Origin of the sequence: Streptomyces aurantiogriseus (assembly GCF_014649375.1) — a bacterium.
Lineage (GTDB): Bacteria > Actinomycetota > Actinomycetes > Streptomycetales > Streptomycetaceae > Streptomyces > Streptomyces aurantiogriseus.
In genome coordinates, this window is sequence record NZ_BMSX01000013.1 from 175831 (window position 1) to 232778 (window position 56948).

Annotated in this window: 51 protein-coding genes, 1 other RNA gene and 1 pseudogene (1 of these 53 running past the window's edge); 25 read left to right on the forward strand and 28 right to left on the reverse strand. The window is 71.2% G+C overall.

Annotated elements, in window-relative coordinates:
- Positions 1-189: 189 nt before the first annotated feature.
- The 3 genes from IE263_RS26550 (at position 190) to IE263_RS26560 (ending at position 3227) form a co-directional block, all read left to right on the forward strand.
- Positions 190-1038, forward strand: coding sequence for a Nif3-like dinuclear metal center hexameric protein (locus IE263_RS26550; protein WP_189940305.1), 849 nt, complete (start codon positions 190-192; stop codon positions 1036-1038).
- On the forward strand, positions 1035-1778 hold the full coding sequence (locus IE263_RS26555; RefSeq protein ID WP_189940415.1) for a zinc ribbon domain-containing protein: 744 nt from the start codon (positions 1035-1037) through the stop codon (positions 1776-1778). Before IE263_RS26550 ends, IE263_RS26555 begins: the two co-directional genes overlap by 4 nt.
- An 84-nt stretch (positions 1779-1862) precedes the next feature.
- Complete coding sequence (locus IE263_RS26560) at positions 1863-3227, forward strand: bifunctional RNase H/acid phosphatase (RefSeq protein ID WP_189940306.1); 1365 nt, start codon at positions 1863-1865, stop codon at positions 3225-3227.
- On the opposite strand, the gene eda is transcribed toward IE263_RS26560, so the two are convergent.
- The 4 genes from eda to IE263_RS26580 all read right to left on the reverse strand — a co-directional run bounded on the left by eda (position 3199) and on the right by IE263_RS26580 (position 6187).
- On the reverse strand, positions 3199-3909 hold the full coding sequence (eda, locus tag IE263_RS26565; RefSeq protein ID WP_189940307.1) for a bifunctional 4-hydroxy-2-oxoglutarate aldolase/2-dehydro-3-deoxy-phosphogluconate aldolase: 711 nt from the start codon (positions 3907-3909) through the stop codon (positions 3199-3201). The two genes, IE263_RS26560 and eda, sit on opposite strands and share 29 nt — an antisense overlap.
- Before the next feature lie 68 nt (positions 3910-3977).
- A complete protein-coding gene (gene yaaA / locus IE263_RS26570; protein WP_189940308.1) occupies positions 3978-4760 on the reverse strand; it encodes a peroxide stress protein YaaA in 783 nt (260 codons plus the stop codon).
- A 61-nt stretch (positions 4761-4821) separates the two neighbouring features.
- Positions 4822-5406, reverse strand: coding sequence for a hypothetical protein (locus tag IE263_RS26575; RefSeq protein WP_189940309.1), 585 nt, complete (start codon positions 5404-5406; stop codon positions 4822-4824).
- A gap of 22 nt (positions 5407-5428) precedes the next feature.
- Complete coding sequence (locus IE263_RS26580; RefSeq protein WP_189940310.1) at positions 5429-6187, reverse strand: MerR family transcriptional regulator; 759 nt, start codon at positions 6185-6187, stop codon at positions 5429-5431.
- A 164-nt stretch (positions 6188-6351) separates the two neighbouring features.
- Between IE263_RS26580 and IE263_RS26585 the strand changes: the two genes are divergently transcribed.
- From IE263_RS26585 to IE263_RS26595, 3 genes and pseudogenes are all read left to right on the forward strand, one after another.
- Positions 6352-6930, forward strand: coding sequence for a Uma2 family endonuclease (locus IE263_RS26585; protein WP_189940311.1), 579 nt, complete (start codon positions 6352-6354; stop codon positions 6928-6930).
- A gap of 33 nt (positions 6931-6963) precedes the next feature.
- Positions 6964-7365, forward strand: an RNA gene (gene rnpB, locus IE263_RS26590) — RNase P RNA component class A.
- Positions 7366-8247: 882 nt separating this feature from the next.
- Positions 8248-9294: pseudogene (locus IE263_RS26595) on the forward strand (DNA/RNA helicase domain-containing protein); the annotation flags it as partial.
- A gap of 72 nt (positions 9295-9366) precedes the next feature.
- Here the strand turns inward: IE263_RS26595 and IE263_RS26600 are convergent.
- Positions 9367-10272: an NAD(P)H oxidoreductase gene (locus IE263_RS26600; RefSeq protein ID WP_444545102.1), complete on the reverse strand. Its 906-nt coding sequence runs from the start codon at positions 10270-10272 to the stop codon at positions 9367-9369.
- Here IE263_RS26600 and IE263_RS26605 point away from each other — a divergent pair.
- Entirely contained in the window at positions 10157-11113 is a 957-nt protein-coding gene (locus tag IE263_RS26605) for an AraC family transcriptional regulator (RefSeq protein WP_444545101.1), read from the forward strand. The two genes, IE263_RS26600 and IE263_RS26605, sit on opposite strands and share 116 nt — an antisense overlap.
- Positions 11114-11195: 82 nt before the next feature.
- Positions 11196-11357, forward strand: a complete 162-nt coding sequence (locus IE263_RS26610) for a hypothetical protein (protein WP_189940313.1) — start codon at positions 11196-11198, stop codon at positions 11355-11357.
- A 66-nt stretch (positions 11358-11423) separates the two neighbouring features.
- Here the strand turns inward: IE263_RS26610 and IE263_RS26615 are convergent, their stop codons facing one another.
- From IE263_RS26615 to IE263_RS26660, 10 genes are all read right to left on the reverse strand, one after another.
- The gene (locus IE263_RS26615; protein WP_189940314.1) at positions 11424-13808 is read right to left on the reverse strand and encodes a carbohydrate binding domain-containing protein; all 2385 of its coding nucleotides are present in this window, start codon (positions 13806-13808) and stop codon (positions 11424-11426) included.
- A complete protein-coding gene (locus IE263_RS26620; protein WP_189940315.1) occupies positions 13805-14338 on the reverse strand; it encodes a hypothetical protein in 534 nt (177 codons plus the stop codon). The genes IE263_RS26615 and IE263_RS26620 overlap by 4 nt, the downstream gene beginning before the upstream one ends.
- 41 nt (positions 14339-14379) lie before the next feature.
- Entirely contained in the window at positions 14380-15333 is a 954-nt protein-coding gene (locus IE263_RS26625) for a glycoside hydrolase family protein (protein WP_189940316.1), read from the reverse strand.
- 219 nt (positions 15334-15552) lie between these two features.
- A complete protein-coding gene (gene arfA, locus IE263_RS26630; RefSeq protein ID WP_189940317.1) occupies positions 15553-17082 on the reverse strand; it encodes an arabinosylfuranosidase ArfA in 1530 nt (509 codons plus the stop codon).
- A gap of 71 nt (positions 17083-17153) precedes the next feature.
- A complete protein-coding gene (locus tag IE263_RS26635; protein WP_189940318.1) occupies positions 17154-18224 on the reverse strand; it encodes a lactonase family protein in 1071 nt (356 codons plus the stop codon).
- Between the two features lie 45 nt (positions 18225-18269).
- A complete protein-coding gene (locus IE263_RS26640; RefSeq protein ID WP_308430692.1) occupies positions 18270-19238 on the reverse strand; it encodes a sugar kinase in 969 nt (322 codons plus the stop codon).
- Positions 19235-19951, reverse strand: coding sequence for a bifunctional 4-hydroxy-2-oxoglutarate aldolase/2-dehydro-3-deoxy-phosphogluconate aldolase (locus IE263_RS26645; RefSeq protein WP_229911174.1), 717 nt, complete (start codon positions 19949-19951; stop codon positions 19235-19237). Before IE263_RS26645 ends, IE263_RS26640 begins: the two co-directional genes overlap by 4 nt.
- Positions 19952-20018: 67 nt before the next feature.
- Positions 20019-20840, reverse strand: coding sequence for a carbohydrate ABC transporter permease (locus IE263_RS26650; protein ID WP_189940319.1), 822 nt, complete (start codon positions 20838-20840; stop codon positions 20019-20021).
- Positions 20840-21871 carry a carbohydrate ABC transporter permease gene (locus IE263_RS26655; protein ID WP_189940320.1) on the reverse strand — a complete coding sequence of 344 codons (1032 nt, stop codon included), beginning with the start codon at positions 21869-21871 and terminating at the stop codon, positions 20840-20842. The genes IE263_RS26650 and IE263_RS26655 overlap by 1 nt, the downstream gene beginning before the upstream one ends.
- Positions 21868-23217, reverse strand: coding sequence for an ABC transporter substrate-binding protein (locus IE263_RS26660; protein ID WP_308430693.1), 1350 nt, complete (start codon positions 23215-23217; stop codon positions 21868-21870). The genes IE263_RS26655 and IE263_RS26660 overlap by 4 nt, the downstream gene beginning before the upstream one ends.
- A gap of 475 nt (positions 23218-23692) precedes the next feature.
- Here IE263_RS26660 and IE263_RS26665 point away from each other — a divergent pair, with 475 nt between their 5' ends.
- The 7 genes from IE263_RS26665 (at position 23693) to IE263_RS26695 (ending at position 30107) form a co-directional block, all read left to right on the forward strand.
- Positions 23693-24742 (forward strand): LacI family DNA-binding transcriptional regulator, encoded by a 1050-nt coding sequence (locus IE263_RS26665; protein ID WP_189940322.1) that lies wholly within the window; start codon positions 23693-23695, stop codon positions 24740-24742.
- Positions 24739-25506 (forward strand): SDR family NAD(P)-dependent oxidoreductase, encoded by a 768-nt coding sequence (locus tag IE263_RS26670; RefSeq protein WP_189940323.1) that lies wholly within the window; start codon positions 24739-24741, stop codon positions 25504-25506. The genes IE263_RS26665 and IE263_RS26670 overlap by 4 nt, the downstream gene beginning before the upstream one ends.
- Positions 25507-25712: 206 nt before the next feature.
- Entirely contained in the window at positions 25713-26858 is a 1146-nt protein-coding gene (gene dgoD / locus IE263_RS26675) for a galactonate dehydratase (RefSeq protein ID WP_189940324.1), read from the forward strand.
- A gap of 182 nt (positions 26859-27040) precedes the next feature.
- On the forward strand, positions 27041-27223 hold the full coding sequence (locus IE263_RS50090; RefSeq protein WP_373312085.1) for a hypothetical protein: 183 nt from the start codon (positions 27041-27043) through the stop codon (positions 27221-27223).
- Positions 27213-27782, forward strand: a complete 570-nt coding sequence (locus IE263_RS26685) for a TetR/AcrR family transcriptional regulator (protein ID WP_189940325.1) — start codon at positions 27213-27215, stop codon at positions 27780-27782. The genes IE263_RS50090 and IE263_RS26685 overlap by 11 nt, the downstream gene beginning before the upstream one ends.
- Positions 27783-27822: 40 nt before the next feature.
- Positions 27823-29703, forward strand: coding sequence for a TIGR02677 family protein (locus tag IE263_RS26690; RefSeq protein ID WP_229911175.1), 1881 nt, complete (start codon positions 27823-27825; stop codon positions 29701-29703).
- On the forward strand, positions 29703-30107 hold the full coding sequence (locus IE263_RS26695; protein WP_229911176.1) for a DUF2398 family protein: 405 nt from the start codon (positions 29703-29705) through the stop codon (positions 30105-30107). Before IE263_RS26690 ends, IE263_RS26695 begins: the two co-directional genes overlap by 1 nt.
- A 281-nt stretch (positions 30108-30388) precedes the next feature.
- Here the strand turns inward: IE263_RS26695 and IE263_RS26700 are convergent, their stop codons facing one another.
- Entirely contained in the window at positions 30389-32953 is a 2565-nt protein-coding gene (locus IE263_RS26700) for an AMP-binding protein (RefSeq protein ID WP_189940326.1), read from the reverse strand.
- Positions 32954-33213: 260 nt separating this feature from the next.
- Here IE263_RS26700 and IE263_RS26705 point away from each other — a divergent pair, with 260 nt between their 5' ends.
- The 4 genes from IE263_RS26705 to IE263_RS26720 all read left to right on the forward strand — a co-directional run bounded on the left by IE263_RS26705 (position 33214) and on the right by IE263_RS26720 (position 38318).
- Positions 33214-34233 carry an iron ABC transporter substrate-binding protein gene (locus IE263_RS26705; RefSeq protein WP_189940327.1) on the forward strand — a complete coding sequence of 340 codons (1020 nt, stop codon included), beginning with the start codon at positions 33214-33216 and terminating at the stop codon, positions 34231-34233.
- 58 nt (positions 34234-34291) lie between these two features.
- Complete coding sequence (locus tag IE263_RS26710) at positions 34292-35815, forward strand: ABC transporter permease (protein WP_229911177.1); 1524 nt, start codon at positions 34292-34294, stop codon at positions 35813-35815.
- Positions 35812-36870 (forward strand): ABC transporter ATP-binding protein, encoded by a 1059-nt coding sequence (locus tag IE263_RS26715; RefSeq protein ID WP_189940329.1) that lies wholly within the window; start codon positions 35812-35814, stop codon positions 36868-36870. The genes IE263_RS26710 and IE263_RS26715 overlap by 4 nt, the downstream gene beginning before the upstream one ends.
- Before the next feature lie 251 nt (positions 36871-37121).
- Positions 37122-38318: an esterase-like activity of phytase family protein gene (locus tag IE263_RS26720; RefSeq protein WP_229911178.1), complete on the forward strand. Its 1197-nt coding sequence runs from the start codon at positions 37122-37124 to the stop codon at positions 38316-38318.
- Positions 38319-38333: 15 nt separating this feature from the next.
- On the opposite strand, the gene IE263_RS26725 is transcribed toward IE263_RS26720, so the two are convergent.
- Together IE263_RS26725 and IE263_RS26730 are read right to left on the reverse strand one after the other, a co-directional pair.
- Positions 38334-38636 carry a MazG-like family protein gene (locus tag IE263_RS26725; RefSeq protein ID WP_189940421.1) on the reverse strand — a complete coding sequence of 101 codons (303 nt, stop codon included), beginning with the start codon at positions 38634-38636 and terminating at the stop codon, positions 38334-38336.
- A 310-nt stretch (positions 38637-38946) separates the two neighbouring features.
- Entirely contained in the window at positions 38947-39492 is a 546-nt protein-coding gene (locus IE263_RS26730; protein WP_189940330.1) for a DoxX family protein, read from the reverse strand.
- Between the two features lie 172 nt (positions 39493-39664).
- Here IE263_RS26730 and IE263_RS26735 point away from each other — a divergent pair, with 172 nt between their 5' ends.
- The gene (locus tag IE263_RS26735) at positions 39665-39991 is read left to right on the forward strand and encodes a nuclear transport factor 2-like protein (RefSeq protein WP_189940331.1); all 327 of its coding nucleotides are present in this window, start codon (positions 39665-39667) and stop codon (positions 39989-39991) included.
- A 64-nt stretch (positions 39992-40055) separates the two neighbouring features.
- A complete protein-coding gene (locus IE263_RS26740; protein ID WP_189940332.1) occupies positions 40056-41078 on the forward strand; it encodes an aldo/keto reductase in 1023 nt (340 codons plus the stop codon).
- Positions 41079-41371: 293 nt separating this feature from the next.
- Here IE263_RS26740 and IE263_RS26745 read toward each other — a convergent pair whose 3' ends face one another.
- Positions 41372-42142 (reverse strand): SDR family oxidoreductase, encoded by a 771-nt coding sequence (locus tag IE263_RS26745; RefSeq protein WP_189940333.1) that lies wholly within the window; start codon positions 42140-42142, stop codon positions 41372-41374.
- 157 nt (positions 42143-42299) lie between these two features.
- On the opposite strand from IE263_RS26745, the gene IE263_RS26750 reads away from it, so the two are divergent.
- Positions 42300-43940 carry an alkaline phosphatase D family protein gene (locus IE263_RS26750; RefSeq protein ID WP_189940334.1) on the forward strand — a complete coding sequence of 547 codons (1641 nt, stop codon included), beginning with the start codon at positions 42300-42302 and terminating at the stop codon, positions 43938-43940.
- Between the two features lie 41 nt (positions 43941-43981).
- On the opposite strand, the gene IE263_RS26755 is transcribed toward IE263_RS26750, so the two are convergent.
- The 3 genes from IE263_RS26755 to IE263_RS26765 all read right to left on the reverse strand — a co-directional run bounded on the left by IE263_RS26755 (position 43982) and on the right by IE263_RS26765 (position 46950).
- A complete protein-coding gene (locus tag IE263_RS26755; protein ID WP_189940335.1) occupies positions 43982-44956 on the reverse strand; it encodes a small ribosomal subunit Rsm22 family protein in 975 nt (324 codons plus the stop codon).
- 274 nt (positions 44957-45230) lie between these two features.
- Positions 45231-45857: a TetR/AcrR family transcriptional regulator gene (locus IE263_RS26760; protein WP_189940336.1), complete on the reverse strand. Its 627-nt coding sequence runs from the start codon at positions 45855-45857 to the stop codon at positions 45231-45233.
- A gap of 91 nt (positions 45858-45948) precedes the next feature.
- Positions 45949-46950 carry a Gfo/Idh/MocA family protein gene (locus IE263_RS26765; protein ID WP_189940337.1) on the reverse strand — a complete coding sequence of 334 codons (1002 nt, stop codon included), beginning with the start codon at positions 46948-46950 and terminating at the stop codon, positions 45949-45951.
- An 81-nt stretch (positions 46951-47031) separates the two neighbouring features.
- Between IE263_RS26765 and IE263_RS26770 the strand changes: the two genes are divergently transcribed.
- From IE263_RS26770 to IE263_RS26780, 3 genes are all read left to right on the forward strand, one after another.
- On the forward strand, positions 47032-48423 hold the full coding sequence (locus IE263_RS26770) for a multidrug effflux MFS transporter (protein WP_189940338.1): 1392 nt from the start codon (positions 47032-47034) through the stop codon (positions 48421-48423).
- Between the two features lie 56 nt (positions 48424-48479).
- Positions 48480-49565, forward strand: a complete 1086-nt coding sequence (locus tag IE263_RS26775) for a serine hydrolase domain-containing protein (protein WP_229911179.1) — start codon at positions 48480-48482, stop codon at positions 49563-49565.
- 200 nt (positions 49566-49765) lie between these two features.
- On the forward strand, positions 49766-50503 hold the full coding sequence (locus IE263_RS26780; protein ID WP_189940339.1) for a bifunctional DNA primase/polymerase: 738 nt from the start codon (positions 49766-49768) through the stop codon (positions 50501-50503).
- 145 nt (positions 50504-50648) lie between these two features.
- Here IE263_RS26780 and IE263_RS26785 read toward each other — a convergent pair whose 3' ends face one another.
- The 6 genes from IE263_RS26785 to IE263_RS26810 all read right to left on the reverse strand — a co-directional run.
- A complete protein-coding gene (locus tag IE263_RS26785) occupies positions 50649-51662 on the reverse strand; it encodes an SCO2278 family lipoprotein (RefSeq protein WP_189940340.1) in 1014 nt (337 codons plus the stop codon).
- Entirely contained in the window at positions 51610-52494 is an 885-nt protein-coding gene (gene efeU, locus IE263_RS26790) for an iron uptake transporter permease EfeU (protein WP_189940341.1), read from the reverse strand. Before efeU ends, IE263_RS26785 begins: the two co-directional genes overlap by 53 nt.
- Positions 52495-52497: 3 nt before the next feature.
- Entirely contained in the window at positions 52498-53760 is a 1263-nt protein-coding gene (gene efeB, locus IE263_RS26795; protein WP_189940342.1) for an iron uptake transporter deferrochelatase/peroxidase subunit, read from the reverse strand.
- Positions 53761-53776: 16 nt separating this feature from the next.
- Positions 53777-54916, reverse strand: a complete 1140-nt coding sequence (efeO, locus tag IE263_RS26800; RefSeq protein ID WP_189940343.1) for an iron uptake system protein EfeO — start codon at positions 54914-54916, stop codon at positions 53777-53779.
- Between the two features lie 189 nt (positions 54917-55105).
- Positions 55106-55924 (reverse strand): heme ABC transporter ATP-binding protein, encoded by an 819-nt coding sequence (locus IE263_RS26805; RefSeq protein ID WP_189940344.1) that lies wholly within the window; start codon positions 55922-55924, stop codon positions 55106-55108.
- A 683-nt stretch (positions 55925-56607) separates the two neighbouring features.
- Positions 56608-56948: the end of a FecCD family ABC transporter permease gene (locus IE263_RS26810; RefSeq protein WP_189940345.1), read on the reverse strand. The gene runs 766 nt beyond the window's last position; the window shows 341 of its 1107 coding nt (coding positions 767-1107); its start codon lies off the right edge, out of view; its stop codon occupies positions 56608-56610.

Genomic DNA, 56948 nt, shown 5'->3' on the forward strand with positions numbered 1-56948 from the left:
CCAGGGTGGGGACCTCTTGGCCAACCGAGTCGGGCGGGCGGGTGGGCGAGCGGGCCCGGGGTCTGGGGCGGAGCCCCAGGGTGGGGGCCTCCCGGCTTACCGAGTCGGGTGGGTGGGTGGGCGAGGTCGCCCGGTAGCGCCAGCGCAGCGCCTGTGCACTGCGCCATACCGGCCAGGTAGCCTTTCCCCGTGCCCCGTCTGTCTGAAGTCATCGCCGCGCTGGAGAACCTGTGGCCCGCCGAGCGGGCCGAGTCCTGGGACGCGGTCGGCACCGTCGTGGGCGATCCCGAGCAGGACGTCGTCCGGGTGCTCTTCGCCGTCGACCCCGTCCAGGGCATCGTCGACGAGGCGGTGAAGCTCGGCGCCGATCTGCTGGTCACCCACCATCCGCTGTATCTGCGCGGGACGACCACCGTCGCGGCCTCCACCTTCAAGGGCCGGGTCGTGCACAGCCTCATCAAGAACGACATCGCGCTGCACGTCGCCCACACCAACGCCGACACCGCCGACCCCGGCGTCAGCGACGCACTGGCCGGCGCACTCGACCTGCGGGTCGTGGGCCCCCTGGTACCCGACCCCTCCGACCCCGACGGGCGCCGCGGTCTCGGGCGGATCTGCGAGCTGGATCATCCCCTCACCGTGCGCGAGTTCGCCGCGCGGGCCGCCGAGCGGCTGCCCGCCACCGCGCAGGGCATCCGCGTGGCCGGCGACCCGGAGGCGACGGTCCGCACGGTCGCCGTCAGCGGCGGTTCCGGCGACAGCCTCTTCGATCACGTACGGGCGGCCGGCGTCGACGCCTTCCTCACCGCGGACCTGCGCCACCACCCGGCGTCGGAGTTCATGGCGGATCGCCCCCACAGTCCTCTCGCGCTGCTCGACGCGGCGCACTGGGCCACCGAGTGGCCCTGGTGCGAGCTGGCCGCAGCCCAGCTCGACGAGATCTCCGACCGGAACGGATGGGGCCTCAGGGTCCACGTCTCCAAGACGGTCACCGACCCCTGGACCAGTCACTCCCCTTCACCTGGAGCCCCCAACTGAACGCCGCGCCCGCCGACCAGATCCGACTCCTCGACGTCCAGGCCCTCGACGTCCGCCTTCAGCAGCTGGCGCACAAGCGGAAGTCGCTGCCCGAGCACGCCGAGATCGAGTCGCTGACGAAGGACCTCACGCAGATGCGTGACCTCCTCGTGGCCGCGCAGACCGAGGAGAGCGACTGCGGCCGCGAGCAGACCAAGGCCGAGCAGGACGTCGACCAGGTGCGTCAGCGCGCCGCCCGCGACCAGCAGCGGCTCGACTCCGGTGCCGTCACCTCCCCGAAGGACCTGGAGAACCTCCAGAGGGAGATCGTCTCCCTCGCCAAACGCCAGGGTGACCTCGAGGACGTCGTCCTGGAGGTCATGGAGCGTCGCGAGGCCGCGCAGGAGCGGGTCGCCGAGCTGACCGAGCGGGTCGGTTCCGTGCAGGCGAAGATCGACGACGCGACCGCCCGCCGGGACGCCGCCTTCGAGGAGATCGACGGCGAGGCCGCCTCGGTCACCAAGGAGCGCGAGGTGATCGCCGGCTCCGTCCCGGCCGATCTGCTCAAGCTCTACGACAAGCTGCGCGAGCAGCAGGGCGGCATCGGCGCCGCCAAGCTCTACCAGCGCACCTGCCAGGGCTGCCGCCAGGAGCTCGCCATCACCGATATCAACGAGATCCGCTCGGCCGCGCCCGACACCGTCGTACGCTGCGAGAACTGCCGGCGCATCCTGGTCCGTACGTCCGAGTCGGGTCTGTAGTCGGCTTGCGTGGTCGGTTCGCGCAATCGGTTTGTGTAGTCGGTTTCCGTAGTCGGTTTCCGTAGACGGTAAGGGGCTTGAGGCGTGCGGGAGTTCATCGTCGAGGCCGACGGCGGTTCCCGGGGCAACCCGGGGCCCGCGGGCTACGGCAGCGTGGTGATCGACGCGGCGACGGGGGAGACCCTCGTCGAGCGCGCCGAGTACATCGGTGTCGCCACGAACAACGTGGCCGAGTACCGGGGGCTGCTGGCCGGCCTGCGCGCCGCCCGTGAACTGGACCCGTCCGCCACCGTCCATGTCCGTATGGACTCCAAGCTCGTCATCGAGCAGATGACCGGCCGCTGGAAGATCAAGCACCCCGACATGAAGCCGCTGGCCACGGAGGCGGCCCGGATCCTCCCGCCCGGTCAGGTGACCTACGAGTGGATCCCCCGCGAGCGCAACAAGCACGCCGACCGCCTGGCCAACGAGGCGATGGACGCGGGCAAGCGGGGGGAACAGTGGGACGCCGGGGCGGCCCGGGCCGCCCTGGAGGCCTCCGCCTCGACGCGGACGCTTCCCGAGCCGGCAGGACCGCCCGGTGACGCGGCCGCGGGTGCGGCCAAGGCCCGCGAGGCACTGGCCCAGGGCCGTGCGTCGGCTGCGACGGCCACCGCAGCAGCCACATCCGCCCCATCCGCCCCATCCGCCACGACGGCCGCGACAGCCGCCACATCCGCCCCCTCCGGTACGAAGGCCGAAGCCGACCTCCGCGCCGCCCGCACCGTAGCCACTCCCACGGCCTCGCAGCCGTCCACCGGCTGGTCCTCAGCCCCCGATCTCGGTGCCCCCGCCACCTTCGTCCTGCTCCGGCACGGCGAGACCCCCCTCACCCCCGAGAAGCGCTTCTCCGGGAGCGGCGGCAGCGATCCCTCCCTCTCCGAGGTCGGCCGGGAGCAGGCCGAGCGGGTCGCCGCCTCCCTCGCCCGGCGCGGGACCATCCAGCACATCGTCGCCTCCCCGCTCGCCCGGACCCGGGAGACCGCCGGCGCCGTCGCGGCCCGTCTGGGTCTCGAGGTCACCGTCGACGACGGCCTGCGCGAGACGGACTTCGGTGCCTGGGAGGGGCTGACCTTCAGCGAGGTCCGCGAGCGCCACCCCGACGACCTGAACGCCTGGCTGGCCGACCCGGAGGCGGAACCCACCGGCGGCGGCGAGAGCTTCGCTGCGACCGCCACCCGTATCGCCGCCACCCGCGACAAGCTGATCGCGGCGTACGCGGGCCGCACGGTCCTGCTGGTCACCCATGTCACCCCGATCAAGACCCTGGTACGGCTCGCCCTGGGCGCCCCGCCCGAGTCGCTGTTCCGCATGGAACTGTCGGCGGCCTCGCTGTCGGTCGTGGCGTACTACGCGGACGGCAACGCCAGCGTCCGCCTCCTCAACGACACGTCCCACCTGCGCCCGTAGGTCCTGCGCCCGTAGGTCCTGCGCCCGTAGGACCTGCAAGGCGCGAAGCGGCCCGCGCCAGCTCCTCGATCCGCGCCCAGTCCCGGGCCGCCACCGCCTCCGCGGGAACCATCCAACTCCCGCCCACACAGCCGACGTTGGGCAACGCCAGGTACTCGGCCGCGTTGTCCGGGCCGATCCCGCCCGTCGGGCAGAACCGGGCCTGCGGCAACGGTCCGGCCAGCGACCGCAGATACGCCGTACCGCCCGCCGCCTCCGCCGGGAAGAACTTCATCTCCCGCACCCCGCGTTCCAGCAGTGCCACCACCTCCGAGGTGGTCGACACCCCGGGCAGGAAGGGCACCCCGGACGCCCGCATCGCCGCCAGCAGCGCGTCCGTCCAGCCCGGGCTCACCAGGAACCGCGCCCCGGCCGCCCGGCACTCCGTCACCTGCTCCGGCGTGATCACCGTCCCCGCCCCGACCACCGCCTCCGGCACCGCCCCGGCGATCTCCCGGATCGCGGCCGGCGCGGCGGGCGTACGCAGCGTCACCTCGATCGCCGGCAGCCCGCCCGCGACCAGCGCTCGCGCCAGCGGTACGGCGTCGGCGGCGTCCGGCACGACCACGACGGGCACGACGGGAGCGAGATCCAGTACCGAGGCAGCCGAAGGGGAGGGCAGGGGTGAGGTCACGCGCCTCATCCTTCCCTCGGAGTGCAGTGTGCGCAAAGGGTGTTGCGCATACTGCAATGCAGCCCGCCGGCCGGGCTTCAGTGGACCTCCTCCACCAGCACATCCAGCGTCCACGCCGCCCCCGCCCGTGCCGGGGCCTGCTCCTCCACCACGTAGCCGAGGTCCCGCAGCGCGACCACCAGCTCGGCCGGGTCCTTCGGGGCGATCCCCGCCGTCAGCAGGCTGCGCACGATCCGCCCCTTCGTCGCCTTGTTGAAGTGGCTGACCACCTTCCGGGTCGGCGCGTGCAGCACCCGCACGCCCGCCGTCCGCCCGGCGACCTCCCCCTTGGGCTTCCACGCCGCCGCGTACGCCGCCGACCGCAGATCCAGCACCAGCCCGTCCCCGGCCACCTCCGGCAGCACGGCCGCCATCGGCGCCCGCCAGTGCGCGCCCAGCGCCCCGAGCCCCGGCAGCTTCACCCCCATCGAGCAGCGGTACGAGGGAATCCGGTCCGTCACCCGGACGGCACCCCACAACCCCGAGAACACGAGCAGCGAACGGGCCGCCCGCCTCTTCGCGGCCGTATCCAGCGAGGCCAGGTCCAGGGCGTCGTACAGCACACCGGTGTAGATCTCACCGGCCGGGCGCGTGCCCGCCGAGCGCAGCTCCGCGTTCTTCGCGACCTCGCCACGCAGCCCCTCGCTCAGTCCGAGCACCTCGCGCGCCTTGTCCTCGTCGCTCGCGCACAGTTCGACCAGCTCGGTCAGGACGGCCTCACGGGCGGCGCCGAGCCCTGGCAGGGACAGCGACTCCGGCTTCAGCGGGGCGCCACGGCCGGAGGCGGCCTTACCTTCGGACGGGGGCAGCAGGACGAGCACGGACTTTCTCCTTCGATTGGGCTCCGCGCCAGCGTACGGGGTGCCCCGGACCCGCCCTCGTCTACGTGGCCTTCACAGCCTGCGCGGCCTGTACGGCCCGGACGAGCTCCCGAGCGTCGTCCGCGTGGAGGCGCACCACCTTCACCTCCGAGCGGCGGCCCAGGAAGGTGAAGTGGGGGACCGGCTCGCTCAGCTCGAGGGTGACGGAGGTCTGCGAGCCCACGGGGAGGTTCAGCTCGCCGTCGGCGCGCTCGTGCGTGGAGCGCGTCTCGTGCCGTACGGCCGCGATCCGGTCCAGCGGGATGCGCAGGTCGACGTGGGCGGCATGGCGGACGCGCAGGGCGTCGCCGTCCAGGACGTGCGGACGGACCTGCCAGGCCGCGTACAGGCCGGCCACGAAGAGCACCGTATAGAGATCCAGGACGAGCACCACGGCGTGCACGGTCGGCCAGTCGCGCAGCAGCACGGACATGGTGAAGGTCTCGATCATGCACACGAACACGAACCCGGCCATCACCGCCCCCTGCCCCCGCGCGTACCCGAACGCCCGCCCGCCGCCCACCCCGTGCCGTCGCCGGCCCGCCCACAGCAGCAGGCTCACCAGCAGCCGCAGCTCATGCCGGGCGAGTGTGTACGCGAGTCTCACCGTGCCCCCTTCTCATCGCTTCTCATCGCTTCTCGTCGGTCTCATCGGTCAGGATCCGCAGCACCCGGCGAATCGCCTCGGCCTGGGCAGGGGCGAAGTCCGCGTAGAGGGCACGCAGGAAACTGCTGTCGTGGTCGATGGGCGCCCCGTCCGGGAGCAGCTCCCGCGGGGTGCACTCGGCGAGCCGACGGGCGGCCGTCTCCACCCGCGTGTCGTCGGGGTCGGCATGGGCGAGCGCGTCGAGCAGCGCGTAGGCCTCGTTCGCCCGGGCCACCGCCTCCGGGGACCCCATCACCGTGCCCACCACCGCCATCAGCCGCTCCCGTTCCTCGGGAGCCACGGCCGTTTCGATCAGGGCGAGCACCTCGCGGTCCTTGGCGGCCATGGGGGAGTCGGAGGCGGGGATCCCCGCGAACAGGGCGGCCAGCTCGGGTGAGACCGGCCCTTCGGCGGGCAGCTCGTCCGCCTCCAGCAGCGCCCGCAGCCGCCCCCGGCGCTCCCGGATGGCCTCCTCCTGCCGGGCCAGGTCCTCGTCCAGCTCGGTCAGCACCTCCACGAGGTCCTTCCCCGCGTCGTCCGCGAGCACGTCCCGCACCTCCGCGAGCCCCAGCCCCAGCTCCGTCAACCGCCGTATCCGGGCCAGCACGACCGCGTGCCGCAACGTGTAGTCCCGATAGCCGTTGGCCCGCCGCTCCGGCTCGGGCAGCAGCCCCAGATGGTGGTAGTGCCGGACGGTCCGCGTGGTGACGCCGACGGCCTCGGCGAGTTCTCCGATCCGCATGCCCCCAGTAGAGACGTTGACGTCGCGGCAGGGTCAAGCGCGGGCGGGGCGGCGCCTGACGGTGGCCGTGATCGTGTGCCACGATCGAGGGAACGGTTCCCGATCTCACGGACGGGTGGTCGGCGATGTCCGAGTCTGGCGAGCGACCGAAGGAGGGGCGTGACATGACTGCCATGGCCCATGAGCTGCTCACGCAGGAACAAGTCCTGCTGGAGGGCTTTCTCGCCCTGGACACCCCGGAGGGTTTCCGGGCGGAGCTCGTCGAGGGGGAGATCGTTGTGACACCGCCGCCGGACGGGGAGCACGAGAAGTACATCAGCCGGATCGTGAGGCAGGTGATCAAGAGGTCCGGGACCGATATGGACTTCTCCGCGAACAAGGGGCTGAGGCTGAAGAGCGGAGGGGCCTGCCCGAAGAACCACGTGGTCCCGGACGCCACTTTCGCGCCCCTCGACCTTGACCTCTTCGGGAGCGCCGGCTCCTGGATGCCCTGTCGTGGTGTCGCCATGGTGTTGGAGGTGACGTCCACAAAGCCCCAGGCGGATCGCGAGGCCAGACGCCGCTGCTATGCCCGCGGAGGCATCCCCCTCTACCTGCTGGCGGACCGGGACACGTCGCAGGTCACCCTTTTCAGTGCTCCTGAGAACGACGACTACCGCGAGCACCGCACCCTCCCCTTCGGCAAGCCGCTCACGCTCCCCGAGCCCTTCGCCTTCGACCTGGAGACCGCCGACTTCCTCTGAGCCGTCGCCCGGTACCATGGTCGACACGGCAGACGAGCCGGGCGGACGGCCGCGTGGAGCCCTCTAGGGGGCTTCCCGAGGAACGTCCGGGCTCCACAGGGCAGGGTGGTGGCTAACGGCCACCCGGGGTGACCCGCGGGACAGTGCCACAGAAAACAGACCGCCGGGGACCTCGGTCCTCGGTAAGGGTGAAACGGTGGTGTAAGAGACCACCAGTGCCCAGGGTGACCTGGGCAGCTAGGTAAACCCCACCCGGAGCAAGGTCAAAAGGAAACACCCTGGTGTTTCTGCGCGGACGTTCGAGGGCTGCCCGCCCGAGTCCGCGGGTAGACCGCACGAGGCCGGCGGCAACGCCGGTCCTAGATGGATGGCCGTCTCCCCGGCCGCCGCGAGGCGACCGGGTGACAGAACCCGGCGTACAGCCCGACTCGTCTGCCGCTTGCTGCGGCTTTGCCTCGGCAAGGGCCCTGATCTGCGCGGAGGCCTTTCCGGTCTTCGGGGCTTGCCACGTGAGGCCGCGAAAGTCCCTCGGACAGCACTGAAAATCCCTGGCGCAGAGGAGCGGGCAAGGCCTCTGAGCTGGCCGTTCGCTGCAGCCGTCGGAGCACGGTGCTGGAGCCGCTGGCGGTGCCGGGTCGGCCAACTGTCCGAGGCGCCGGTGGCCTATCTGAGCCATGGTGACGACACGCCCACAGGGGCAGGGGGCGACGTTTCGCGCGGAGACGCTCAGCGACGAGGACCTGCGCCTGATCGTTGAGGCGACGAAAGCCATCTCCGAGGCTTGGGAAGCGGTCGCCGATCCGTCGTTCCCCTGGCGTGACCTGCGAGCCGGTCTGCCGCATCCACGCCCTGTGCTGGAGCAGGCGCAGGCGGCGCGGGACGCGCTCACGACGGCGGTCGACCGGTATCGGGATCTCGTGCCCGGGGGAGTGCCCGTCACGGACCAGAGCGGAATTGACCGTCTGATCGCGCTCCTGCGGCTGCTCGACGTGCGGAGCCCTGTGCCGGAAGCGTGGCTGACCACGGATGCCTTCACGGCACCGGCCGCATCCGCCGGGATGACGCGGACGCCACCGAGGCCGACCGCGCGGAGTCCGGAGGGCAGAGGTAATTCACTCCGTATCCGGACGTCGGTAGGGGAGACCGGGCACGGCATCCGCTGCTACCACTGTGACCACCGGTACGACTGTCAGTACTGCCAGGTACCCTCGAACGCATCGTCAACGCGGCCCGACGGGCTTCCGCTCCACCCCGGTGGAGTCTCGAAGGACATGCCCCCACCCGCACGAGTCTCTTCGTGCTGCCTGGGGGAAGTCCTTGCTGTTCCGCGCGTCCGCGAAAACGGTCGCCGTCATGGCACTCGACGGTTCGCTGTTCCTGCACCTCACCGACAAGTTCGTCCACATGCACGGCTATCGGCCCGGCACCTCGGAGGTGCGTTCCTGGGAGCGCAGCATCCCCGTCCTGGCCGCCGCACTCAACGACGCCGGCCTGGGCGACGTGGAGGTCATGCTGGAGTACTCGCTCCCGCTGAACAGTAAGCGTGCGGACGTCGTGCTGGCAGGAGTGCATCCGGTCACGGGCGAACCGTCGTACGTCGTGGTGGAGCTGAAGCAGTGGAGTCAGGCGCTTCCTCACGAGGACGACCCCACCCTGTGCCATGTAGACGCGTATGCCCAGCCGGTCCTCAACCCCATCGAGCAGGTGCGCCGCTACTGCGAATACCTCATCAATTTCAATGGCGCGGTGGCTGAACACGGGCACCGGGTGGCCGGAGTGGCATATCTGCACAACGCCACCGAGTTCGGCGTGACCGGGCTGCGCGAGATCGAGCGTGACGGCCACGGACTGCTCTTCACCGAGGAACGCCGCGGCGCCTTTCTCGACCACCTCCGTACGAGGCTGAGCGCCAGGCATCCGGGGGCCCAGGCCGCGGACGAACTCCGTGCGGGTGCCAAGGTGCCGTCGAAGCAGCTCATGTCCGTGGCTGCTGAAGAGGTGCGCGAACGCACACAGTTCGTCCTTCTCGACGAGCAGCAAGTCGCGTACCGCTTGGTGCTTAACGCGGTGGAGAAGGCGAAGCACGCCGATCGCAAGGAGGTCGTCATCGTCACTGGCGGCCCCGGCACCGGCAAGAGCGTGATCGCTCTCCAACTGCTCGGCGAGCTCTACCGGCGTGGAGTTCCGGCACTGCACGCCACCGGCTCGCAGTCGTTCACGAAGACGATGAGGAAGATCGCCGGAGCCCGCAAGCGGGAAGTCCAGGACCTGTTCAAGTACTTCAACAGCTTCATGACGGCCGAGAAGAACAGCCTGGGCGCGCTGATCTGCGACGAGACGCTCGCCATGCGGCGAGGACATGCGCGGCTTCGCCGGGGATGCGTGCCGGTCTGGAAGCCGAACGCTCCTCGCTCACCCACGTACGTCCCCTGGCGGTCAGGCCGCCACGACTTCCTCGGCGACGAACTTCTCCACGAACTCCCGTGCACGGCGGTCAAATGCCGCGTACTGCGCCTCTCGCTCGGCGCCCGTGACCGCGTCGCCCACCAGGAGATTGCCTTCGGCGTCGACGCGCTGAGGGCGCTCCTCCGCGTCGGTGAGCAGGCCGACGGTGGAGCGGGAGAAGCCGCAGTAGTAGGCGATGCCCTCGCTCAGGTTGGTCTCGAGGACGGTCTGCATTCCCTCCACGACCGGATCGTCGGCAGCGGCGCCGGCCAGGCCCAGCCACAGGATGCGCTTGCCGGCGAGGCGGGGCTTGCTGCGGCCGTAGGCAAACCCGTAGTTCCATACGCGGTCGATCCAGCCCTTGAGAATGGCGGGCACGCTCTGCCAGTACACCGGGAAGACGGCGACGACGGCGTCGGCGTCGAGGAGGCGCTGCATGTGGGCGTGCACTTCGTCCGAGTACCTCTTCTCCCGGTCGCCCCAGTCCGGCTGGTCCGCCACGTTCATCCGAGGGTCGAACCCCTCGGCGTGCAGGTCGAGCAGGTCGACGCGGTAGCCGGCGGCTTCGAGCCGGGCGGCGGTACGGCGGGCCGTGTGCGCGGTGAGGGAATCGGCGCGGTGGTGTGCGACGACGACGAGGGCTGTGGCACGGCTGTCGTGCTGCGTCACGGTGTCTCCGATCTCGGTCGGTCCGATGAACGAGTCCAGTACAGCCGCGACGACGTGGATGATCCATGGGAGAAGCGCTCCGAAACATAGGAGATCGTCTACGGTGGGTTCCATGGATCCTTTGAGTTCGCTGCTGAGCGGTATCCGGGCCGAAGGGTCGGTCGTCAGCCATGCCGTACTGGCGGTGCCCTGGACCATCCGCTTCGCCGACGCCGCGCCGCTCATCATGATCAGCGTGCTGCGAGGAGGGGGCACCCTGCTGCTGTCCGACGGAACGGAACGAGCGATCGGCGCGGGTGACACCGCCATCGTGCGCGGACCCGAACCGTTCCACCTCGTGGACCACCCCGCCAGCGTGCACAGTTCCCACGCGGCGTACGAGATCGCCTGTTTCACCGAGAGCGTCGAGTGCACCGCCCAGGAGCTCGGCGGTATCCACTGGGGCGCCGACTCGGAGGGCGCGACCGCCCTGATCGTGGGTGCCTACCGCGCCTCGGGCCACCGCCACGAGCGGCTCCTGCGTACCCTGCCGCCCGTTCTGGTGGTCGAGGAGGACGCCGAGGTCTGTGCCTGGCTGGAGACGGCCGCCGCCGACGCCGCCCATCAATCGGCCGGTTCGCAGGCGTTGATGGACCGGCTCCTCGACTGGGCCCTGGTGTGCACGTTGCGCAGCTGGTTCGACAAGGCGGGCGCCGACGCGCCCAGCTGGTACCGGGGTCTCGCCGACCCGGTCCTCGCGCCCGCCCTGCAGTCCTTCCACGACCGGCCCGCCGCATCCTGGACGGTGGCCTCCCTGGCCGCTCGAGCCGGCGTCTCCCGGGCGCTGTTCGCCAAGCGTTTCACCCGGCTGATGGGCTGCCCGCCCCTCGCCTACCTCACCGAATGCCGCATGGACGAGGCCGAGGCGCTGCTGTCCGACACCGACCTCGGCATCGCCCAGATCGCCAGGTCCGTCGGTTATGCCGACGCTTTCGGCTTCAGCGCCGCGTTCAAACGCCTCAAGGGCCTGAGCCCCAGCGCCTACCGCGCCGCGGCGGCCGCAGGGTCGGGTTCTCTCGCGTCGAGGTAACCGGCGGCGCGGTGGGCGAGGAACACGATCGCCGCACGACCTTCATCCAGCCGGCCACCACGTTCTCGTCCCGGTCGATCGCGTGGCGGGCGGGGACCTGGCGCTCACCCAGCGGATCAGCAGCGGCGCGCAGTCGGGCGTCCGGCCGCACGCGCACGGTCTGCACCTGGTCGGAGTCGCGCGAGGGGCCGGCGTGGGGAATCAGGCGGAGAGCGTGGGCGTCCCGCACGGACTCGGTCCGTGATCAGCCGGGCACGCCCACGCTCACCGGTTGGCCTTGGCCGGTGTCACCGGCCGCCGGCGCCGTCGATCACTGCTCGGTCAGGGTGACCTCGTCGCAGTAGCCGTCGCCGGTTCCGGAGACGAGGTGGCAGTAGATGCGAGCGGTGTTCACACCTGCCCCTGTCGTGAAGGTCGTCGACTGCTTCGAGTAGGTGCTCGACGTGGTCGAGGCGCTCGTGACGGCGGAGCCGTTGTAGAGCTTGGCCTCCAGTGCCGTCGTGGTGCCGGCGGTCTGACTCGCGATCGCGCCGCTCAGCCGGTAGGTCGTGTTCGGCTTGAGGGTGTAGATCAGCTGCCAGAGGGTGCCGCCGCTCAGGGACGAGTTCGTCAGTCCGGCGGCGTTGCCGTTGGACGACGTGCCCGTGAGCGAGAAGTCACCGTTGCGCCAGGGCACGGTGTGGCCGGACTCGAAGTTGCCGTTGATGACATGGTTCTTGACGGGGGTGACGGCGAGGTCGTCGCAGTAGCCGTTCCCGCTGCCCGAGCTCTTGTAGCAGTACAGGCGCACGGTGCTGTTCGCCGCGCCGGTGGTGAAGTCGGCGGAGACGAATGTCCAGTCGGTGCCGCTGGCGCTTGCCGACGTTTCGAGGCCGCCGGTGTTCTTGACTCCGACGTTCACGACCTCACCGGCGACAGCGGACTTCACCCAGCCCGAGACGCGGTACGTCGTCCGGGGCGCGACGGGGACGTAATTCTCCACGGAGGCCGGCGAGGGCCCGACCCGGGCCGCGTAGGTTCCGCTGTGGGCGCCCGAGTTCACCACCGAGGCGGAGTTCCACGCGCTCCACGCCGTGAGCGACCCCTTCTCGAAGCCGAGGTTCTCGTTCGCGAGGCAGGTCGCGTCGTTGGGCGAGCTGAACTGGTCGGCGCCGATGTCGGGTGCGCAGACCGAGGGAACGGGAGATCCCCAGTAGTCCTTGCCGCCGTTGTCGGGGATGACGACTCCCGCGCCGATGGCGGGCGATGACGCGGTGAGTTGGTAGCCGTCGACGGAGCCGATGCCCGTGCCGCCGCTGCCGGGCGAGACCAGCAGGGGATCCGCGGTGATGTTCCCGTTGCCGGTCGGCTCACTCGCCGGGTGGTTGCCGTAGAAGAGGTTGTTGCGCCAGGAGAAGTTCGAGGCCGGCTGGCCGGAGGTGTAGACGTAGCCGCCGCTGCCCAGGTTGTAGATGAGGTTGTTGGCGAGGGTGAGGTCGTTCCAGGCGCCCGAGACCTCGAAGACGTTCGCGGTGGATCCCGAGGGGATGTAGATGGTGTTGTTGTAGAACTTGGAGTCCTGGGACCCGAGCATGTTGATGACGCGGAGGCGGTCGTCCTCGCTGACGTTGTAGCGGACCACCGCGTTGCTGCTGAGGCGTGACCCGCCGCCGCAGCCGCAGAAGAGGATGAACCCTCCCTCGTTGTCGTGGCTGTAGTTGTACTGGACGATGGTGCCGTCCTGCCCGTAGTCGACGTCGAAGCCCTGGCCGTCGGGGTTCCCGGAGTTCTTCTTGGTCCCGTACGCCTCGTTGTACTGGATCACGGTGCCGTCGGAGTCCCAGGCCCAGATGCCGGCGTTCGCCGCGTTGCTTGCCTTCGCCGCGTTGTAGACGACGTTGTGCTCGATGAGGGCGTCCTTCGACATCTGCACGACGATGCCGTCGCCGTCGGTGTCATGAACGGTGTTGTTCCTGACGACGACGCCGGTCCACGGGGTCCAGGCGGGGTTGTTGCAGCCGATGGACGGCCGGCACAGCCATGTGCTGGACATGTTGATGCCGCTGCGGGCGATGTTGGCCACGGTGTTGCCGTCGATGACCACGTCGTTGAAGGCGCTGGGCGTCGTGGTGCCGAGAACGGCGAAGAGGATTCCGGCGCTGCCGTCGACCTCCTTCGAGTTGTTTCCGTTCACATCGTGGATGTTGAGGTTGCTGATCTTGTAGTGGTTGCCGGTGCCGTAGTTCTCCAGCACCACGTAGACACCGCGCCGCGCGTTCGCGCCCTTCACGGCGCCGGTGTTCGTGATCTCCAGGTTGGAGATCTCCCAGTACTCCTGGTTGTGCAGGTAGATCGCATCCGTGGCACCGCCCGCGGCGATGATCGGCAGGGCGCCGGTGCCGTAGGCGTCGATGGAGATCGACCCGCCTGCCGCGCTGCCCGAGCCGAGCGGGTGCAGGGTGCCGGAGCAGGTCGTCCCCCGCTTGAACAGCAACTGGTCACCCGGGGCGAACGTCGTCGCGTTCGGGCCCGCCAGTGAGTTCCACGGCGAGGAGGAGGTACCGGTCCCGTTGGATGCCGCCGAGCAGTCCACGTAGTAGGAGGTGCCCGCCGCGTGGGCTTGCACAGCCGGCGTGAGCACTACGGCGGCACAGGCGAGCAGCATGGTGACGACCAGGCCTGCGATGAAGCGTCTTATGTCGGTGACATGTCTCATGGTGCTTCTCCCCGTACAACATTGTCGGGATGGGTGGTTGGGCTCGCCGTGCTCTTGCGGAGCGCGGCGACGATCGCCTGCGTCGGAGCGGGCTGGTTCGCCCAATCGGCGGCCACGTGTCCGTCGGCGCTGATCAGGAGTGTGTGGAGCTGTCCGTCCATGGACAGCCGGGTGCCGGCGGAGGCCGAGTCCGCGGCGACCACGAGTTCGGGCGGGATGGACCAGTTCGCCGCGAAGTTCTTCAGCGCGCCGTCGGTCGTGTGGCCGTCGGAGTCGGTGATGAGGACCCGGACGTCCGGATACTGCAGCGCCACACTCTTCAGCGACGGGATCTGGCTCCGTGCGTGCGCGGCGTCGACGTCTCCCTGGTCGTCGACGGGGAGGGCGGCTATGAGGGTCGGGCCGGAGACGGCGATCCGGTTCCCGTCGAGCAGGGTCACCCCGGAGCCGGCCGGTTGTTCTTCGGCTTGGCATGCGGTGACGAGCAGGAGCGCGGGGACGAGCAGGAGCGCGGCGACGAACGGGATCATCGCCGTGCGACGGGCCCCCTTTGTCGCTTGTCGGATTCCTGTCACCGGACCGGCCCTTCGAGGGGAAGGATGGGGGCCTCAAGGGCTTCGTCGCGGTCGCACACGAGGGTCTCTCCGCTCACCCGCAGGCGGGCGACCTGGATCGAGCTCCGGCGGTCGTTGTCGTCGCCGTGGTGTACGGCGCCGTCGTCGGACTGCCCCGGGTGCGTGAAGTAGAAGACGTAGGCGCCGAGTTCACTGGTGACGACATCGGCGTGGTAGCCGTATCCCCCGTCGTCCGGGCCCTGCCCGGGACGGTCGAGGACGAGTCCCCGCGGTTCCCATGTCTGAAGGTCCCGTGAGTGAAGAACCCGCTGTCCACGCCATTCGTCGACGAGCATCCAGTAGCTGCCGCCGAGCTCGAAGACGTTCGGGCCTTCGTGCTGCGAGCACTCGACGGCGGGCCCACGGACGGTCCACCGCGCCAGGTCGTCGCTGTCCGCGGCGTAGGTGTGCGCGTGATCGGCCTCGTCCTTGTACCACATGCGGTAGCCACCTGTGGGAAGCCGCAGGACGCAGGCGTCGATCACCCTCTCGGACGAGAGCGACAAGGTGGAACGGTAGGTCCACGAGAAGAGGTCGTGGCTCGTGTAGTGACGGATCACGCGCGCATGGCCCGCCCACTGGGTCGGAACACCGCGGATCACACTGACGAACATGTGGTACTCGGTTCCGTCGTCGACGATCTCGGGCGCCCAGTAGGTGTGGCGCCCGGGCTCGATGTCCAGCCCCTCGGCGATTCCCCGGTACAGCCAGGTGGCTCCGCCGTCCGCGGAGGACGCGATCCCGATGTCGGTCCCGTGGACCCAACTCACGTCGTTCATCGGCGGCGCGTCGGCGCGCCGGCTCGTGTAGAACATCCACCACTCGCCGGCGTGCCGGTTCCAGATGACGGTGGGGTCGGTCGCCCCGTCGTGAACGGGATCGCGGAACAGGGGGCGGGCAACGGCTGTCATCGGTACTTCCCAGGGGTGAGGACGACGGTGTCCCAGGACACCGGTTGCGGTCGTGCGGTCGGGGTGTGCCCGTAGGTCGAGGACACGGAGATCGTGTGGGCCTGAGGCCCGCCGTGATCCCGATGGCCCGGCACGCGGCCGGCAGGCCCATGAGCCGGTGGCGGCGACGTCGAGGACGGCGACGGCGCCGGCCCATGGGCGGTCGGCTCGTCGACGTCGTCAGGCGTGCCGGCGCGTCAGACGGATCATGTTCCAGGAGAGCGGTTCGAGTTCGGCATGGAGGACTCCGTCGGTGACGGCCGTGCCGGTGGCGGTGTGCGGGGTGACACGGTCGGGCCGGTCCGCGGTGTTGGTGGCCTCCGGGTCGCTGTCGGCCAGGACGAGGTGCTCCACCAGGGTGTGGGCGTCGACGCCGCGCAGGTCGATCTTCAAGGGAAGGGCGTCCGTCTGGCCGCGGTTGACCGCGAAGACGGTGATGTCGCCCATCTCGTCGTCGATCACCGCGGTGGCGTGCAGCAGCGGCACCTCACCGAACCTGGCCGTGGCGTACGTCGGGCTGTCCACCTCGACGCGCAGCACCCGGCCGCGTCCGTACGCCGACGCCTGGGCGAAGGGATAGAAGGTGGTCTGGCGCCAGGCCGGACCGCCCGGCTCGGTCATGATCGGCGCGATGACGTTGACGAGCTGAGCGAGGGAGGCGGCGGTGACCCGGTCGGCGTGCCGCAGCAGCGCGATGAGCAGCGAGCCGAAGACCACGGCGTCGGTGACGGTGTAGACGTCCTCCAGCAGGCGCGGCGCCTGCTGCCACTCCTCCACCGGGTGCGGGTTGGGCCGCTTCTGGTACCAGACGTTCCACTCGTCGAAGGACAGGTTGATGCGCTTGTCCGCCTTCAGGCGGGCGCGGACGTGGTCGCAGGTGGCGACGACCGATTCGATGAAGTGCTCCATGTCCACGGCGGACGCCAGGAAGGAGTCGCGGTCACCGTCGATCTCCTCGTAGTAGGCGTGCAGGGAGACGTAGTCCACGAGGTCGTACGCGGCCTGAAGGACGGTCGCTTCCCAGGAGGCGAAGGTCGGCATGGAGGAGCTGGAGCTGCCACAGGCGACCAGCTCGAGATCGGGATCGACCTGCCGCATGGCGCGGGCGGTCTCGGCGGCGAGGCGGCCGTACTCCTCGGGCGTCTTGTGGCCGGTCTGCCACGGGCCGTCCATCTCGTTGCCCAGGCACCACATCCGGATGCCGTACGGCTCTTTGCCGCCGTCGGCGATACGGCGGTCGGACAGTTCGGTGCCGCCGGGGTGGTTCGCGTACTCCAGCAGCCGTACCGCGTCCTCCACGCCTCGCGTGCCGAGGTTGAGGGCCATCATGGGCTCCATGCCGGTCTTACCGCAGAAGTCCATGAACTCGCCGAGGCCGAACTCGTTGGTCTCGGTGGACTTCCAGGCCAGGTCCAGCCGGGCCGGGCGCTTCTCGCGCGGGCCCACGCTGTCCTCCCAGCGGTAGCCCGAGACGAAGTTGCCGCCGGGGTAGCGGACGGTGGTGACGCCGAGCTCGCGGACCAGCGCCAGGACGTCCTGGCGCAGGCCGTCCGCGTCGGCGGCGGGGTGGCCGGGCTCGTAGATGCCGGTGTAGACGCAGCGGCCCATGTGCTCGACGAACGATCCGTACAGACGAGGGTTGACAGTGCCGACGTCGAACGCCGAGTCGAGGGTGAAGCGGGCGGCGGAGGTTGTGCCGTGCTCGGACATGACTGCCTTTCGGACGTCGCTTCGGACGTCGCTTCGGACGTGACAAAGAGGAGGGTGGGAGGAGAGGGCGGTCAGAGCGCCAGTGCGCAGACCACCGAGGGGGCGGAGATCGGCGGGTGGGGTGGGGTCAGGGTTCCGTCGTTCAGGACCCGCAGGACGGCGAGTGAGCCGCTGTGCTGGTTGGCGACGAGCAGATGACCGTCCACCAGAGCGAGGCCGCGGGGCCAGGTGCCGCCGGCGGAGACCTCGCCGAGCGGTTCCAGGGCGCTGCCTGCGAGCCGGAACGCGGCGACCGTGTCCGCGCCGCGGTTGGTCACCCACACGAAGCGTCCGCAGGGCGATGCGACGATTCCCCCGGGCTGGTTGACGACGTCCTTGGCTGTCGTGGCGGGTACGGAGGAGAGAGCGGTCAGGGTGCCGTCGGAGGCGTCGTAGCGGTGGCAGGTGACCGTCGAGGACAGTTCGTCGGCGCTGAAGACCAGGTCACCGCCGGACGCGAAGGCGAGGTGGCGGGGGCCGGATCCGGCGCGCATGGGGTTCACCGCGGCCCGCTCGAGGGTGCCGGTGCGGGTGTCGAGCCGGTAGGTGAACACGGCGTCCGCCCCGAGGTCCACAGCCAGCACGAAACGGCCCGCCGGGTCGACGAGTACCTGATGGGCGTGGCTGCCCTCCTGCCGTCCGGCGACCGGTCCCGCCCCGTGGTGGACGACGAGATCGGCCGGCGCCAGCAGGCGTCCGTCCGTGCCGAGCCGGTGCACCGCGACAGTGCCCGGCGCGGTGTCGCTGCCGTAGTTCGCGGTCAGCAGCCACTCGCCGTCCGGGTGGACGGTGAGGTGGCACGGGTTCGCCCCGCCGCTGTTCATCGGGTCGCCCAGCGGGGACAGGGTGCCGTCGCCGTCTCGGGCGACGGCGCTGACGGTTCCCGTCTCGGTCTCGTTGGTGCTGTAGACGACGCCCAGCGACGGGTGCGCCGCCAGGAACGAGGCCCCGCTCACGGGCAGCGGCTCCACCTCGTCGTACGAAAGGCGTCCGGTCGTGGGATCGAGCCGCAGGGCGGCGATGCCGGGGCCGCTGCCGCCGGAGTCGGGGGTGTAGGAGCCGGTGAGGACGGGGATCGCGCCGGTGAGGGAGCTGGTGCGCATGGGTGGTCCTGGGAGGTTCATCGAGCAGGGCGGGTGGAGAAGGTCTCAGCGGACGATGTCGTCGTGGTGGTCCAGCAGCTCCAGTTCGGCGCGCCGGGGCAGGCCCTCCCAGTCGCCGGCGGTGCTCACCGCGAAGGCGCCGAGCAGGGCCGCCGTCCTCAGCCTTCGTTCCGGGGGCTCCCCGGCGAGGAGTTCGGCGAGGTACCCGGCGGCGAAGGCGTCTCCCGCGCCCACCGAGTCGTGCACGCGGACCGGTATGGCGGGCTGCCGGTGAGAAAGTCCGTCGAGGAGGGCGTACGCCCCTTCGGCGCCGAGCTTGATCACGGCCCCGCCGGGTCCGAGGTCGCAGATGCCCTTGGCGAGTTCCTCCGGTCCGTCGGCGCCGGGCACGACGAGAGCGGCCTCGTGCGGTCCGGCGAAGACCAGGTCGCTCCTGCGCAGCAGGGGCAGCAGGATCGCCCGGGCCTCGGTCTCGCTCCACAGCCGGGAGCGGAAGTTGACGTCCAGTGAGATGATCGCTCCGGCGTCGGCGGCGATGTCCACAGCACGGGTCACGGCCGCGGCGGGGCCCTCCCCGAGTGCCGGGGTGATGCCCGTGATGTGCAGCACCGCCGCCCCCGCGACGACGTGCTCGGGGATGTCGTCGGCGGTCAGCCGGGCTCCGGCCGTGTGGGTGCGGTAGTAGCGCGTACGGCTGTGGGTGGAGGTGCGGTGTTCCTTCAGCAGCAGGGAGGTGGGGGCGGGGTCGCGCACGGCGATGGTGGTGACCCCTTCGGCCTGTAGTTCCCGCAGGACGAGGTCGCCGAGTTCGTCGTCGCCCACCCGGCCGATCCAGGTGGCGGATCCGCCGAGTCGGCTGACCCCGATGGCGACGTTGGACTCCGCTCCGGCGATCCCCAGGCGCAGTGTCGTGCCGAGCGCGAACGGGCCGGGACCCCGGGCCGCCATGACGGCGAGCACGTCGCCGACGGTGACGAGGTAGGGCTCGCCGAGCGGGGGTGAGGAGGTGTTCACGCGCTCACCTCCCCGGCCCGCGCGGTGGCCCGTACCGCGTCCAGCAGGGTGCGCGCCCTCGTGGTGAGGGCGTCCAGTACCTGCGGAGTCGGGTCCTGGTCCGCGCCGCGCAGCAGCGGGGAGCCGATGCCGACCGCGCAGGCGCCCGCATCCAGGTAGTCCCGCGCCTCGTCGATGCCGACGCCGCCGACGGCGACGAGTGGGATGTCGGGCAGTGGGGCTCGCAGTTGGCGCAGGTGAGCGGGGCCGCCCGTGCCCGCGGGGAACAGCTTGACGGCGGCGGCACCAGCCCGCCACGCCTGGGACACCTCGGTCGGTGTCCAGGCGCCCGGGTAGCAGGGGATGCCGCGCTGCGCGACGCTGCGGATCAGCTCGGCGTCCACGACCGGGGAGACAAGGAATCCGGCTCCGGCAGCCAGCGCGTCCCGGGCCTGTCCGCTGCTCAGCACCGTGCCGGCGCCGACGGCCGCCTCGGGGCCGAGGTCGTCCTTGATGCGGGCCAGTGCGTCGAGGGCGCCCGGGGTGGTGAGGGTGACTTCGAGGCAGGTGACGCCGGCGTCCGCGAGGGACCTGGCGACGGCGGGCAGCCCGGAGGCGTCGGCCGACCGCAGGATCGCCATGACCCGGGTCCGGCCGAGCTGCGGGGTGACGGGCGGACGTTCCACCACCCCGCCGTTCCCGGAGGACGGGTCGGTGTCCTGTGTGTCGGTCATGGAAGTTCCTTTACGAGTAGGTCCATTGAGTGATCGTCTGCCCGCCCGCTACGGCCCGGGGTGTCGGTCACTTCAGTCCGGAAGTGGCGATTCCGGAGACGAAGCCGCGCTGCATGATCAGGAACAGCACGAGCACGGGAACGACGTACATCACGGTGCCCGCCGCCACGAGGTTGCTCAGCGGCTCGCCGTGCTGGGTGAAGTAGCCCTTCGCGAGCCGGACGGCGAGGGTGGTGCGGTCGTCGTCCAGCAGCAGGGCGGGAGCGATGAAGTCGCCCCAGGTCCAGCTGAAGGACAGGATCAGGCTGGTGGCGATGACCGGCCAGGACTGGGGCAGGAAGATCCGCCAGAAGATGCGGAACTGCCCGCAGCCGTCCACGATCGCCGCCTCCTCCAGTTCCTTCGGCATGTTCGCGAAGAACTGCCGGAACAGGAAGATCAGGTAGGGCGCTCCGCACAGTCCCCACAGCACCCACGGCATGTAGGTGTTGAGCAGGCCGATCTTGCCGAACAGCAGGTAGGTCGGCACGAGGGTGATGATCTGCGGCAGCATCATCGTCGACAGCAGCACACCGAAGACGATCCGCTTCCCCGGTGCCTCCAGCCGGGCGAAGCCGTATCCGGCCCAGGCGGAGGCGAGCGTCGCCAGCACGGCGTAGAGAGTGGAGACCATCAGCGAGTTGCGGGCGTAGGCGAGGTACGGCCAGAAGGACAGCGCCTGCTGGAAGTTGCCCAGGCTCGGCTCGTGCGGCCACCAGTGGATGGGCAGGACACGCAGCTCCGACGGGTCCTTGAGGGCGGTGATCAGAAGCCAGCCGAACGGGCTGAGGAAGAGGACGACGAGTCCCACCAGCACCATGTAGAGCGCAGCGCGCCGGGGAAGAACCATCACTTGCCTCCCAAGGTCCGCGGCCGCTTCCGGGCGGCTTCCGGCTCCACCGAGTAGAAGACCACGCCTCTGCTCAGCCGGAAGACGATGGCGGTGAGCAGCATGATGATCGCGAAGAGGACCCACAGCAGAGCCGAGGCGTAGCCGTACCGGCCGTCGGCGAAGTACTCGGTGAGGACGTGGATCATGAACAGGAAGTTGTCCTGGGGTACGGACGCCATGCCCTGAGGGCTGGCGTCGAGCGAGATGAACAGCGGTGCGAAGCTCTGAAGTGCCGCGATGATCCCGGTGACGACCTGGAAGAACAGCACCGGCGAGAGCAGCGGCAGGGTGATGCGGGTGAAGGACTGCCAAGGGCTCGCCCCGTCCACCCTCGCCGCTTCGAGGACCTCCTTCGGGATGTCCTGCAACCCGGCCAGCGAGATGATCATGATGTTGCCCACGCCCCACATCGTCAGCACGATCAGCACCCAGCGGGCGTAGGGATCCATCAGCCAGGACACCCCGTTGAAGCCGAAGAGGTCCAGGAGGCCGTTGGCCGCGCCCGAGTCCCGGTCGAAGATCAGCTTGAAGGTGAGGCCCGCCCCGACCGGCGGCATCACGGCGGGCAGGTACAGCAGCGTGCGGAAGACACCGCGGCCGCGCATCGACTGGTTCATCATGACCGCGAGGACGAGTCCGGCCGCGATCGTCAGCGGCACCGTAAGCGCGGTGAACAGCCCGGTGCGGGCCAGGGAGTCCAGAGTGGTCTGGTCGGTGAGGACCTCCCGGTAGTTGGCCAGGCCGATGAAACGCGGGTTCGGGGAGAGCCCGTCGGAGTTGGTGAAGCTCAGCCACAGGGCGTAGCCGAGCGGGAACGCCGTCAGGGCCAGGAAGCCCAGCATCCAGGGGCCGGTGAACACGTAGAAGGACAGGGCCCTGCGCTGCCGCAGCGAGCCGAACCGGCCGCCCGGCCGCCCGGCCCCCCGGGCGGCAACCGCCCGGGGGGCCGGCGCGGGGGCCGGCGTGGTGAGCTGGCCGGTGGTGCTCATCCAAGCACCTGCTTGCCCTTGGCGAGCTGGTCGTTCATGAGCGAGTTGAGCTTGTCCGCCACCTTGCCGGCCGAGGCGCCCGACTTGACCATCGGCGGCAGCACCTGGTTGAGCGTCGAGTCCAGGGCGGCCAGCTGCGCGTACGGGGTGAACGTGAGCACCTTGAAGTAGTCGAGCTCCTGCTGCTGCACCTCGAAGGCCTGCTTCTGGAGGGCGGTGCCCTGCGGCATCTGCGAGTGCAGGGACTTCAGGGTGGGGATGCCCCATCCGCTGCTCGCGCGGTCCTTGGCGGGCTGGCCGCCGAAGTACCACTCGAAGAACTTCCAGGCGGCGTCCTTGTTCTTGGCGCCCTTGGGGATCCAGTAGCCGGTGGCGCCGAAGGTGGGGCTGACGCGGGTGCCGCCGAACTGGGGTGCGGGGGCGAACCGGGAGACCTCGGCGACCTTGGGGTCGCCGCCGATCGCACCGCCGAACCAGTAGCCGTCGCAGGCGATCGCCATCCGGTTGGCCTGGTAGGTGGGCCAGTCCCAGCCGTCCGGGTTGGGGTTGGCGACGTTCGGGCCGATGTCGGCCTTGGTGTACTCCAGGAGCCACTTCAGCGCCTTGAGCGCCTCGGGCGAGGAGAAGTCGAGGGAGGCCATGTCCTCGGCGAACAGGCTGCCGCCGGCCGAGGCGGTCATCCCCATGAGCGTGGAGAAGTTGCCGAGTGAGGTGGCGCTGAGGCCGTACACCTTGACCTTGCCGAGCCGGCGCTTCACCAGCCGCTTGCCGAGGTCCAGCCACTCGTCGTACGAGAGCGGCTCGGTGGCGCTCGGGTGGTCCAGCTTCGCGGCATCGAACAGGTCGGTGCGGTACCAGAACATCTGGTCCTGCGAGTAGTCCTTCGCCATGCCGTACCGGGGGCCCGCGCCCTGCCGGCGGCCGTCGTAGCGCCACACGTCGTTGACCGGGTCGAGGTCGGAGGACTTGAGGACCGAGCTCTTGGCGAAGTACGGGTCCAGGTCCTCCATCAGCCCGCGTGCGGCGAAGTACGGCGTCTCCGTAGCGCCCAGGCCGCGCACCAGGTCCGGCGGGTTCTTGGCAGCCAGCATGGCGTTCAGCTTGGTGTCGTCGAAGGTGATGAACCTGATCTTGACTCCCAGGGCCTGCTCGGCGGCCTGGATGGTCTTCTTGTCGAGCTCGTTGTCCTGCGACATCACGGTGAGCGTCGTCTTGGAGCCGCTTCCGCCGCCGTCCTCGTCGCTGTTGACGCTGGCGGCGCAGGCGGACAGACCGGTCGCGGCGAACGCGGTTCCGGCGGAGAGGGCGAGGAAGCGACGCCGGTCGAGGGATGTCGTCTTTGACATGGGCATGCTAGTGGCCTTTCGTGGCGGACGTACGCGGCTACGGGACGAACGACGGGGTCCATGGCGGCATGAGGGATTGCCGCGACGAGCGAGCGGAGGGGCGCGACGGCCGGCGGAGCACCGGCTCGTTCGGCAGGGGTGTCGATGCCCTGGACCGAGCGCATCCGTCTGCGTGGACGAGTGCGTGCACCGGTTCAGCGGACCGCGGGTGCGACGGTGGTCGCGTCGGCGGTGAGCCCGGGGCATCCATCGGCCGACTGACTGCACGTCAGATGTGGCCGACAACTAGCGGTGCTGATATGACCGGTTTCCACGGTGCTGCGTATGCTTATCGCATATTTCCGTCCAAGGAAACCGGTTGACTGAAACTTTCGCGAACGTTAAGTTGCGTTTCCAGAAGGTGTCAAGAGCTAAGAACAAGTCACTCTCGGCCCGCCCCAGCGGACCAGGGCGACACCTACCGGAGGGGGAGAGCGTGCCGGAACAGCCCGTCCGTGCCAGGCTCGTGGATGTGGCACACGCGGCCGGGGTCTCCAAGGCCACCGTGTCCAAGGTGCTCAACGGTCGGCAGGACCTGTCCGTGCGGCCGGAGACACGCCGACGCATCCATGAGGTCGCCGAGGAACTCGGCTACCGGCCGCATTCCGGGGCCCGGGCCCTGGCTGGAGCCAGCACCCACGCAGTGGCCCTGCTGATCCCCGCCCTCGCCAACCCCACGTACGTCACCATCGCCCGCGGCGCCTATCAACGTGCCCGCGAGCTGGGCTACCTCTCCCTGCTGGCGGAGGACTTCGACGGTCAGGAGGCCGACGGCTCCTTCAGCGACCTGGTGCAGGAGGGCAGGGTCGACGGGCTGCTCATCGCCTCCGCCCGCCCCGGCCACCCCCTGCTGGAGACCCTGAGCCGCAGCCCGGTCCCCCATGTCTTCCTCAACCGCTCCGTGGAGGGCTCCGGCCGCAACGTCACCATGGACGTCGCGCGCTCCAGCGTGACCGCGCTCGACCACCTGCACGGCCTCGGCCACCGCGCGGTCGGGCACATCGCGGGTCCGCCCGGGATCACGCCCAGCGAGGTCCGTAAGGAGGCGTTCCTGCGCCACGCCGACGCACTGGGGCTGGACGCGGCTCCGGTCGCGTCCGGGGACTTCACCGAGGACGGCGGCGGCTTCGCCGCGCGGGAACTGCTGCGTCCCCCCGCCGGGAGCGCGCGTCCGCCGGTCACCGCCCTCTACACCAGCTCGCTCGCTCAGGCGATAGGCGCCATGGCCGCGATCAGGGACCTGGGCCTCAGGATCCCGCAGGACGTCTCCGTGGTGGGCAACGACGACCTGCCCGTGGCCGCGCACCTCCATCCCCCGCTGACCACCGTGGCGATGCCCCTGTACGAGCTGGGGACCGCCGCCGTGGACGCCCTGGTGGCCACCATCGAGGGCAGGCCGGTGGGAGACGTCGTCGTGCCGACCGAGCCGCGGCTGGTGCTGCGCGGCTCCACGGCCAGACCGGCAGGACCAGGAGGAACGCCATGACCGTCGCCGCCGCACCGGCACGTTTCACCGGCCGTACGGCCCTGCTCACCGCGGCCGCCTCCGGCATCGGTGCGGCCACCGCCCGCCGGCTGGCGGCGGAGGGAGCGTCCGTCCTGGTCACCGACGTGGACGCCGAGGCCGCCCATCGCGTGGCCGAGGAGATCGGCACCGGGGGCGGGCGGGCGAGGGATCTGCCCCTCGACGTCACCTCGCCGACCGAGTGGGCGGCGGCCGTCGCCGAGGCCGAGTCCTGGACCGGGCGCCTCGACGTCCTCCACCTCAACGCCGGGCGCAACCTGCCCGGAGCGGCGCACGAACTGGACGACGGCGCCTGGCACGACCAGCTCCGGCTCTGCCTCGACTCGGTGTTCTACGGCGTCCGGGCCGCGGTGCCCCTGCTCAGGACGGCCAAGGGCGCGGTGGTGATCACCTCGTCCGTGCACGCGGCCATCGGCTTCAAGGGCTTCCCGGCGTACGCGGCGGCCAAGGGCGGGATCGACGCCCTCGTACGGCAGTTGGCCGTCGAGTACGGAGGCCGGATCAGGTTCAACTCCGTCCTGCCCGGAGCCGTGGTCACCGCCTTGTGGGCCGAGGCGCCCGAGGAGTACAAGGCGCAGACCGCCGCGCGCACCCCCGTCGGCAGGCTCGGAGTCCCCGAGGACGTCGCCGCCGCCGTGGCCTTCCTCGCCTCGGAGGACGCCTCTTTCGTCACCGGCCAGAACCTCCTCGTGGACGGTGGCCGCAGCATCAGCTCCCAGGAGTAGGCCACCGGCCGCGCCGGACCTCGCCCGTCCCGGGCGACCGGCCGCCCCGCCCGCTCCGAGAACGACCCGGGCGCCGCAACACCCCGAGCGGACACCCCGCCGCACGCGCCGCACAGCAAGCCCCCTCGCAACACCCCTCCTCTCTCCCCCGAGAGGGCATTCCCCGCGCAAGGCCGCACATCGCACAGGACCCGGAGGTCCACACCATGAAGATCACTGGATACGAGCTCTTCCTCGTCGAACCGCGCTGGCTCTTCCTCCGGGTCGACACCGACGAGGGCATCTCCGGCTGGGGCGAGCCCATCGTCGAGGGCAAGGCCCACACCGTCGCCCGCTGCGTCGAGGAGATGTTCGACTACCTCCTCGGCCAGGATCCGGCCCGCATCGAGGAGCATTGGCAGGTGCTCGCCAAGAGCGGCTTCTACCGCGGCGGAGTCGTCCTGAACAGCGCCCTGGCCGGAATCGACCAGGCGTTGTGGGACATCGCGGGCAAGACCCACGGCGTCCCGGTCCACCAGCTGCTCGGCGGCCATGTGCGCGACCGGGTGCGCGTCTACGGCTGGGTCGGCGGCGAGACCCCCGAGGAACTGGGCGAGTCGGCGGCCGCGCAGGTCGCCAAGGGCATGACGGCGGTCAAGCTGAACCCCTGCGGCCAGCTGGAGCCGCTCGCCACACCCGCCGCGATCGATGCCATCGTGGCCGGCGTGACCGCGGTCCGCGAGGCCATCGGGCCGGACCGCGACCTGGCGTTGGACTTCCACGGCCGGTTCAGCGGCGCGATGTCCCGCCGTGTGCTCCCCTTCCTGGAGCCGCTCCTGCCTCTCTTCGTCGAGGAGCCCGTGCTGCCGGAGTTCTCCCGGGACCTCGGCGCCGTGGTGCGCTCCACCTCGATCCCCATCGCCACCGGCGAACGGCTGTACTCCCGCTGGGACTTCCGCTCGGTGCTCTCCGACGGCATCGCCGTGGCCCAGCCGGACATCAGCCACGCCGGCGGCATCTCCGAGACCCGTCGCATCGCCGCGATGGCCGAAGCCTACGACGTCCTGGTGGCACCGCACTGCCCGCTCGGCCCGATCGCCCTCGCCGCCAGCCTCCAACTGGACTTCGCCATCCCCAACTTCCTCATCCAGGAACAGGCACTGGGCATCGGCTACGGCGACAGCAGCGGCCTGCTGGACTACCTCGCCGACACCACGCCCTTCACGTTCCGCGACGGCTACATCGACCGCCCGACAGCACCCGGTCTCGGCATCACCATCGACGAGGACGCAGTCCGCGCCGCCGCCGAACGCGGCCACCGCTGGCGCAATCCGGTCTGGCGGAACACCGATGGCTCACTGGCCGCCTGGTAGCCGCACCCGGCACCACCGACCGACCCGACGTCGCTCGACACTCGAAGCGTGAAGACGGCCGTCCTGCTGTCTCACGAACAAACCGGGATCAGCAGGTCGGGTGACCCGGCGACCCGCTGCGCCTGCACCACCTGTTGATCCGGGCGACCCGGGTGCGGACCCTCGCCGTCAGCAGCACCCTCATGGCCGGACTGTCCTTGCTGATGGGCACCCTGGTCATGGTCGGCGCGGTCGGCGTCATGGGCATGGACGCCGCTCACCTGCCGCTGCTGTGGCCGTACTCGGTGTGCGCCATGGACGCCATTCGGGAAACCGATCGGTTTCATTTACTTCCCTTTGGGTTAACCTCGCGGTATGACCACTGAAGTGAAACCGAGCCCCAGGGAGCGGCTGCTGGAGGCGGCGGCCACACTCATCTACCGAGACGGCGTCGGCATCGGTATCGAGGCGCTGTGCAAGGCGGCGGGAGTGTCGAAGCGCTCCATGTACCAGCTGTTCGAGAGCAAGGGCGAACTGCTGGCGGCGAGTCTGGAGCGGCGCACTGCCGCCTACGTGGCAGCGCTCCTGCCCGCGGCGGACGACGACCGTTCCCCCCGGGAGCGGATCCTGCACGTCTTCGAGCAGGTGGAAGCGCAGTCGGGCGCGCCCGAGTTCTACGGCTGCCCCTTCCTGGCCGCGCAGATCGAGCTCAAGGACCAGGGCCACCCCGCGAGCAGGGTCGCCCATGGGGTCAAGGAGAACCTGACCGCCTTCTTCCGCGCCGAGGCCGAGCGGGGCGGGGCGAGCGATCCCGGCCTGCTGGCCCGGCAGCTCAGCCTGGTCTTCGACGGTGGCAGCGCCCGCGCGGGCATCGGCGCGGACAAGCTGACGGGACTCATCGCGCCCACGGTGATCACCCTGCTCGACGCGGCGGGCGTGCGCTGACGGACAGCCCCTCCATACGTCGAAACCTGGAGCGAGACCTATGTCGACCCCCGCCCTGGGGGGCGCGCTGCGGGGTGCGCACAGCGCCGCCGGCCTCGATCAGCAGGCGTCGGGCAGCACGGGTCAGCTCGTCGGCGGTTCCGCCGGCGCGGGTGACGTGGCAGGCGGCGGCCGCCGTGATCCGGTGACCGTGCCCGGCCGCGCCCTGACGGTCATCGCCTCGTCGTCCCTCGTACCCGTGAGCGGCCGGTTTTCCCCGACTTCCTCCGGAGTGTCAGTGGCGGTCCGTACGCTCGGCGGTATGGAGGGGGACGAAGTGCACGAAGGACCGCCGGAAGAACCGTCCGGGAAACCGCCCGTCGAAGACAGCGACGCCGAGGCGTGGCAGCGACTCAGCGCCTACGCCTACCTCAGCGCACCCGAGCGCCTGGAGTACGTCGCGGTGATGCGGGTGTTCTGCGGGACGCTGCTGGCGGATCTGGCCGTACCCGACGTACTCGCCAAGCTGGCACAGACGGGCGGGCCCGGTGCGGCTCTTGACGCCGAGACGCTCACCTCCAGGCTCGAACAGCTCGTGCGCTGGGGGAATCTGCTGCGCAGCACCCACACCGTCACGGCCACCAGCATCGCCGAGTACCAGCGCTCCCGCTCCCGCTACCAGCTGTCCAAACTGGGGGAGCGTGTACAGCGCGACGCGGACGAGGTGCTGGCCGGAGCGGACGCCGCACGCGAGGTCAGCAGCGAACTGCTCACCCTCGTCGACCGCGGCCTGCGCGAGATCGCCGACATGGTCGCGGCGCCCGGCGGCGCGGACCCGCAGCGGGCGCTGGAGCGCATCAGCACGCTGTTCGTGCAGTTCGCCGAATTCGCCGAGTCGGTACGGGACTTCTACGCCTACCTGGGCCAGGTACTCGCCCGCTACGACCTCGACGGTGCCGAGTACCAGGGCTTCAAGGAGCTGCTGCTCGACTATGTGGAGGCGATCACCGAGGACGTCTCCTTCCGTGCCCCGCGCATCGCCGCCCACCTGCGCTCGATCTGGCCGCACCTGCCCACACTGCTGTCCCGCATCGACGCGCACGCGACCGGCCTCGGAGCGCTCGCCGACGGTCTGCCCGAGACCCGCGTCCAGCGCAGCCGGGGCCGGGACCTGGCGGACTGGGAGGGGCTGCGCGACTGGTTCGCGGACAGCGACGGGCACGGCAGCCAGGTGGACCAGCTCAGGGACGCGACTCTGCGTGCCCTGCAGTCCCTCCTCGCCAACGCCAAGCGGATGCTGCGATCGGCGTCCGGCGAGATGTCCCGCCGCAAGGACCTGCTCAGGCTCGCGGCCTGGTTCGACGCCGCGGAGCCCGAGGAGGCCCACGACATCGCCGTCGCCGCCTTCGGGCTGTACGGAGCGCGGCACCTGGGGGTGGCGCCGGATCCCGACCAGCCCGTACCGGCGTACGTGAGCTGGTGGACCGGGCCCGTCGTGGACGTTCCGGTGGCGTTGCGCGAGCGGGGCAGCCGGGCCCCGCGCGGGCGCGCCGCGGCGGTCGAGGACCACAGCGAGCAGAAGCGCCGCCTCATGGAGCAGGCACGGGAGCAGGCCGAGGCGCGGCAGGCCGCGGCCGACGAACTGCGCAGCGCCTCCGGCCGCTTTGACCAGGTCAGGCTCAGCTCCGCGGCCATGCGCCTGCTGCTGGAACTCCTCACCACCGCCCTCGGCAACGCCCAACTGCACCAGGACGCCGACGACTTCCTGCTGGATGGCGCCCAGGCGGGCGACGCGGACCTCGGCATCCGGCTGACCGCGTGGCGTACTCCGGGTCGGCACACGCTCCTGCGCTCCATGGACGGCGACCTGACGGCGGACGACCTCACACTCGTCGTCGAGAGCTCTTCCTCAGCGCCCACCGCAGAGGAGGCGAGCGCCTGATGCCCCTGCCCTCCGCGTACGACGTCGCACTCGCCGCCGAGCGCCGCGCCGCCGCCCGGCTGCTCCTCGCCCACCCCCTGGTCACCAGCACCGGCCCGCACAGCGACACCTTCCCGCTCATCCGGCGCCACGCCGACTGGCTCGCCCAGCGCTTCCAGCAGGTGTTCGGCTACCGCCTGCTCGTCGAGGCGTCGTACGCCCGTTTGTTCAAGGCGGGCCTCGGCCCCGGCTCGGGCCACCGCCTTCAGCGGCCGTCCACCGGCACGCCGTTCACCCCACGGACGTACGCCTACCTGGCCCTCGCCCTCTCGGTCCTCGTCACCGCGCCGGAACAGCTTCTGCTCATGCCGTCGGCTATGACCTTCAAGTCCGGTGGCAGCCCCACGCGCATCTCCGTCCGGTGAACCTGCCCGTCACTGCGGGCAATTGACTATCTGTTCTACCGCACGGGTGTCCGCGCTCTGCCCCGCGGGCCAGGTCCTCACCGGGACACGTCGGCCCAGACGGTCTTGACGAACCTGCTGCGCGGCTCGCAGCCCCAGCGAGTGGCGTAGGCATCGACCAGGAGCAGGCCGCGACCGCTTGTTGCCGTGTCGGGCGGTGACGATGTGGCAGTGGTCGTGGAGTTGGGCAACGGGGCAGCCGATTGGTCGGCGTTCGTCATGGCAGTGAAGAGCCGGGACCTTCACTCCTGACCCGGACGGCGCATGGTTGGTCGCAGGCCGGACACTCTTCGCGTCACCCAGCTCGCCACCGCCGCGTATCCGATGCCGAACAGGAGTGAGGCGAGCAGCGCCAGCCAGCCGGAGAAGTCCTCGATCAGGGGGTAGATCTGCCAGTGCGTCAGGTAGATGTACAGCGAGCTGCTCGCCAGTACGCCGGCCACGGTGTTGACCCGGTCCAGGCTCGGCAGGCTGCGTACCCACACCAGCAGGACGAAGCCGGCCGCGATGACGGCGTCCCGGAACGGTTCGCCGGGGAAGAAGCCGGGAATGGTGGCCACCGCCGCCACGGTCACCAGCGCGCGCTGACGGGTGGTGTCCGCCTTCGCCGCGGCCCAGCCCAGCGCGAACAGCCAGAAGACCACGGCCGCCGACGGGAGGTGGATCCGGTCGCGCAGGCCGAGGAGGTCGTAGCGGGTGAGCAGGCCGAGCGCCGCGATCGTCATGGGGAGGGCGAACGGGAAGCGGCGTTCGGCGCGGTCCACGATCCGCAGGCCGAGCAGGGCGACCGCGGCCACCAGGATGTAGGTGAGGGCCTCGATGAACCAGAAGTGCATGGCCGTGTCGCTGTCGTGCGGTCCGAGGACGCTGTGCAGCAGGACGAGGTTGGTGAGGCCGTAGTCGTCGGTGAGCGGCAGGACGAGGGCGATCCAGGCGAGGCTCGGCAGGACGATCCGGGAGATGCTCCGCAGCCCGTGCCGGACGCGTTCGCGGCGCTCGGCGGACGGGGTGAGGTGGAAGCGGGCCAGGTTGAAGCCTGCGACGGCCAGCAGCAGATGGGCGCCGCCCTTGACGTAGAAGACGTGGATGTGCGATCCGACGATGAGGACGATGGTCGCGGCGCGCAGCGCGATGCCGGTCTCCAGGGTGCGCCTGCGTGAGCCCCTGGGGGGTGCCGGCTGGGCGGGAGCGGGGCCGCGGAGGTCGCGGATGGGTGTGGTGTGCCAGTCCGGTGGCAGCTGGCCGAGCACTCGTTCCAGGTTGAGCGACATCTCCACGTAGGACAGCGAGTCGCCGCCGAGCGACACGAAGCTGCTGTCCTCCGTGACGTCCGCGCGGTCGAGTATCTCGGCGTACAGCGTGCAGAGATCCGAGGGTTGTTCGTCTGGCGCGGGTCCGCGGCCGAGCTTCCGTACGGTCTCGTAGTCGGGCTTCCCCGTGGCCAGTCGGGGCAGTTCGGGCAGGACGTGGACGGCGACGGCCCGGGGCGGGAGCCCGAACTCGCCGGTCACGAGGCGTCGCACCCGACCCGCGTCCGTGTCGTTCCCGCCCGCGACGGCCACGACCAGTTCGTCGTCGGCGCCGGCGCAGAAGGCCGTGAGGCCGTGTCGGTGCAGCAGCGCCTCGACGCGCTCCGGATCGATCCGCAGGCCGAGGATCTTCACGAACCGGCTGCTGCGGCCGACGATTTCGTACAGTCCGTCAGAGGTGCGTCGGGCGATGTCGCCGGTGTGCAGTTCATGAGTGGTGCGGCCGAGGGCGAGATCCGATGCGCGCTCGGCGTATCCGAGCATGACGTTCGGGCCCGAGTAGACCAGTTCGCCGGTGTCCTGGCCGGGCCGGTCGGGGTGGGCCTCCAGACGGAAGGAGCCGCCGGGTATGGGGACTCCGATCGCCTCGGGGTGGGAGGCGGCGAGGCGCGGGGGCAGGTAGGCCATGCGGGCGGTGGCTTCGGTCTGGCCGTACATCACATACAGGTCCCAGCCGCCGCGCCGTCCCAGCTCGGCGTAGTGGGCGACACGGTCGGGGGCGAGCCGGCCGCCTGCCTGGGTGATGTAGCGCAGGTGGGGCAGGCGCAGTTCGGCGAAGCCGGTCCGGTCGAGCAGGTCGAAGGTGTAGGGGACCGCGGCGAAGGTGGTGGCGCGTGCGGCGCGGAAGAGGTTCCAGAAGCCGTCGTCGGCGACGGAGAGGCCGGTGAGGAGCAGCCCGGCGCCCCGCAGCAGATGGCTGTTGATGACCGACAGTCCGTAGCAGTAGTGCAGGGGCAGGGTGGTGGCGGCGCGGTCGTCTTTCCGGATGCCCAGATACGTGGCGATGGACTCGGCGTTGGCCTGCAGGTTCTCGTACGACAGCCGTACGAGTTTGGGTGAGCCGGTGGAACCGGAGGTGCTCAGCAACAGGGCCAGGTCCGGGTGGAGTTGGTGGGCGGAGACGGTCCGTCGTTCGTCGAGCTGCCAGCGGCCCGAGCGGTCGGGGCGGGCCACGACGTCCGGGTCGTAGGCGGCGGTCAGGGACCGCACGGCCTCGTCGTTGTCCCCGGGGACCAGCAGGACCGGGTGGCCGGCCGCGAGCGCGGCGAGGTAGGTGACGAGGGCGTCGGCCGTGTTGGCGCCGACGAGCAGCACCAGTCGCCGCCGGACGCCCAGGCGAGCGGCCGTCTGTGCGACTTTTTCGGCCAGCTCGCGGTAGGACAGTTCACCGTCGCCGGTGAGCAGCGCGATGCGGTCGCCGTGTGTGGCGAGGCGTCTGGCGAACAGCGGCGACGTGGCGCCGGGAACGCCTTGGAGCAGGTCGGAAGCGGTGAGCACAGGCGCATATTAGGTTTGCCTAACCTTTAAGGGAAGGCACAGGAACATCACAAGAGATGCATGGAGGGCTCACAGATGTGCGTTCGGAAGGGTGAGCGACTGTCGTTATCGAGCCGTTCTTGACGGTGAGGTTAGCTTTACCTTATTCATAGGGCGTTCACAGGTTCCTTCGCGGCACCGCTCCTCCGCTCGCTCTCCTTGGCCGTCCCCACGGCGCGTTGTCCGGCACCGGAAGTGAGCCATGTCAGGAAGGCTTCACCATGCGACGCCCCTCGGCCAGACGTCTCGCCGTACCGCTCCTCGCGCTCGGCCTGCTCGCCCCGGCACTCGCGGCCTGCAGCGATGAGCCGGCCGACCTCGTCATCTACTCCGGCCGCAACGAGGACCTGGTCGCACCACTGCTGGAGAAGCTGGAGAAGAAGCTCGACGCCAACGTCGAGGTCCGCTACGGCGACAGCGCCGAACTGGCCGCCCAGATCCTGGAAGAGGGCGACAAGACCGAGGCCGCGCTGTTCTTCTCGCAGGACGCCGGGGCCCTCGGTGCCCTGTCGAAGGAAGGCGTGCTGACGGCGCTCCCGCAGTCGACGCTCGACAAGGTCGACGCCGCCCACCGGGGCAGCGAGGGTGACTGGGTCGGCGTGTCCGGGCGCGTCCGCGTCCTCGCGTACCACCCGGGCAAGGTCCCCACGCCGCCGGACAGTGTGCACGACCTGACCGAGCCGGCGTGGAAGGGCAGGATCGGGTTCGCGCCGAACAACGCCTCCTTCCAGGCGTTCGTCACCGGAATGCGCGTCCTCGAGGGCGACGACGCCACCCGCGACTGGCTGAAGGGCTTCAAGGCCAACTCTCCGAAGGCGTACGAGAAGAACACGGAGATCCTCGAGGCCGTGGACTCCGGTGAGGTCTCCGTCGGCCTTCTCAATCACTACTACTGGTACGAGAAGGCCGCGGAGGAGGGCGAGGACAAGCTCACCGCCAAGCTCCACTTCCTGCCGGACGGCGACCCGGGCGGTCTGGTCAACGTCGCCGGCGTGGGCCTGCTGAAGGGCGCCGACAAGAAGGAGGCCGGCTACGCACAGCAGGCGGCGGACTTCCTGCTCGGTGAGGAGGCCCAGAGCTACTTCGCCGAGGAGACCAAGGAGTACCCGCTGTCGGCGGGCGTCGCTCCGGCGGACGGCCTGCCCGCGCTGGACTCCCTGCAGGCGCCCAAGATCAACCTCGGCGAGCTCGACTCGCTCAAGGAGACGCTGACCATGCTCCAGGAAGCCGGACTGGTCTGAGGGCAGGTCAGTCATGAAGACGGGTACCTCCGTCGGTGCAGACCCCCGTAGCCGGCCGGTGTCCCGGCTCCGGCCGGCCGGGCGGGTCCCCTGGGTGCTGGGCCTTCCGGCAGTGGTGGCCGCCGTCTTCGCGGTGCTCCCGCTCGTCTATCTCTGCGTGCGCGCCCTCGAACGCGGGCCGGGCTACGCCTGGGACATCGTCACCACCGAACGCGCCGCCCTGCTGCTGGGCCGCAGCGTCGGCCTCGCAGCCGTCGTCGTGGCGGCCTGCCTGGTGCTCGGCGTGTCGCTGGCCTGGCTGACCACCCGTACGGCTCTCCCCTGGGCGCGCGGCTGGGCCGTGCTGGTGACCCTGCCGCTGGCCGTGCCGAGCTACGTCGCCGCCTTCGCCTGGCTGTCCGCCGCCCCGCAACTGGCGGGGTTCACCGGGTCCGCTCTGTCCCTGACCCTGGTCAGCTTCCCGTACGTCCATCTGCCGGTCGCCGCCGCGCTGCGCCGCACCGACCCCGCGCAGGAGGAGACCGCCCGTTCCCTGGGCCTCGGGCCGGTACGCACCTTCTTCCGCGTCACCCTTCCCCAACTGCGCCCGGCGGCGGCAGGCGGCGCCGTCCTGGTCGCGCTCTACGTGTTCTCCGACTTCGGCGCGGTCTCGCTGATGCGCTACGACACCTTCACCCGCGGCATCTACACCTCCTACCGGGCATCCTTCGACCGGACCCCGGCCGCCGCCCTCAGCGTCGTCCTGGTGGCGCTCACCGTCGCCCTCGTCGCCGCCGAGGCACGCACCCGCGGGCGGGCCCGATACGTGCGCACCGGCACCGGCACCGCACGCCCCGCCGATCCCGCCCCGCTGGGGAAGTGGCTGGTGGCGTCGCTGAGTTGGTGCGGTGCCGTCACGGCCGCCGCCGTCGCGTTCCCGCTCACCACGCTCGGCTACTGGCTGGCCGTCGGCAACTCCGCGACCTGGGACCCGGCACGCCTCACCGAGACCGCCACGGCCACCCTCGGCGTCGCGGCCGCCGGCGCGGCGCTGACCACCGCGCTCGCGCTGCCCATCGGCGTGGTCGCCGCCCGCCACCGGGGCCGGGTCGCCCACCTGCTCGAACAGGCCGCCTACGCGGGCCACGCCCTGCCGGGCATCACCGTCGCCCTGTCGCTCGTGTTCTTCGCGGTGCGCTACGCCCACCCGCTGTACCAGGAACTCCCGCTGCTGGTCGGCGCGTACGCGGTGCTGTTCCTGCCCGTCGCGGTCGCCGCCACGCGTGCCGCCGTGCTCCAGGCACCGCCAGGGCTGGAGGACGTGGCGCGTTCCCTCGGCCGCGGACCCTGGCGGGTCCTGCGCGAGGTCACCGTGCCGCTGGCGGCGCCCGGCGTGGCGGCGGGCGCCGCGCTGACCTTCGTGGTGTGCATGAAGGAACTGCCCGCCACCCTGCTGCTGCGCCCCACCGGCATGGACACGCTGGCCACCCGCCTGTGGACCGAGACCGGAACCGCCTCGTACGCCGCCGCGGCCCCCTACGCCGCCGCCCTGATCCTGCTGGCCGCGATCCCCTCCTACCTCCTCGGGAGGCACCGCACATGACCGAACTGCGCATCGAAGGACTGACCAAGTCCTACGGCCCGCCGGCACCGCCCGTCCTGGACGGACTCGACCTGACCGTCCCCGGCGGCGCCCTGGCCGCGGTCCTCGGCCCCTCGGGCTGCGGCAAGACCACCCTGCTGCGCATCATCGCCGGCTTCCTGCACGCCGACGCGGGCAGCGTCACCGTCGGCGAACGCGTCATGACCGGCCCCGGAGTCCATCTGCCGCCCGAGCGCCGCCGTATCGGCATCGTCCCCCAAGAGGGCGCGCTGTTCCCGCACTTGAGCGTGGCCCGGAACGTGGCCTTCGGCCTGACCGGCCTCGACCGGACCACGCGCCGGCGTCGTGCGGAGGAGATGCTGGAACTGGTCGGCCTGACCGGCTACGGCGAACGGATGCCCCACGAACTGTCCGGCGGCCAGCAGCAACGCATCGCCCTGGCCCGTGCCCTCGCGCCGCGTCCGGCGCTGGTCCTGCTGGACGAGCCGTTCAACGCCCTGGACAGCGCCCTGCGCGCGGGAGTTCGCGCCGATGTCCGCGCGGCCCTGCGGCTCAGCGGGGCCACCGCCGTCCTGGTCACCCACGACCAGCAGGAAGCCCTGTCCACCGCCGACCTCGTCGCCGTCGTACGGGACGGCCGCGTGGCCCAGTGCGACACCCCGCAACAGGTCTACCGGCGCCCGGCCGACCCCTGGATCGCCGGCTTCGTCGGCGATGCCGTCCTGCTGCCGGCCACCGCGCTGGGCGGCGGTACCGCGGACACCGCTCTGGGCACCATCCCGCTCGCCACGGACACGGACACGGACACGGACACGGTGAACGGGACCGGCACCGTGCTGCTGCGCCCCGAGCAACTGGAACTCACCGAGCCCACGTCCGGCGCAGTCGGCGGCACCGTCACCGAGGTGCGCTTCTACGGCCACGACGCCATGGTCACCGTGGCCGTCGACGGCCTGGCCGACCCGGTGGACCTCCGCACGGCCGGCCCCGTCGCCGTACAGCCCGGTGAGCGGACCGGCATCCGGGTCCGGGGGGAGGCCGTCCTGCACTCGTGATGCGGGTTCTCGACGGGATGTGACGCCTGCTGCGTTCTCCGGCCCGGTCCTGGCCGGTGTGTACGCGAGGTGCACGGCCTCTGGTCACGCGGAACCTCCGCGCGGCTCGGAGGCCGTTCTCACGCATCGCGCAGCTGTCCCCGGCGTACAGCCCGACTCGTCTGCCGCACCCACCCGTCGCCCGGAGGCCCCCACCCACCCGTCGCCCGCAGTTCGACCCCCCGTCACCCCGTGTCCCTACCGTGCGCGCCATGAGAAGAATCTCGATCATGGTCACCGCCGCGGCGCTGACCCTCGGCCTCGCCGCCACGCCTGCGGTGGCCGACCGGGCGCCCGCCGGGTTCGGGCAGGCCACGCTGACCGGCTTCGCGGCGCTGCCGGCCACCACCTTCGTGCCGGGCAGCGAGCCGTCCGGGTCCGCGATCGGGGCGGGGCCGTTCAACGGGGTCACCGCGCCCTTCGCCCACCAGCCCGTCCAGGGCTTCAGCGGCGTCGTCAACCGGCACGACGGCACCTACGACGTGCTGTCCGACAACGGCTACGGCAACAAGGCCAACAGCGCCGACTTCCTGCTGCGCGTGCACCGCGTCAAGCCCGACACCCGCACCGGCAAGGTCACCGTGCTGGGCGGGTTCAACCTCAGCGACCCCGACCACAAGGTGCCGTTCGCGCTGACCCGCGCCGACCGGAAGCTCACCGGCGCCGACTTCGACGTCGAGTCGATCGTGCGGGTGGCGGACGGGACGTACTGGATGGGCGACGAGTTCGGCCCGTTCCTGCTGCACTTCTCCGCCACCGGGCGGCTGCTCCAGGCCCCCGTCCCGCTGGCCGGCGTGCAGGCGCCCGAGAACCCCTACCTGAACGGCGCCCAGCCCACCCTCGGTAGCAGCAAGGGCTTCGAGGGCCTCGTGCGCGGTGTCGACGGACGCCACCTCTACCCGCTCACGGAGGGCACCGTCACCGGTGACACCCCCGGCGACCTGCGCTTCAGCGAGTTCGACCTGTGCAAGGGCCGCTACACCGGCAAGCGGTTCGTCTACCGCCTCGAGTCCACCTCGAACGCCATCGGCGACGCCATCGCCGTCGACCGGCACCGCTTCCTCGTCGTCGAGCGCGACGGCGGGCAGGGCGACACCGCCAAGTTCAAGCGGATCTACCTCGTCGACACCCGCGACCGCGACGACGACGGCCTCGTCGACAAGACCCTCGTGGCTGATCTGCTGGATCTCGCCAACCCGAAGGGGCTGGGTGGCTTCGGTACGACCTTCCGCTTCCCGTTCCAGACCATCGAGGACCTCGCCCTCCTCGACGACCGGACGGTCGCGGTCCTGAACGACAACAACTTCCCCTTCTCCAGCGGCCGCACGCCGGGCAAGCCGGACGACAACGAGTTCATCACCGTCCGGCTCTCCGCCCCGCTGCACGCGGACCAGCGGGCGCTGCGCTGATCACACGCCCGGGTGTCACGGGGCGGTCGTGCCCAGCGACCGCCCCGCCACCCGGGCCAGATGGCGCGCGAACACCTCCGGCGCCCCCGGCGTCAGCGTCCGCAGCGCCACCAGCGCCGTGATCACGACGTCGCACAGCTCGGACTCCACGTCCTCCCAGGTGTGGCTGGTGCCCTTGCGGGGGTTCTGGCCGGTCACGCCGATCACCGCCTGGGCCACCTCGCCGACCTCCTCCGACAGTTTCAGCACGCGCAGCAGGAGGGCCTCCCGGCCGGCGATCGGCTGATCGGCGTCGAGCCAGGCCCACAGGGCGTCGATGGTCTGCCAGAGGTCGGCGGGGGCGGCGGGTTCAACAGGCTCAGCTGGTTCAGCAGATGCAGCAGATGCAGCAGATGTAGCGGGCTCAGCGGGTTCAGGGGGTTCAGCGGGTTCAGGGGGTCCGGCAACTTCAGCGGGTTCCGCAGGTTCAGAGACGGGCAGGGCGGCCCGTGTGGCCCGGTCGCTGTAGCTCATGGGCGCAGCCTGCCCGCGGCGGCCCCTGCTCGAACAGCGTCAAGCCGACGCCAGGCGCCCACGGTGGCCCCTTCTCGAACAACAACCCCAAGCCGCCGCCAAGCCCCACGCCGCGCTACTCCTCGAACAGCGCCTCCTGCTCCCCCTCCTCCCTCCGGCGCAGCCGCTTGTTGCGCAGGCCGACGATCACCGCGGTGGCCGCCGCCGTCGCGCTCAGGGCCGCCGGGACCATCCAGCCCCGGTTGACCGTGTGGCCGAGGGCGTGGTCCAGGGAGAGGCGGCCGGGGCCGGCGACGGCGAGGGCCGCGCCGGTCAGGCCGAGGGAGGCGGCGTACTCGTAGCCGCCGCTCTGTGCGAAGAAGCCGTTGGGGACGTGCACCGCGGACGCGCCCGCCATCGCGCCGGCCGCCGCCGCGCCCGCCGCCGGGGTGGCCAGGCCCAGCGCCAGCAGCGTGCCGCCGCCGGCCTCCGCCAGGCCGGCCGCCGTCGCGCTCGCCTTGCCGGGCTCGTAGCCGACGGACTCCATGAACTGGCCGGTCCCCTCCAGACCGTGGCCGCCGAACCAGCCGAACAGTTTCTGCGTGCCGTGTGCCACCAGCACTCCTCCGGTGCCCAGCCGAAGCAGCAGCAGCCCCAGATCACGTCGGTCGAAACAGGTCACGGTGACTCCCTGAGCAGACTGCAGGAACACCCCCACGCGTTTCCACCGTCGCACCCCTCACACCCGGCGGGCCTGTCCTGGGCGCCGTTCGGGTGGCGGGCCCCGGGGATCGGGTGGCGCAGGCCCCGGGATCGGGTGGCGGGCTCGGGGGAGCGGTGTGACGCTGACTGGCATGACGATTCAGCCAGCCAAACTCAGCGACCCGGCCGTCCGGGCCTTCGTCTCCGCCGTCAACGCCCATGACCGGGAGGCCTTCCTGAGCCTCCTCACGCCCGACGCGACCATGGCGGACGACGGCTCCGACCGTGACCTCGCCGAGTGGATCGACCGGGAGATCTTCTCCTCCCACGGCCACATGGAGGTCGACAACGAGTCGAACGGCGGCCGCGTCCTGCTCGCCCGCTACAGCAACGACACCTGGGGCGAGATGCGCACCAAGTGGCAGTTCGTGGTCGAGGACGACGGGCGGATCTCGCGCTTCGAGACCGGGCAGGCGTAGCGGCCGGTAAAGGCCGGTCCAGCCCTTGCCTTCGTGTGCGCTTCAACTCCTAGCGTGCACGGGCATGGAGACCACCGACAGGACCACCGACACCATCACGGGGACCGCTCCCAGGGCCTTGGGGCGCAGCGGCCTGAGCGTCAGCCCGCTCGGCTTCGGCTGCTGGGCCATCGGCGGGGAGTGGCAGGACCCCGACGGACAGCCGCTCGGCTGGGGCAAGGTCGACGACGAGGAGTCCGTACGGGCGATCCACCGCGCTCTCGACCTGGGCGTCACCTTCTTCGACACCGCCGATGTCTACGGCACCGGACACAGCGAGCGTGTCCTCGGGCGGGCCCTCGGCAAGCGGCGGGACGAGGTCGTCGTCGCCACCAAGTGGGGCAACCTCTTCGACGAGCGCACCCGGACGCTGTACGGGCAGGATGCCTCCACCGAGTACGCGCGCACCGCCCTCACCGCGTCCCTCGCCCGGCTGGGCACCGATCACATCGACCTGTATCAGCTGCACCTCTCCGACGCCCACCCCGAGCGCGCGGCCGAACTGCGCGACCTGTGCGAGGAGTTCGTACGGGAGGGGCTCGTCCGCGCCTACGCCTGGAGCACCGACGACCCCGCCCGTGCCGCCGTGTTCGCCGAGGGGGAGCACTGTGCGGGTGTCCAGCATGCGATCAACGTGCTGCAGGACGCGCCCGAGATGCTCGCGCTGTGCGACGAGCTGAACCTCGCGAGCATCAACCGCAGTCCGCTGGCCATGGGGTTGCTGGCCGGGAAGCGCCGGGCCCGGCAGCCCCTGGAGGCCGGTGACATCCGCAGCCGTCCGCCGGCCTGGCTGAAGGGGTTCGCCGACGGGTCCGGGGCCGACCCGGAGTGGCTCGGCCGGGTCGACGCCCTCAGGGACGTCCTCACCAGCGGCGGCCGTACGCTCGCCCAGGGCGCGCTCGCCTGGCTGTGGGCGCGCAGTCCGCGGACCGTGCCGATTCCCGGGTTCCGTTCGGTCGCGCAGGCCGAGGAGAACGCGGGCGCGATCGGGAAAGGTCCGCTCACCGCGGGGCAGTTGGCCGAGGTGGACCGGATACTCGGCCGGTGAGCGGCGGGCACCGCCCCCGCCGCCTGCGCCTGTTCAGGCGACTGTTCCTGCCGGGCACCGAGTCTCTGTGTGCTGTACGGCAGCCGTTCCACGGTCCGGTGCGCACCTCGCGGTCCCACGCGAGGTCCACCCCCATCCGGTGCCGTGGAACGGCTGCCGTCCTCCCCCCTCGGTGCGGTCTGCGGAAGCCCCGTGTTCCAACTGTGAAGCTTGTGTGGAGGCGAGACGAGCATAAGCCCCCGACCGGCGGTGATGGAGCGGAAGATTACATTCCGTTTGTGTAGGTTGACCGTTCAGCCACGCCCCACGTACGGCATCGCCGTCGCCAGCACCGTCGCGAACTGCACGTTCGCCTCCAGCGGCAGTTCCGCCATGTGCCGCACCGTGCGCGCCACGTCGGCGACGTCCATCACCGGCTCCGGCGCGATCTCACCGTTGGCCTGCAGTGCGCCCGTCCGCATCCGCGCCGTCATGTCGGTCGCCGCGTTGCCGATGTCGATCTGCCCGACCGCGATGCCGTACGCCCGCCCGTCCAGCGACAACGACTTGGTGAGGCCGGTGAGGGCGTGCTTGGTCGCCGTGTAGGCGACGGAGTGCGGGCGGGGGGTGTGCGCGGAGATCGAGCCGTTGTTGATGATCCGGCCGCCCTGCGGGGCCTGCTCCTTCATCTGCCGGTACGCCGCCTGCGCGCACAGGAACGCCCCGTTGAGGTTGGTGTCCACCACGTGCCGCCAGGCGTCGTAGGGCAGGTCCTCGACGGGCACGCCACCCGGCCCGAACGTGCCCGCGTTGTTGAACAGCAGGTCCACCCGCCCGAACCGGTCGCGCACGGCGGCGAAGAGGGCCGCCACGTCGTCCGGGCGTGAGACATCCGTCCGTACGGCGAGACGCGCGGCCTCGGGCACGAGGGCGGCCGTCTCCTCCAGGGGTTCGGTGCGGCGGCCGGCCAGGGCCACCGACCAGCCCGCGCGCAGCAGTTCCACGGCCACCGCGCGGCCGATGCCGGAACCGGCGCCGGTGACCACGGCGATCCTCGCCTGCTCGGAAGTGTGCTTGGCATTCATGGGGTCGCAGCGTACGGGGCAGCAGCGTGCGGGCCCCGCGATGCGGAACACGTTCGTCCGCCATCCAGCTGTTGTGTACGCGCCAACCTCAGGTCGTTCCAGGGTCGTCCCCGGCCACTCCAATGCCTCCTGCACCCATCCCCAGGGGAGGACCGGAATGACACCCGCAGCACACCAGTCCCAGCACGCCCCCGAACTCCGCGCGGCCGCACGGCACATCGGACGCCGCCGCTTCCTCACCGTCACCGGCGCGGCCGCCGCGCTCGCCTTCGCGGTCAACCTGCCGGCGGCCGGCACCGCGGCCGCCGCCGAACTCGACCCCGCGCGGATCACCGACAACCCCTTCACCCTCGGCGTCGCCTCCGGCGACCCGCTGCCCGGCTCCGTGCTCCTGTGGACGCGCCTCGCCCCCGCCCCGTACCAGCCCGACGGCGGCCTGCCCGCGGAACGCGTCCCCGTGCGCTGGGAGTTGGCCCGTGACGAGAACTTCCGACGCGTCGCCAGACGCGGCACCGTCACCGCCCACCCCGAGTTCCACCACACCGTCCACGTCGAGGTCCCCCACCTCGACCCCGACCGCGTCTTCTACTACCGCTTCCGCGTGGGCAGTTGGATCAGCCCGACCGGCCGCACCCGCACCGCGCCCGCCACCCGGGCCCGGGCCGCGGAACTCACCCTCGCCGCGGTCTCCTGCCAGGCGTACGCCGACGGCTACTACACCCCGTACGGCCACCTCGCCCAGGACGACGTCGACGTCGTCTTCCACCTCGGGGACTACCTGTACGAGTACGCCATCAACTCCGTCGGTAACAACCGCAACTACACCGACCGCACCCTCCCCGACCTCTTCAACCGCGAGACGGTGACCCTGGAGGACTACCGCCTGCGCTACGCCCTCTACAAGTCCGACCCCGACCTGATGGCCGCGCACGCCGCACACCCCTTCGTCGTCACCTGGGACGACCACGAGACCGAGAACAACTACGCCGACGACATCCCCGAGAACAACGTCCCGCCGGAGGAGTTCCTGCTGCGCCGCGCCTCCGCCTACCGCGCCTACTGGGAGAACCAGCCGCTGCGCCGCCCCCAGCTCCCCGAGGGCCCCGACATGCGGCTGTACCGCCGCCTGCACTGGGGCAGCCTCGCGCAGTTCGACGTCCTCGACACCCGCCAGTACCGCTCCAACCAGGCTTACGGCGACGGCGCGCAGCTCCCCGGCCCGGACATCGACGACCCTTCGCGCACGATGACCGGTCAGACGCAGGAGCGGTGGCTCCTCGACGGCTGGCGCGCCTCCCGGGCGCTGTGGAACGTCGTACCGCAGCAGGTCACCTTCTCCCAGCGGAAGCTCGACCTCAACCCGGTCGCGAAGCTGTCGATGGACGCCTGGGACGGCTACCGCGCCTCCCGCCGTCGCGTCCTCGACGGCGCGAAGGCCGCCGGCGTCGACAACCTGATGGTCCTCACCGGCGATGTGCACGTCGGGTACGCCTTCGACATCAAGGACGACTTCGACGACCCGGCGTCGCGCACGCTCGGCACGGAGATCGTGGCCACGTCCATCGCGAGCGGGCGCAACGGCGCTGAGAAGCCCGCGAACTGGAACACCTACATGACCGCCAACCCGCACCTCAAGTTCTACGACGGGCGGCGCGGCTACGTCACCGTCTCGCTCGGGCGCGACCTCGCCCGGGCCGACTTCAAGACGGTGCCGTACGTCACCACGCCCGGCGCGCCGATCAGCACGGCCGCGTCCTTCGTGACGGAGGCCGGTGAGCCGGGGCTGAAGCCGGCCTGATCCTGGTCCTGTTCCTGTCCTGTTCCTGATCCGACGGATCCCTAGGTGGCCGGCGGCCAGGCGTCGCCCCAGTCGGCGTCCCGGGCCGCCTTGTACAGGTCGCCGTGGCGCTTCGTCACCGTCGTCCGGTCCAGTCGCTCCTCGGCCTCGCACAGGTCGAGGAGCACCTGGCCCTTGCGGATCTGCGGCCGCCGGACCACCCGGGAGGGGGCCGGGGTGACCGGGAAGCGGGCGGCGGCGACATAGCTGAACTTCTCGTCCTCGTAGGGGAGCGAGCCTCCCTTCACCTGCCGGTGCAGGGAGGAGCGGCTGACCCGCGCCGAGAAGTGGCACCAGTCCGTGCCGGGCACGATCGGGCACGCGGCGCTGTGCGGGCAGGGCGCGGCGATGTGGAAGCCGGCCGCGATCAGGCGGTCGCGGGCCTCGATGATCCTCGCGTAGCCGTCCGGGGTGCCGGGCTCGACGATCACGACGGCCTGTGCGGCGGAGGCGGCGGCGTCGACGAGGGCGGCGCGGTCGGGGGCGGGGAGTTCGTTGAGGACGTAGGAGACGGTGACGAGGTCGGTGTCGTCGAGGGTGAGGCTCGCGCCGATGCGGGCGCGCTGCCAGCGGGCCTCCTTCAGCGCGGGGTTCGCCGCGGCGATCTCCTGGCCGAGGGCCAGTGCGGGCTCCGCCCAGTCCAGGACGGTCACCGGGCGCTCGCCGTCCCAGGTGGCGGCGACGGCCCAGGTCGCCGCGCCCGTCCCGCCGCCGACGTCGGTATGGCTGCCGGGCGTCCACTCCGGTACGGCGTCCGCGAACGCCTCCAGCGCCGAGCGCACCGCCTCGAAGGTCGCCGGCATGCGGTACGCGGCGTACGCGGCCACGTCGGCGCGGTCGCGGAGGATGGGGGCGTCGGTGGGGGTGGCGCCCCGGTAGTTGGCGATGAGCCGGTCCACGGCCTGTGCGGCTTGCCTGGGCGGCAGGCCGTCGAGCAGCTTGCGTAGGGCTTCCGCCGGGGATACGGGGTCGTTCACCCGCCGATTCTAAGTGCGCCGGCGCTGGTCCGGGCCTCGCTGGGGGCTCCGCCCCCAGACCCCCGGGCCCTGTGCCCACCCCACCACCCGACTCGGTCGGCCGAGAAGTGGCCGCCGCCCTGGGGGCTCCGCCCCCAGACCCCCGGGCCCTGTGCCCACCCCAGCACCCGACTCGGTCGGCCGAGAAGTGGCCGCCCCCCTGGGGCTGCCGCCCCCAGACCCCCTGACCGCCGTCGAGCAGCTCGTCCCCTTGCGGTGTGGGGGTACGGATGTGTCACGAGCGGGGCGCGAGGCCATGGAGGGCGTAGTCGACGACGGTGTCGGTGTACTCGTACGAGATCGGGCCCGTGTGCTGGAGCCAGCGCTGGGCGAGCGGGGAGACGAAGAGTTCCAGGGCGATGCGCGGGTCGACGTCGGCGCGGACGTCCCCGGCGTCCTGGGCGGAGCGCAGCCGGTCGACGTAGAGCTGGAGCTGGGGTTCGAGGAGCTTGGCGACGAACTCGCGGGCGAGCTGTTCGTTGACGAGGCCCTCGGCGGCCAGAGCACGGGAGGGGGCCTCGAAGCGGGGGTCGAGGAGTTCGTCGACAGTGGCGCGCAGGACGGCCTTGAGGTCGGCGGCGAGGTCGCCCGTGTCCGGGATGGCGTACGGCACCTGCCCGGCGGCCTCGGCCGCCTGCTCGGAGAGGTCGAGGAAGGCCTCCAGCAGGACGTCGGCCTTCGAGCCCCACCAGCGGTAGATGGTCTGCTTGCCGACGCCGGCACGGGCGGCGATGCCCTCGATCGTGGTTTTCGGGTAGCCGGCCTCCGCGACGAGGGCGAGGGCGGCCTCGTAGATGGCGCGCCGGGACTTCTCGCTGCGGCGGGCGGCGTCGGGGACCGGCTTTCCGGACTGGGTGACCATGGGTCGACGGTACCAAGGCGGTGAGACGGGGCGTCTCGCCGCAGCCTCGGCAAAGCGCCCACGACCCTGAGGGCACGCCCTGGAAAAAGGCCTACGCGGCCTCTCCCGGATACCGCACCCCGATCCGCTCCCGGACCGCGTCCAGCGTCCGCATCACGGCGAGGGTGCCGTCGAGCGGGACGAGCGGGGACTCGGTCTCGCCGGCCCGGATCGCGCGCATGACCTCGCGGGCCTCGTGCCGGAAGGTGGTACGGGGCCCGTCGGCCGGATCGGCGGCGAACTCCTCGGGGTCGCGGCCGGCGCGGTGCAGGACGAGCCGGTCGGGGTGGAAGAAGCCCGACGGGATGTCGATACGGCCGCGCGAGCCGGTGACCGACGCGGAGACGCCCGTACCGCCGACGAGGGAGCAGTGCAGGGCGGCGAGCGCGCCGGAGTCCCAGGAGAGCGCGAGCGCCGTCTGGAGGTCGACGCCCTCGGCGGAGAGGACGGACTGCGCGGAGATGCCCGAGGGTTCGCCGAGCAGCAGCTGGGCGAAGGAGACGGGGTAGACGCCGAGGTCGAGCAGGGCGCCGCCGCCCTGGGCGGGGTCGCGCAGCCGGTGCGAGGGCGGGAAGGGCCCTTCGAGCCCGAAGTCGGCCTGCACGGTCCGCACGTCACCGATCGCGCCGTCGTCGACGAGGGCCTTGAGCCGGCGGATCAGCGGGTTGCAGTACATCCACATGGCTTCCATCAGGAAGCGCCCGTTGTCCCGGGCCAGCGCGACCAGTTCCTCGGCCTCGCGGAGGTTCAGCGTGAACGGCTTCTCGCACAGCACGTTCCGCCCGGCCTTCAGACACAGGGCGGTGGCGGTCCGGTGGGCGGAGTGCGGGGTGGCGACGTAGACGACATCGATGTCCTCGTCCTGTGCGAGCGCCTCCCAGTCGCCGTACGCCCGGGGGATGCCGAACCGTTCGGCGAAGGCGTTCGCCGAGGTCTCGGTGCGTGAGGCGACCGCCACGACCTCCGCTTCCGGCAGGTCGATCAGGTCCGCCGTGAAGGCGGCGGCGATCCCGCCGGTCGCCAGGATTCCCCATCGCACGCTGTCCGTCGTCATCCCGCCCGCCCTCATGCCGTCCCAGCAGTGTGTTCGAGCTGAGAGCATAGGTGGCGCAGATGCCGGAGAGGGAGGGGCCACATGCCCGAGGGTGGGGCGCCGATACCGGGCGTGTCGCAGACAGCCGATACGAAGACAGAACAGCCGGCACAGGCCGGTCAGCCAGGACAGTCGGGACATCCGGAACATCCAGGACAGTCGGGACAGCCGCAGTGTGCGCAGCGCCGTACGAGCCTGCTCGTCACCCTGGTCCTGGGCGGCCTGACCGCCACGCCCCCGCTGGCGATGGACATGTACCTCCCGGCGCTCCCCGAGGTCACCCGCCACCTGCACGCCCCCGCCGCGACCGTCCAGCTCACGCTGACCGCCTGCCTGGCCGGCATGGCCGTGGGCCAGCTGGTGGTCGGCCCGATGAGTGACCGCTGGGGCCGCAGGCGCCCGCTGCTCACCGGACTGGCCGTGTACATCCTGGCGACGGCCCTGTGCGCGCTGGCCCCCACCGTCGAGCTGCTGGTCGCCTTCCGGCTGGCGCAGGGCCTCGCGGGCGCGGCCGGCATCGTCATCGCGCGGGCGGTGGTGCGCGACCTGTACGACGGCGTGGCGATGGCCCGCTTCTTCTCCACCCTGATGCTGATCTCGGGCGTGGCTCCGGTGGTGGCGCCGCTCATCGGTGGCCAGATCCTCCGCGTGACGGACTGGCGGGGCGTGTTCGTGGTGCTCACGGTGGTCGGCGTCGTGCTCTCCGCGCTGGTGGCGACGAAGCTCCCGGAAACCCTCCCCCCGTCCGAACGCCACTCGGGCGGCGTGGGCGAGGCCCTGCGCTCCATGCGTGGCCTGCTCGCCGACCTCCCCTTCGCCGGATACCTGCTGACGGGCGGCTTCGCCTTCGCCGCCCTGTTCGCGTACATCTCGGCCTCGCCCTTCGTCATCCAGGAGATCTACGGCGCCTCCCCGCAGACCTTCAGCCTCCTGTTCGGCCTGAACTCGGTCGGGCTGGTGGTGGTCGGCCAGATCAACGGCAAGGTGCTGGTGGGCCGGGTGCGCCTGGAGCGCGTGCTGGCGGTGGGGCTCACGGTGGTCGTCCTCGCCGCGACCGCCCTGCTGCTGATGGCGACGGGAGTGTTCGGCGAGGTCGGCCTGGCCCCCGTGGCGGCGGCCCTCTTCGTCCTGATGTCCGCGATGGGCGTCACCCTGCCCAACGCCCAGACGCTCGCCCTGATGCGTGTCCGCCACTCCGCCGGCTCCGCCTCCGCCCTCCTCGGTACCTCCTCCTTCCTCATCGGCGCGGTCGCCTCCCCGCTCGTCGGGATCGCCGGCGAGGACACCGCCGTCCCGATGGCCGTCGTCCAACTGGCGGCGGCGCTGGTGGCGTCGGCCTGCTTCGTGGGAATGTGCCGTCCTTGGACGAACGTGGAGGCGGAGGACGGGAATCCCCCCGCTCGAGCGATGTCGAGAGTGGGAGAGGACAGCTGAGCGCACCGAGACTGCGCGTCGACACCCCGGAACGTGCCGGGCTCGACCCCGAGGAGATGCGTCACCTCGTCGGCGAGGTCCACGACCTCACCACCGGCGACCGCCCCTGGGCGGCCGGCACCGTCGTGGTCGCCGGCCGCGGCCCGGTGATCGCCGTGCAGGAGGCCGCGGGCTGGGCGTTCCGGTACGCGCGCTACGACCCGGAGACCGACGCGGGCGTGGAAGCGCCGCCCGCCGCCCGCGTCCCCATGACCGTCGACACCCCTTTCGACCTGGCCTCCCTCACCAAGCTCTTCACGGCGGTGGCGGCGGTCCAGCAGATCGAGCGCGGCACCCTGGGCATCGACGCGCGGGTGGGCGCCTACCTCCCCGACTTCCGCGCGGCCGCCGCCCATGACATCACCGTCCGCCGGCTCCTCACCCACACCTCCGGCCTGCGCCCCGAGCTGCCCCTCTACGACTGCAAGGACGACACCGAACGCCTCGACCTGCTCCGCGCCGAGGCCCCGACGGGCGAGCCCGGCACGTACGTGTACTCGGACCTGAACATGCTGCTGCTCCAGCAGCTCCTGGAGCGGTTGACCGGCCGCGCCCTCGACGTCCTCGTCCACGACGGCATCACCCGCCCGCTCGGCATGACCTCGACCGACTTCGGCCCCTGCCCCGGCGCGGCAGCCACCGAGGACCAGCGCAGACCCTGGGCCAAGGCCGACCGCGGCATGCTGCGAGGCGTGGTCCACGACGAGAACGCCTGGGCACTGGGCGGCGTCGCCGGCCACGCGGGCCTGTTCTCCACAGGCCGCGACCTGGCGGTCTTCTGCCGCACCCTGCTGGCGGGCGGCTCCTACGGCCCCGCCCGCATCCTCGGTCCCGACTTCGTGGAACTCCTCCTGACCCCACCCGGCCTGGGCTTCGCCGTGGACCAGCCGTGGTTCATGGGCGAGCTGGCGGGGAGGGGCGCGGCGGGACACACGGGCTTCACGGGAACGTCGCTGGTGGTGGACCCGGCGACGGACACCTTTCTCGTGCTGCTGGCGAACACGGTGCATCCGAGAAGACGCCCCGCGGAGAACGGGCCGCGGGCGCGGGCGGGGACCCGGGTGGCGAGGGCGGTGATTCCCAGTCCGTCGGGTGGGCTGTAGGCGGGGGCGGGTGAATCCGGCTGATCCGGCGCCTCGCAGGCAGGTGCCAGGACATCCAGCCCGTCCGACGGGGGAGGACGAGGGGCGCCATTCCGTACCCCTCGCCCCACCTGCCCCGATTGGGTGCACCGGACCCCCGATGCGCAGGATGGTGGGACCATAGGGCATGCTGTCCGCACCACAGCGAGGCGAGGGGATAGATGAGCGCGGAGTTCGGCGGCCGCACCGGCCGGCAGGGCAAAATCTCCCAGTGGCTGCGGGGACGCCGCCCGAAGGAGGCCGCCGACGACGGCGGCCGTGAGGCCCTGCTGCTCGCCGCCGCCGGAGCGGGACTGCCGCTCGCGCCCGCCGCGCACCCCGCCCCCGGCTACCGGTGCTCCTGCGACCGGGTCGGCTGCCCGACCCCCGCCCGGCATCCGGTCTCCTTCGCCTGGCAGACCCAGTCCACCACCGACCACGCCCAGATCGAGCGGTGGGCCCGCCATCAGCCGCAGGCCAACTTCATCACCGCGACCGGCATGGTGCACGACGTCCTGGACGTGCCGCTGGAGGCGGGCCAGGAGGCACTGGACCAGTTGCTGGGCTCCGGCGTCGACGTCGGCCCGGTCGCCGTCAGCGACGACGGCCGCATGTTCTTCTTCACCCTCACCCGCGGCACCCCCGAGGACGAGGACGAGTGGTGGCCCTGCGAGCTGGACTGCCACCCCGAGACCATGGACGAGCACCCCGGCCTGCGCTGGCACTGCCGCGGCTCCTACGTCCTCGTCCCGCCCGCCCGCCTCCCCGGCGACGACGGCCGGACGGTCCACTGGCTCCGCGGCCCCGAGCACCCACTGCCCGACCCGCTGACTCTCCTCGAGGCCCTCACCGACGCCTGCGCCCGCCACGCGGGCCAGGAAACGGACCAGGCCGGCGCAGGGTGGCCCCTCCGCCACTGACGGGGTGTTCCGCCGACGCCGGCAGGGCAGCGCCCCCGCAGGGGCGCGGGGCTGTATCGATATGCGGCTCCGCCGCGTGGGCGCGACCAGCCACAACGAGCCCGCAGCCGCCATACGACAACAACCCGGCAGACGCCGAGGCGCTTTACTCGCCCTTCGCCGCCGTCAACCCTTCAAGTCGACTGAGCAACGACATCTTGCCGTCGGCAGACCCCTTCGCCGGCGCGAGGGCCACCTCGTTCGCCACGAACTCCATGGTCAGCGACCGCGCGATCTCGCCGGTCGTCAACGCCCGCACGTTCTCGTTCGGCGTCGGCACCGACGCCCCCGCCGCGGCCGTCTGCTTCACGTAGTGGTGCGTGGTGAAGAAGACCAGCGCCCCGCCGTCCGCCGTGCGCAGCGCCAGTGGTGCGAAGTCGCCGTTCGTCAGCGGTTCGTCGATGTACTGCGTGGCCAGGCCCGGCTTGCTGGAGTTCTTCGCCCGTGTGGAGCGCAGCTCGCTGGTGTACGCGCCGTCCGCGAAGGTGCCCCCGCCGTTCTGGAGGTAGGTCGCGTAGTCCTTGCTCAAGTCCTCGGGGGCGCGGACCAGTTCGGCGGAGTCGGCCGGTACGGCCTCGGCCCAGCCGTCCTTGTCCTTGGTGAACTCCGGCAGCGCGCCCGGCGCGACCAGCGTCAGGTACGCCGCCTCCCACGGGTCCGACAGGGCGTCCCGGGTGAACACCAGCAGCCAGCGCGCGTCGCCGCCCTTGTTGGCTTGGGCGTCGGCGACGAACCAGCGCGGCCAGCCCGCCTTCTTCGGGATCGTGTACTTCACGTCCGTCAACACCAGCGGAGTGTGCTGCGGGTTGCCGTCCGGGTGGTTGACGCGCCCCGCCTTCAGCCGGGCCGCGTCGATGGCGCCGAGCGCCCCCGTGGTGTGCTCGGCGTCCAGGGAACTGTCGTACGCCGCGTCCGCCTTGTTGTACGCGGTCGTGAACTGCTGGACGGCCTTGGCGGCTTCGGACTGCGTGGCCGCGGGGAGCACCTCGCGCTCGCCGTGGACCACCACGCATCCGCTCGCCGTCAGCGAGACGACGGTGAGCGAGGCCGCTATGAGTGCGTTCCGGTCAAGCCCGCGGAGCCGTGGACGGCCGGTCGTCAGGCTGCGTTCCCTGGTCATCAGGTGCCTTCACCTTCCCCTTCCCGGAGGCGAACCCTACCGGGGCGAGGAACAGCGCGAGTGTCGGGACCAGGTACAGCAGCCACACCGTGACCTGGAGGACGGTCGGATCGGGCTGGAAGTTGAACACGCCCTTCAGCAGGGTGCCGTACCAGCTGTCCGGGGGGATCGTGCCGCTGATGTCGAAGGCCTTGTCGGTCAGGCCCGGCAGCCAGTCGGCCTCCTGGAGGTCGTGGAAGCCGTACGCCAGCACACCCGCGGCGACGACGACCAGCATGCCGCCCGTCCAGGTGAAGAACTTCGCCAGGTTGATCCTCAGGGCGCCGCGGTAGAACAGCCAGCCCAGGAGGACCGCCGTGGCCAGGCCGAGGGCCACGCCGATCAGCGGGCGCGGGGTGCCGTCACCGGCCGCGTGCACCGACGCCCACACGAACAGGGCCGTCTCCAGGCCCTCCCGGCCGACGGCGAGGAAGGCGGTGGCGACCAGCGCGCCCGTGCCCATGGCGAGGGCGGCGTCCAGTTTGCCGTGCAGCTCCGACTTCAGGTGCCGGGCGGTGCGCCGCATCCAGAACACCATCCAGGTCACCAGGACCACCGCCAGGATCGACAGGGAGCCGCCGAGCGCCTCCTGCGCCTGGAACGTCAGCTCCTGGGAGCCGAACTCGAGGGCGGAGCCGAAGCCCAGCGCGAGGAGCACGGCCACGGCGATGCCGGTCCACACCGGCTTCAGCGCGTCCCGGCGCTCCGTCTTCACCAGGTAGGCGATGAGGATGCAGACGACGAGGCTGGCCTCCAGCCCCTCGCGCAGACCGATCAGGTAGTTGGAGAACACGGGCTACGCCTCCTTGGAGAACAGCGTCCGGCCCCACCAGTCGTCCGCGTCCCGGACGCCGGGCGGGACCGCGAAGACCGCCGAACCCACGTGCTGGATGTACTCGTTGAGCGCGTCGGTCGCCAGGTTCCGCTGGACCGGGATGAACCCCTCGCGCACGTCCCGCTGGTAGGCGAGGAAGAACAGGCCCGCGTCCAGGCGGCCGAGGCCGTCGGTGCCGTCGGTGAAGGAGTAGCCGCGACGCAGGATCGTCGCCCCGTGGTTGGAGTCGGGGTGCGCGAGCCGCACGTGCGCGTCGGGCAGCATCGCCTTCAGGAACGGCTCGTCGCGCTCCTTCGCCTTGCCGACGGGCGCGCCCTCGCCCTTGTCGCGGCCGAAGATGTCCTCCTGCTCCTGCAGGGAGGTACGGTCCCAGGTCTCGATGTGCATGCGGATGCGGCGCGCGACGAGGTAGGAGCCGCCCACCATCCAGGCGGGACCGTCCTTCTGCCCGACCCAGACGAACTTCTCCAGCCGGTCCGTCTCCGTGCCCGCGATGTTGCGGGTGCCGTCCTTGAAGCCCATCAGGTTGCGCGGGGTCTGCGCCTCGGGCGTCGTCGACGAGGTCTTGCCGAAGCCGAGCTGCGACCAGCGGATGACGACCTTGCCCATGCCGATCCGGGCGAGGTTGCGGATCGCGTGCACCGCGACCTGCGGGTCGTCCGCGCACGCCTGCACACACAGGTCGCCGCCGCTGCGGCTCGCGTCGAGGTTGTCGCCGGCGAACTTCGGCAGGTCCACCAGCGCCTCGGGGCGCTCGTCCGCGAGGCCGAACCTGGTGAACAGGGACGGTCCGAAGCCGACCGTCAGCGTGAGCCGGGACGGCTTGAGACCCAGTGCCTCCCCGGTGTCGTCCGGCGGCGCCTCGGCCAGACCGCCGTAGGCGCCCTCGCCGACCGCCTTCCCGGCCGTCATCCGCCGGGCCGCCTCCGTCCAGTCCTTCAGCAGCTGGACGAACTCGGCGCGGTCGGCGGTCTTCACGTCGAACGCGGCGAAGTGCAGCCGGTCCTGGACAGGCGTGGCGATGCCCGCCTGGTGCGCGCCGTGGAAGGCGACGGCGGCGCCCGCCTCGGCGCCGGCCGGCTCCATGCCGTCCCCGGTCCGGGCCATCGCGACCGCGCCGCCGGCCGCGGCGGCCCCGAGCGCGAGCCCCGCACCGCCCCAGCCGATCAGCGCACGCCGGGTGGGAGTGCCCGAGGTGCCGTCCGAGTTCGTCACGTCCGTCATGTCCTTGCCCTCCCGGTTACTTCGCGACGGCGGCGGCGAGCTTCGACAGCGGCTCCGCGAGCGCGTTCACCGCGTCCGACAGCTCCTTGCGCTGGGCCGCGCCCACCTTGTCGTACGAGGTGAAGTCGTACGAGGTCTTGTCCGCGCGGTACTTGTCCAACAGGGCGTCGAGCGCGGCGAACTGCTTGTCCAGCTCGGTGACCAGCGCCGGGTCGTTCTCCTTGGCGACCGGCTTGAGCAGCTCGTACGACTCCTGCGCGCCCTCGACGTTGGCCTTGAAGTCGACCAGGTCGGTGTGCGAGTAGCGCTCCTCCTCGCCGGTGACCTTGCCGGTGGCGACCTCGTCGAGCAGTTCCTTGGCGCCGTTGGCCATCGAGGTCGGGGTGATCTCGGCCTTGCCGACCCGCTTCTGCCAGTCCGTCAGATCGGTGACCAGCTGATCGGCGACGGTCTTCTCCGCCGCGCCGATCTTCTTGTCCTGCCAGAGGGCCTTCTCCAGCCGGTGCCAGCCGGTGAACTCCTGCCCGGCCTCCAGGCCGTCCTCGCGGACGTCGACCTTCGGGTCGATGTCACCGAAGGACTCGGCTACCGGCTCGGTGCGCTCCCAGCCGATGCGGGAGGGCGCGTACGCCTTCTTCGCGGCCTCCAGGTCACCGGCCTTGACGGCCGCCACGAAGGTCTTGACCTTGGGCAGCGTCTCGTCGGCCTGGGTCTGCGCGTACGCCCGGTAGGCGGCCACGGCCTTGTCCAGGCGCGGGTCGCGCTGGGCGACGGACCCGCCGGTGACCTTGAGGTCCTGGCGGATGCCGTCGCCCTTCATGCCGGGCTTGCAGGCGATCTGGTAGTCGCCGGCCTTCACCTCGGCGGTGACCCGCTGCTTGGTGCCCGGGCCGATGTTCTCGCGCTCGGTCACCACCCGGTCGTCCGGGAAGAGGATGTAGACCTCGGTGACCTTGGAACCCTTGTTCTCGATGGCGAGTTCGAGGTGACCGGCGGCGATCTCCTTCGTGGAGGTCTCGCACTTGTCGTCCGTGGCGGTCACGTTGATCACGCGGTCGCCTTCGGCGGCGTCGCTCTTCTCGGTGCAGCCCGTGACGGCGGTCAGGGCCGCCGCGGTGGCGACGGCGGTGACGACGGAGAGTCTGGCGGCGGGCATTGAGGGCTCCCAGCGTGGCTGAAAAATCACGTGACAGGGCTCACACGAATCGGTGAGGCTTGCCTAACTTATCCAAGGCTTACCTGCGCGATACCGGGTCGTGCCGTGATTCAGCTCTCATAGACGCTGTAAGAGCGCGAGGTGATTACGATCGCCCAAATCGGGCGTCAATAATCAGTCAAAGGAGATTCAAAGGTTCCGCTTCGGGTTTACGAGAATCGCCCCCGTGCGCGGATGCGGCAGCACCTCGACCGGTTGGTCGTACACCTCCGTCAACAGCCGCTCGTTGAAGACCTCGTCGGGCGGTCCGTCCGCCGCGACCCGTCCCGCCCGCAGGATCGCGACCCGGTGTGCGTAGGCCGCCGCGAGCCCCAGGTCGTGCAGGACGACGACCACCGCGTCGCCCGCGGCCGCCCGATCCCGGCACAGCCGCAGCACCAACTCCTGGTGTTTCAGATCCAGTGCGGCGGTCGGCTCGTCGAGCAGCAGCAGCGGGGTGCGCTGGGCGAGGACCCGGGCGAGCGCGACCCGGGCCCGCTCACCGCCGCTGAGCGCGGAGAACGGGCGCGCGGCGAAGCCGGTCACCTCGGTCGCGGCCATCGCCTCGGCCACCGCCAGGTCGTCCTCGGCGGGGGAGGAGGCGTGCGGCGCCCGTCCCATACGGACCACGTCCTCCACGGCGAACGGGAAGGACAGCGTCGCCGCCTGCGGCAACACCGCCCGCCGCAGCGCCAGTTCGGGCGCCGTCCACTGCGTCGCCGGGCGGCCGTGGATGCGTACGACCCCCGCGGCGGGCGGCAGATCGGCAGCGAGAGCACCCAACAGGGTCGACTTCGCCGCCCCGTTGGGACCGACCAGGGCGAGGACCTCACCGGCCCGGACCTCCACGTCCACCCCCCGGAGGACCTCACGGGTACCGAGGCGTACGTGGAGGCCGTCGGCCTCGGCGAGGAGGTCGCCGGGGGCGGCGGGGCCGGGGGGTGTCGGACGGGCACGGAGGAGTCTCATACGCGGGTTCCTTGGGAGAGGGGCGAGGGGGCGGGAGAGCCCGGAACTCCGGGCGCCGCTACGGCGGGAGGGGCGGGCGGGACCGGTGGGTGAACGAGGGCCGGGGCGGAGCCCCGCCCCGAGGGGCGCGAGGCTGTATCGATATGCGGCTCCGCCACGCGACACGACCAGCCCAGACGCCCCGCACGCGCACAGCCACAGCACTCCTCACGCGCACAGCACTCCGCGACGCACCGCACTCCGCGACGCACCGCAGTCCGCGGGGGCACCGCACTCCGCGCGGGCACCGCAGTCCGTACGAGGCACCGCACTCCGTACGACGCACCGCAGTCCGCGCAGGCACCGCACTCCGCGCGCGCACCGCCACAGCCACCCCGCATGGCGCGCACCGCCGAGTGCGCCTGCTGCCCGCCCCGGGGCGCCAGGAGCAGCCGCCACCGGGGGCGCAGGGGGCGGAGCCCCCGCCGGGGTCCGGGGCGGAGCCCCGGGTGTGTGATCTCTCAACTGACCGAGTCGGGCGGGTGGGTGGGCAAGCGCTCACGCCGAACCACCCTGCTTCCGCCGGGGTCTGCGCAGCAGCCAGAAGAAGATCGGGCTGGCGGAGCCCCCGCCGGGGTCCGGGGCGGAGCCCCGGGTGTGTGATCTCTCAACTGACCGAGTCGGGCGGGTGGGTGGGCAAGCACTCACGCCCAACCCCCCTGCTTCCGCCGCGTCCTGCGCAGCAGCCAGAAGAAGAACGGGCTGCCCAGGAGGGCGGTGAGGACGCCGAGGGGGAGTTCCGCCGGGACGGCGATCGTGCGGGACGCCAGGTCGGCCGCGAGCAGCACCAGTGCGCCGAGCAGCGCGCTGCCCGGGACCAGGAAGCGGTGCCCGGGACCCGCCACCATCCGCAGCAGGTGCGGGACGACCAGGCCGACGAAGCCGATGATCCCCGACACGCTCACCGCCGCCGCGGTCAGCAGCGCGATGACGAGGATCAGCACGATCCGCAGCCGCTCCACGTCCACGCCCAGATGCCTCGCCG

Coding starts and splice junctions, on each gene's coding strand:
- eda (WP_189940307.1), bottom strand. CDS start 3,909: ATGAGGCGCGTGACCTCACCCCTGCCCTCCCCTTCGGCTGCCTCGGTA.
- IE263_RS26580 (WP_189940310.1), bottom strand. CDS start 6,187: ATGCGGATCGGAGAACTCGCCGAGGCCGTCGGCGTCACCACGCGGACC.
- IE263_RS26585 (WP_189940311.1), top strand. CDS start 6,352: ATGACTGCCATGGCCCATGAGCTGCTCACGCAGGAACAAGTCCTGCTG.
- IE263_RS26605 (WP_444545101.1), top strand. CDS start 10,157: ATGGATCCTTTGAGTTCGCTGCTGAGCGGTATCCGGGCCGAAGGGTCG.
- IE263_RS26600 (WP_444545102.1), bottom strand. CDS start 10,272: ATGATGAGCGGCGCGGCGTCGGCGAAGCGGATGGTCCAGGGCACCGCC.
- IE263_RS26615 (WP_189940314.1), bottom strand. CDS start 13,808: ATGAGACATGTCACCGACATAAGACGCTTCATCGCAGGCCTGGTCGTC.
- IE263_RS26620 (WP_189940315.1), bottom strand. CDS start 14,338: ATGATCCCGTTCGTCGCCGCGCTCCTGCTCGTCCCCGCGCTCCTGCTC.
- IE263_RS26625 (WP_189940316.1), bottom strand. CDS start 15,333: ATGACAGCCGTTGCCCGCCCCCTGTTCCGCGATCCCGTTCACGACGGG.
- arfA (WP_189940317.1), bottom strand. CDS start 17,082: ATGTCCGAGCACGGCACAACCTCCGCCGCCCGCTTCACCCTCGACTCG.
- IE263_RS26635 (WP_189940318.1), bottom strand. CDS start 18,224: ATGCGCACCAGCTCCCTCACCGGCGCGATCCCCGTCCTCACCGGCTCC.
- IE263_RS26645 (WP_229911174.1), bottom strand. CDS start 19,951: ATGACCGACACACAGGACACCGACCCGTCCTCCGGGAACGGCGGGGTG.
- IE263_RS26650 (WP_189940319.1), bottom strand. CDS start 20,840: ATGGTTCTTCCCCGGCGCGCTGCGCTCTACATGGTGCTGGTGGGACTC.
- IE263_RS26655 (WP_189940320.1), bottom strand. CDS start 21,871: ATGAGCACCACCGGCCAGCTCACCACGCCGGCCCCCGCGCCGGCCCCC.
- IE263_RS26660 (WP_308430693.1), bottom strand. CDS start 23,217: ATGTCAAAGACGACATCCCTCGACCGGCGTCGCTTCCTCGCCCTCTCC.
- IE263_RS26670 (WP_189940323.1), top strand. CDS start 24,739: ATGACCGTCGCCGCCGCACCGGCACGTTTCACCGGCCGTACGGCCCTG.
- dgoD (WP_189940324.1), top strand. CDS start 25,713: ATGAAGATCACTGGATACGAGCTCTTCCTCGTCGAACCGCGCTGGCTC.
- IE263_RS50090 (WP_373312085.1), top strand. CDS start 27,041: ATGGCCGGACTGTCCTTGCTGATGGGCACCCTGGTCATGGTCGGCGCG.
- IE263_RS26685 (WP_189940325.1), top strand. CDS start 27,213: ATGACCACTGAAGTGAAACCGAGCCCCAGGGAGCGGCTGCTGGAGGCG.
- IE263_RS26690 (WP_229911175.1), top strand. CDS start 27,823: ATGTCGACCCCCGCCCTGGGGGGCGCGCTGCGGGGTGCGCACAGCGCC.
- IE263_RS26695 (WP_229911176.1), top strand. CDS start 29,703: ATGCCCCTGCCCTCCGCGTACGACGTCGCACTCGCCGCCGAGCGCCGC.
- IE263_RS26705 (WP_189940327.1), top strand. CDS start 33,214: ATGCGACGCCCCTCGGCCAGACGTCTCGCCGTACCGCTCCTCGCGCTC.
- IE263_RS26715 (WP_189940329.1), top strand. CDS start 35,812: ATGACCGAACTGCGCATCGAAGGACTGACCAAGTCCTACGGCCCGCCG.
- IE263_RS26720 (WP_229911178.1), top strand. CDS start 37,122: ATGAGAAGAATCTCGATCATGGTCACCGCCGCGGCGCTGACCCTCGGC.
- IE263_RS26735 (WP_189940331.1), top strand. CDS start 39,665: ATGACGATTCAGCCAGCCAAACTCAGCGACCCGGCCGTCCGGGCCTTC.
- IE263_RS26740 (WP_189940332.1), top strand. CDS start 40,056: ATGGAGACCACCGACAGGACCACCGACACCATCACGGGGACCGCTCCC.
- IE263_RS26745 (WP_189940333.1), bottom strand. CDS start 42,142: ATGAATGCCAAGCACACTTCCGAGCAGGCGAGGATCGCCGTGGTCACC.
- IE263_RS26750 (WP_189940334.1), top strand. CDS start 42,300: ATGACACCCGCAGCACACCAGTCCCAGCACGCCCCCGAACTCCGCGCG.
- IE263_RS26760 (WP_189940336.1), bottom strand. CDS start 45,857: ATGGTCACCCAGTCCGGAAAGCCGGTCCCCGACGCCGCCCGCCGCAGC.
- IE263_RS26765 (WP_189940337.1), bottom strand. CDS start 46,950: ATGACGACGGACAGCGTGCGATGGGGAATCCTGGCGACCGGCGGGATC.
- IE263_RS26770 (WP_189940338.1), top strand. CDS start 47,032: ATGCCCGAGGGTGGGGCGCCGATACCGGGCGTGTCGCAGACAGCCGAT.
- IE263_RS26775 (WP_229911179.1), top strand. CDS start 48,480: ATGCGTCACCTCGTCGGCGAGGTCCACGACCTCACCACCGGCGACCGC.
- IE263_RS26780 (WP_189940339.1), top strand. CDS start 49,766: ATGAGCGCGGAGTTCGGCGGCCGCACCGGCCGGCAGGGCAAAATCTCC.
- IE263_RS26785 (WP_189940340.1), bottom strand. CDS start 51,662: ATGACCAGGGAACGCAGCCTGACGACCGGCCGTCCACGGCTCCGCGGG.
- efeB (WP_189940342.1), bottom strand. CDS start 53,760: ATGACGGACGTGACGAACTCGGACGGCACCTCGGGCACTCCCACCCGG.
- efeO (WP_189940343.1), bottom strand. CDS start 54,916: ATGCCCGCCGCCAGACTCTCCGTCGTCACCGCCGTCGCCACCGCGGCG.
- IE263_RS26805 (WP_189940344.1), bottom strand. CDS start 55,924: ATGAGACTCCTCCGTGCCCGTCCGACACCCCCCGGCCCCGCCGCCCCC.